The 55,310-nt window shown below is 67.4% G+C and carries 55 protein-coding genes, 1 tRNA gene, 1 other RNA gene and 1 pseudogene (1 of these 58 cut by a window edge); 19 read left to right on the top strand and 39 right to left on the bottom strand.

What is annotated here, in order from left to right; genetic code table 11:
* A protein-coding gene (gene gcvP / locus SM757_RS08850) for an aminomethyl-transferring glycine dehydrogenase (RefSeq protein WP_322465143.1) crosses the window boundary here: on the top strand, nt 1-890 show its end. 1,999 nt of this gene lie to the left of the window's left edge; only the last 890 of its 2,889 coding nucleotides appear in the window; the start codon falls outside the window, past its left edge; its stop codon occupies nt 888-890.
* Nucleotides 891-951: 61 nt separating this feature from the next.
* On the top strand, nt 952-2,343 hold the full coding sequence (locus SM757_RS08845) for an L-serine ammonia-lyase (protein WP_322465142.1): 1,392 nt from the start codon (nt 952-954) through the stop codon (nt 2,341-2,343).
* A 155-nt stretch (nt 2,344-2,498) separates the two neighbouring features.
* Here the strand turns inward: SM757_RS08845 and SM757_RS08840 are convergent, their stop codons facing one another.
* On the bottom strand, nt 2,499-2,696 hold the full coding sequence (locus tag SM757_RS08840; protein ID WP_322465141.1) for a DUF3606 domain-containing protein: 198 nt from the start codon (nt 2,694-2,696) through the stop codon (nt 2,499-2,501).
* Nucleotides 2,697-2,740: 44 nt separating this feature from the next.
* On the opposite strand from SM757_RS08840, the gene SM757_RS08835 reads away from it, so the two are divergent.
* The 3 genes from SM757_RS08835 (at nt 2,741) to SM757_RS08825 (ending at nt 5,583) form a co-directional block, all read left to right on the top strand.
* Nucleotides 2,741-3,079, top strand: coding sequence for a hypothetical protein (locus SM757_RS08835; RefSeq protein ID WP_157118784.1), 339 nt, complete (start codon nt 2,741-2,743; stop codon nt 3,077-3,079).
* Nucleotides 3,080-3,578: 499 nt separating this feature from the next.
* Nucleotides 3,579-4,598 carry an HTH-type transcriptional regulator GntR gene (gene gntR, locus SM757_RS08830; RefSeq protein WP_322465140.1) on the top strand — a complete coding sequence of 340 codons (1,020 nt, stop codon included), beginning with the start codon at nt 3,579-3,581 and terminating at the stop codon, nt 4,596-4,598.
* A 181-nt stretch (nt 4,599-4,779) separates the two neighbouring features.
* Nucleotides 4,780-5,583: a hypothetical protein gene (locus SM757_RS08825; protein WP_322465139.1), complete on the top strand. Its 804-nt coding sequence runs from the start codon at nt 4,780-4,782 to the stop codon at nt 5,581-5,583.
* Between the two features lie 89 nt (nt 5,584-5,672).
* Here the strand turns inward: SM757_RS08825 and aroC are convergent, their stop codons facing one another.
* The 5 genes from aroC to SM757_RS08800 all read right to left on the bottom strand — a co-directional run bounded on the left by aroC (nt 5,673) and on the right by SM757_RS08800 (nt 10,907).
* On the bottom strand, nt 5,673-6,776 hold the full coding sequence (gene aroC / locus SM757_RS08820; protein WP_066333493.1) for a chorismate synthase: 1,104 nt from the start codon (nt 6,774-6,776) through the stop codon (nt 5,673-5,675).
* Between the two features lie 84 nt (nt 6,777-6,860).
* Nucleotides 6,861-7,340 (bottom strand): CBS domain-containing protein, encoded by a 480-nt coding sequence (locus SM757_RS08815; RefSeq protein WP_066333289.1) that lies wholly within the window; start codon nt 7,338-7,340, stop codon nt 6,861-6,863.
* A 77-nt stretch (nt 7,341-7,417) separates the two neighbouring features.
* Nucleotides 7,418-8,350 carry an NAD-dependent epimerase/dehydratase family protein gene (locus SM757_RS08810; RefSeq protein ID WP_407655744.1) on the bottom strand — a complete coding sequence of 311 codons (933 nt, stop codon included), beginning with the start codon at nt 8,348-8,350 and terminating at the stop codon, nt 7,418-7,420.
* Between the two features lie 8 nt (nt 8,351-8,358).
* Nucleotides 8,359-9,573, bottom strand: coding sequence for a glycine C-acetyltransferase (gene kbl, locus SM757_RS08805; protein ID WP_322465137.1), 1,215 nt, complete (start codon nt 9,571-9,573; stop codon nt 8,359-8,361).
* A gap of 110 nt (nt 9,574-9,683) precedes the next feature.
* On the bottom strand, nt 9,684-10,907 hold the full coding sequence (locus tag SM757_RS08800) for a YihY family inner membrane protein (RefSeq protein WP_066333495.1): 1,224 nt from the start codon (nt 10,905-10,907) through the stop codon (nt 9,684-9,686).
* A 19-nt stretch (nt 10,908-10,926) separates the two neighbouring features.
* Here SM757_RS08800 and SM757_RS08795 point away from each other — a divergent pair, with 19 nt between their 5' ends.
* Both SM757_RS08795 and SM757_RS08790 read left to right on the top strand, forming a co-directional pair.
* Complete coding sequence (locus SM757_RS08795; protein WP_066333296.1) at nt 10,927-11,322, top strand: DUF2069 domain-containing protein; 396 nt, start codon at nt 10,927-10,929, stop codon at nt 11,320-11,322.
* Nucleotides 11,319-12,725, top strand: a complete 1,407-nt coding sequence (locus SM757_RS08790; RefSeq protein ID WP_322465136.1) for an FAD-binding oxidoreductase — start codon at nt 11,319-11,321, stop codon at nt 12,723-12,725. Before SM757_RS08795 ends, SM757_RS08790 begins: the two co-directional genes overlap by 4 nt.
* Nucleotides 12,726-12,806: 81 nt before the next feature.
* Here the strand turns inward: SM757_RS08790 and SM757_RS08785 are convergent, their stop codons facing one another.
* The 25 genes and pseudogenes from SM757_RS08785 to tsaD form a co-directional block, all read right to left on the bottom strand.
* Nucleotides 12,807-13,268, bottom strand: a complete 462-nt coding sequence (locus tag SM757_RS08785; protein ID WP_066333306.1) for a DUF1178 family protein — start codon at nt 13,266-13,268, stop codon at nt 12,807-12,809.
* Nucleotides 13,255-13,872, bottom strand: coding sequence for an NUDIX domain-containing protein (locus SM757_RS08780; RefSeq protein WP_066333309.1), 618 nt, complete (start codon nt 13,870-13,872; stop codon nt 13,255-13,257). The genes SM757_RS08785 and SM757_RS08780 overlap by 14 nt, the downstream gene beginning before the upstream one ends.
* On the bottom strand, nt 13,865-14,170 hold the full coding sequence (locus tag SM757_RS08775) for a DUF2818 family protein (protein ID WP_066333311.1): 306 nt from the start codon (nt 14,168-14,170) through the stop codon (nt 13,865-13,867). Before SM757_RS08775 ends, SM757_RS08780 begins: the two co-directional genes overlap by 8 nt.
* Nucleotides 14,171-14,183: 13 nt before the next feature.
* A complete protein-coding gene (nuoN, locus tag SM757_RS08770; protein ID WP_066333314.1) occupies nt 14,184-15,695 on the bottom strand; it encodes an NADH-quinone oxidoreductase subunit NuoN in 1,512 nt (503 codons plus the stop codon).
* A 115-nt stretch (nt 15,696-15,810) separates the two neighbouring features.
* Nucleotides 15,811-17,280: pseudogene (locus SM757_RS08765) on the bottom strand (NADH-quinone oxidoreductase subunit M); the annotation flags it as partial.
* 21 nt (nt 17,281-17,301) lie between these two features.
* A complete protein-coding gene (gene nuoL, locus SM757_RS08760) occupies nt 17,302-19,350 on the bottom strand; it encodes an NADH-quinone oxidoreductase subunit L (RefSeq protein WP_066333316.1) in 2,049 nt (682 codons plus the stop codon).
* A 19-nt stretch (nt 19,351-19,369) separates the two neighbouring features.
* Nucleotides 19,370-19,687 carry an NADH-quinone oxidoreductase subunit NuoK gene (gene nuoK / locus SM757_RS08755; RefSeq protein WP_066333319.1) on the bottom strand — a complete coding sequence of 106 codons (318 nt, stop codon included), beginning with the start codon at nt 19,685-19,687 and terminating at the stop codon, nt 19,370-19,372.
* Entirely contained in the window at nt 19,684-20,310 is a 627-nt protein-coding gene (locus SM757_RS08750) for an NADH-quinone oxidoreductase subunit J (RefSeq protein WP_066333322.1), read from the bottom strand. The genes nuoK and SM757_RS08750 overlap by 4 nt, the downstream gene beginning before the upstream one ends.
* A gap of 84 nt (nt 20,311-20,394) precedes the next feature.
* Nucleotides 20,395-20,883 (bottom strand): NADH-quinone oxidoreductase subunit NuoI, encoded by a 489-nt coding sequence (gene nuoI, locus SM757_RS08745; protein WP_066333325.1) that lies wholly within the window; start codon nt 20,881-20,883, stop codon nt 20,395-20,397.
* Nucleotides 20,884-20,886: 3 nt separating this feature from the next.
* Nucleotides 20,887-21,954: an NADH-quinone oxidoreductase subunit NuoH gene (nuoH, locus tag SM757_RS08740; protein ID WP_066333329.1), complete on the bottom strand. Its 1,068-nt coding sequence runs from the start codon at nt 21,952-21,954 to the stop codon at nt 20,887-20,889.
* Between the two features lie 13 nt (nt 21,955-21,967).
* Entirely contained in the window at nt 21,968-24,298 is a 2,331-nt protein-coding gene (nuoG, locus tag SM757_RS08735) for an NADH-quinone oxidoreductase subunit NuoG (RefSeq protein ID WP_322465135.1), read from the bottom strand.
* A gap of 83 nt (nt 24,299-24,381) precedes the next feature.
* The gene (gene nuoF / locus SM757_RS08730) at nt 24,382-25,722 is read right to left on the bottom strand and encodes an NADH-quinone oxidoreductase subunit NuoF (protein WP_066333497.1); all 1,341 of its coding nucleotides are present in this window, start codon (nt 25,720-25,722) and stop codon (nt 24,382-24,384) included.
* A 5-nt stretch (nt 25,723-25,727) separates the two neighbouring features.
* Nucleotides 25,728-26,225, bottom strand: coding sequence for an NADH-quinone oxidoreductase subunit NuoE family protein (locus SM757_RS08725; protein ID WP_066333333.1), 498 nt, complete (start codon nt 26,223-26,225; stop codon nt 25,728-25,730).
* On the bottom strand, nt 26,222-27,475 hold the full coding sequence (locus tag SM757_RS08720) for an NADH-quinone oxidoreductase subunit D (protein WP_066333336.1): 1,254 nt from the start codon (nt 27,473-27,475) through the stop codon (nt 26,222-26,224). The genes SM757_RS08725 and SM757_RS08720 overlap by 4 nt, the downstream gene beginning before the upstream one ends.
* Before the next feature lie 10 nt (nt 27,476-27,485).
* Nucleotides 27,486-28,085 carry an NADH-quinone oxidoreductase subunit C gene (locus tag SM757_RS08715; RefSeq protein WP_066333344.1) on the bottom strand — a complete coding sequence of 200 codons (600 nt, stop codon included), beginning with the start codon at nt 28,083-28,085 and terminating at the stop codon, nt 27,486-27,488.
* A gap of 25 nt (nt 28,086-28,110) precedes the next feature.
* Nucleotides 28,111-28,587: a NuoB/complex I 20 kDa subunit family protein gene (locus SM757_RS08710; protein ID WP_066333346.1), complete on the bottom strand. Its 477-nt coding sequence runs from the start codon at nt 28,585-28,587 to the stop codon at nt 28,111-28,113.
* Between the two features lie 44 nt (nt 28,588-28,631).
* The gene (locus SM757_RS08705) at nt 28,632-28,991 is read right to left on the bottom strand and encodes an NADH-quinone oxidoreductase subunit A (protein WP_066333348.1); all 360 of its coding nucleotides are present in this window, start codon (nt 28,989-28,991) and stop codon (nt 28,632-28,634) included.
* Between the two features lie 163 nt (nt 28,992-29,154).
* Nucleotides 29,155-29,239, bottom strand: a tRNA-Leu gene (locus tag SM757_RS08700).
* Nucleotides 29,240-29,505: 266 nt separating this feature from the next.
* A complete protein-coding gene (secG, locus tag SM757_RS08695; RefSeq protein WP_322465134.1) occupies nt 29,506-29,922 on the bottom strand; it encodes a preprotein translocase subunit SecG in 417 nt (138 codons plus the stop codon).
* A gap of 33 nt (nt 29,923-29,955) precedes the next feature.
* Entirely contained in the window at nt 29,956-30,702 is a 747-nt protein-coding gene (gene tpiA / locus SM757_RS08690) for a triose-phosphate isomerase (protein WP_066333352.1), read from the bottom strand.
* Nucleotides 30,703-30,713: 11 nt separating this feature from the next.
* A complete protein-coding gene (locus tag SM757_RS08685; RefSeq protein ID WP_322465133.1) occupies nt 30,714-31,700 on the bottom strand; it encodes an NAD(P)H-quinone oxidoreductase in 987 nt (328 codons plus the stop codon).
* A gap of 5 nt (nt 31,701-31,705) precedes the next feature.
* Nucleotides 31,706-33,997: a polyribonucleotide nucleotidyltransferase gene (gene pnp / locus SM757_RS08680; protein WP_322465132.1), complete on the bottom strand. Its 2,292-nt coding sequence runs from the start codon at nt 33,995-33,997 to the stop codon at nt 31,706-31,708.
* 206 nt (nt 33,998-34,203) lie between these two features.
* Nucleotides 34,204-34,473, bottom strand: a complete 270-nt coding sequence (gene rpsO, locus SM757_RS08675) for a 30S ribosomal protein S15 (RefSeq protein ID WP_028997524.1) — start codon at nt 34,471-34,473, stop codon at nt 34,204-34,206.
* Between the two features lie 148 nt (nt 34,474-34,621).
* Nucleotides 34,622-35,803 (bottom strand): pyridoxal phosphate-dependent aminotransferase, encoded by a 1,182-nt coding sequence (locus tag SM757_RS08670; protein WP_407655745.1) that lies wholly within the window; start codon nt 35,801-35,803, stop codon nt 34,622-34,624.
* 106 nt (nt 35,804-35,909) lie between these two features.
* Nucleotides 35,910-36,944 carry a tRNA (adenosine(37)-N6)-threonylcarbamoyltransferase complex transferase subunit TsaD gene (gene tsaD, locus SM757_RS08665; protein ID WP_322465130.1) on the bottom strand — a complete coding sequence of 345 codons (1,035 nt, stop codon included), beginning with the start codon at nt 36,942-36,944 and terminating at the stop codon, nt 35,910-35,912.
* Nucleotides 36,945-37,017: 73 nt separating this feature from the next.
* Here tsaD and SM757_RS08660 point away from each other — a divergent pair, with 73 nt between their 5' ends.
* The 4 genes from SM757_RS08660 to SM757_RS08645 all read left to right on the top strand — a co-directional run bounded on the left by SM757_RS08660 (nt 37,018) and on the right by SM757_RS08645 (nt 40,941).
* Nucleotides 37,018-37,650, top strand: coding sequence for an ANTAR domain-containing response regulator (locus SM757_RS08660; RefSeq protein WP_066333362.1), 633 nt, complete (start codon nt 37,018-37,020; stop codon nt 37,648-37,650).
* A gap of 282 nt (nt 37,651-37,932) precedes the next feature.
* On the top strand, nt 37,933-39,198 hold the full coding sequence (locus SM757_RS08655; RefSeq protein WP_322465129.1) for a CmpA/NrtA family ABC transporter substrate-binding protein: 1,266 nt from the start codon (nt 37,933-37,935) through the stop codon (nt 39,196-39,198).
* A 31-nt stretch (nt 39,199-39,229) separates the two neighbouring features.
* Nucleotides 39,230-40,117, top strand: a complete 888-nt coding sequence (gene ntrB / locus SM757_RS08650) for a nitrate ABC transporter permease (protein WP_322465128.1) — start codon at nt 39,230-39,232, stop codon at nt 40,115-40,117.
* Nucleotides 40,118-40,146: 29 nt separating this feature from the next.
* Nucleotides 40,147-40,941 carry an ABC transporter ATP-binding protein gene (locus SM757_RS08645; protein ID WP_322465127.1) on the top strand — a complete coding sequence of 265 codons (795 nt, stop codon included), beginning with the start codon at nt 40,147-40,149 and terminating at the stop codon, nt 40,939-40,941.
* A 185-nt stretch (nt 40,942-41,126) separates the two neighbouring features.
* On the opposite strand, the gene fdx is transcribed toward SM757_RS08645, so the two are convergent.
* The 8 genes from fdx to uvrB all read right to left on the bottom strand — a co-directional run bounded on the left by fdx (nt 41,127) and on the right by uvrB (nt 49,164).
* A complete protein-coding gene (gene fdx / locus SM757_RS08640) occupies nt 41,127-41,465 on the bottom strand; it encodes an ISC system 2Fe-2S type ferredoxin (protein WP_066333373.1) in 339 nt (112 codons plus the stop codon).
* Between the two features lie 21 nt (nt 41,466-41,486).
* Nucleotides 41,487-43,355: a Fe-S protein assembly chaperone HscA gene (hscA, locus tag SM757_RS08635; protein ID WP_322465126.1), complete on the bottom strand. Its 1,869-nt coding sequence runs from the start codon at nt 43,353-43,355 to the stop codon at nt 41,487-41,489.
* A 32-nt stretch (nt 43,356-43,387) separates the two neighbouring features.
* Entirely contained in the window at nt 43,388-43,906 is a 519-nt protein-coding gene (gene hscB, locus SM757_RS08630; protein WP_322465125.1) for a Fe-S protein assembly co-chaperone HscB, read from the bottom strand.
* A 106-nt stretch (nt 43,907-44,012) separates the two neighbouring features.
* Nucleotides 44,013-44,336 carry an iron-sulfur cluster assembly protein IscA gene (iscA, locus tag SM757_RS08625; protein WP_066333378.1) on the bottom strand — a complete coding sequence of 108 codons (324 nt, stop codon included), beginning with the start codon at nt 44,334-44,336 and terminating at the stop codon, nt 44,013-44,015.
* 4 nt (nt 44,337-44,340) lie between these two features.
* Complete coding sequence (iscU, locus tag SM757_RS08620) at nt 44,341-44,742, bottom strand: Fe-S cluster assembly scaffold IscU (RefSeq protein ID WP_066333381.1); 402 nt, start codon at nt 44,740-44,742, stop codon at nt 44,341-44,343.
* Nucleotides 44,743-44,791: 49 nt separating this feature from the next.
* Entirely contained in the window at nt 44,792-46,012 is a 1,221-nt protein-coding gene (locus SM757_RS08615) for an IscS subfamily cysteine desulfurase (protein ID WP_322465124.1), read from the bottom strand.
* Between the two features lie 91 nt (nt 46,013-46,103).
* Nucleotides 46,104-46,637 carry a Fe-S cluster assembly transcriptional regulator IscR gene (gene iscR / locus SM757_RS08610; RefSeq protein ID WP_066333385.1) on the bottom strand — a complete coding sequence of 178 codons (534 nt, stop codon included), beginning with the start codon at nt 46,635-46,637 and terminating at the stop codon, nt 46,104-46,106.
* A 355-nt stretch (nt 46,638-46,992) separates the two neighbouring features.
* Nucleotides 46,993-49,164: an excinuclease ABC subunit UvrB gene (gene uvrB / locus SM757_RS08605; RefSeq protein WP_084267256.1), complete on the bottom strand. Its 2,172-nt coding sequence runs from the start codon at nt 49,162-49,164 to the stop codon at nt 46,993-46,995.
* Nucleotides 49,165-49,322: 158 nt separating this feature from the next.
* Here uvrB and SM757_RS08600 point away from each other — a divergent pair, with 158 nt between their 5' ends.
* From SM757_RS08600 to SM757_RS08565, 8 genes are all read left to right on the top strand, one after another.
* On the top strand, nt 49,323-50,522 hold the full coding sequence (locus SM757_RS08600; protein ID WP_322465123.1) for an amino acid aminotransferase: 1,200 nt from the start codon (nt 49,323-49,325) through the stop codon (nt 50,520-50,522).
* Between the two features lie 262 nt (nt 50,523-50,784).
* A complete protein-coding gene (locus SM757_RS08595; RefSeq protein WP_322465122.1) occupies nt 50,785-52,128 on the top strand; it encodes a polyhydroxyalkanoate depolymerase in 1,344 nt (447 codons plus the stop codon).
* On the top strand, nt 52,121-52,816 hold the full coding sequence (gene rsxB / locus SM757_RS08590; protein ID WP_322465121.1) for an electron transport complex subunit RsxB: 696 nt from the start codon (nt 52,121-52,123) through the stop codon (nt 52,814-52,816). The genes SM757_RS08595 and rsxB overlap by 8 nt, the downstream gene beginning before the upstream one ends.
* Before the next feature lie 20 nt (nt 52,817-52,836).
* On the top strand, nt 52,837-53,472 hold the full coding sequence (nth, locus tag SM757_RS08585) for an endonuclease III (RefSeq protein WP_322465151.1): 636 nt from the start codon (nt 52,837-52,839) through the stop codon (nt 53,470-53,472).
* Between the two features lie 44 nt (nt 53,473-53,516).
* Entirely contained in the window at nt 53,517-53,726 is a 210-nt protein-coding gene (locus SM757_RS08580) for a hypothetical protein (RefSeq protein ID WP_066333392.1), read from the top strand.
* Between the two features lie 8 nt (nt 53,727-53,734).
* Nucleotides 53,735-54,073: a cell division protein ZapA gene (locus tag SM757_RS08575; protein ID WP_066333395.1), complete on the top strand. Its 339-nt coding sequence runs from the start codon at nt 53,735-53,737 to the stop codon at nt 54,071-54,073.
* Nucleotides 54,074-54,131: 58 nt separating this feature from the next.
* A non-coding RNA gene (gene ssrS / locus SM757_RS08570) (6S RNA) lies at nt 54,132-54,310 on the top strand.
* Between the two features lie 128 nt (nt 54,311-54,438).
* Nucleotides 54,439-55,248 carry a sulfite exporter TauE/SafE family protein gene (locus tag SM757_RS08565; protein WP_066333399.1) on the top strand — a complete coding sequence of 270 codons (810 nt, stop codon included), beginning with the start codon at nt 54,439-54,441 and terminating at the stop codon, nt 55,246-55,248.
* Nucleotides 55,249-55,310 lie beyond the last annotated feature (62 nt).

The raw sequence follows: 55,310 nt of genomic DNA, 5'->3' as shown, positions 1-55,310 counted from the left end.
CCCTGGTGCACGAGCACGGCGGCCGGGTGTACGTGGACGGTGCCAACATGAACGCGCTGGTGGGCCTGGCGGCGCCGGGCGAGTTCGGCGGCGACGTGAGCCACCTGAACCTGCACAAGACCTTCTGCATCCCGCACGGCGGCGGCGGCCCGGGCGTGGGCCCGGTGTGCGTGGTGGAAGACCTCGTGCCCTTCCTGCCCGGCAAGCCGGGCGGCGCGGAAGCCGGCAACGGCGTGGGCCCCGTCTCCGCGGCGCCGCTGGGCAACGCGGCGGTGCTGCCCATCAGCTGGATGTACATCCGCATGATGGGCGCCGAGGGCCTGACGGCCGCCACCGAGACGGCCATCCTCTCGGCCAACTACGTGGCCGCTCGCCTGTCGCAGCACTACGACATCCACTTCAGCGGCGGCGTGGATGGCATTAAGGGCGGCGGCGTCGCCCACGAGTGCATCCTGGACCTGCGCCCGCTCAAGGACAGCTCCGGCGTCACCGCCGAGGACGTGGCCAAGCGCCTGATCGACTACGGCTTCCACGCGCCCACGCTGTCCTTCCCCGTGGCCGGCACGCTGATGGTGGAGCCCACCGAGAGCGAGCCGCTGGTGGAGCTGGACCGCTTCTGCGACGCGATGATCGCCATCCGCCAGGAGATCGCGCAGGTCGAGTCCGGCGCCCTGCCGCGCGAGGACAACCCGCTGAAGAACGCCCCGCACACGGCGCAGTCGCTGCTCAAGGCCGAGTGGACGCACGGCTACACCCGCGAGCAGGCCGCCTACCCGGTGGCCGACCTGCGCGGGCGCAAGTACTGGGCGCCGGTGGGCCGCGTGGACAACGTGCACGGCGACCGCAACCTGTTCTGCACCTGCCCGCCCACGGCGTCCTACGAGGACTGAACGGGCGGTGAACCGGGGCGCGCGGCGCACGCGCGCCCCCGACGCGTGAAGGAGTCAAGCCATGGCGGTATCGGTGTTCGACCTCTTTCGCGTCGGCATAGGCCCAAGCAGCTCGCACACGGTGGGGCCCATGCGCGCGGCGCGGCTCTTCACGGAGCGGCTGCGCAAGGAGGGCCAACTGGAGCGCACGGCGCAAGTCCAGTGCGACCTCTACGGGTCGCTCGGCGCCACCGGCAAGGGCCACGGCAGCGACAAGGCCGTGCTGCTGGGCCTGGCCGGCCACGACCCGGAAACGGTGGACGTGGACGCCGTGCCGGCGCTGCTGCAGCGCTTCAAGCACGAGGAACGCTTGCCGCTGGGCGGCAGCCATCCCGTGGCCTTCACTGCCGCGGACCTGCGTTTCCACCGCACCGAAACACTTCCCTTCCACGCCAACGGCATGACGCTGCGGGCGCTGGACGCGGCGGGCGCGACGCTCACGGAGCGCACTTACTACTCGGTGGGCGGCGGCTTCGTCGTCAGCGAGGAAGTGGCGGCCGACGGCAGCCGCCACCGCAGCATCGCGCCGGACACCACGGTGCTTCCTTACCCCTTCCACAGCGGCGCGGAGCTGCTGGCGCTGTGCGCGCGCGAGGGCGTGGGCATCGCCGAGCTGATGCGGCGCAACGAGCGCCATTGGCGCAGCGACGCGGACATTGACGCCGGGCTGCTGCACATCTGGCGCGTGATGCAGGCCTGCGTGGAGCGCGGCTGCCGCACCGAGGGCGTGTTGCCCGGCGGCTTCAAGGTGCGCCGCCGCGCGCCGGAGCTTTACCGGCAGCTCGCCGCGCAGGACGCCGCGGGCGGCAGCGGCGACCCGCTGGCCGTGATCGACTGGGTGAACCTCTTCGCCCTGGCGGTGAACGAGGAGAACGCCGCGGGCGGGCGCGTGGTGACGGCGCCGACCAACGGTGCGGCCGGCATCGTGCCGGCGGTGCTGCATTACTACCGGCGCTTCGTCCCGGGCGCGACGGACGCGGGCGTGGTGGACCTCCTGCTCACGGCCGGGGCCATCGGCATGCTCTACAAGGAAAACGCCAGCATCTCCGGCGCCGAGGTCGGCTGCCAGGGAGAAGTCGGCGTGGCCTGTTCCATGGCCGCCGCGGGCTTGTGCGCAGTGACGGGCGGCAGCCCGGCGCAGGTGGAGAACGCGGCGGAGATCGCCATGGAGCACCACTTGGGCCTGACCTGCGACCCGGTGGGCGGGCTGGTGCAGATCCCGTGCATCGAGCGCAACGCCATCGCCTCGGTGAAGGCCATCAATGCCGCACGCATGGCGCTGCGCGGCGACGGCACACACCACGTCAGCTTGGACAAGGTCATCAAGACCATGCGCGAAACCGGCGCGGACATGCTGACCAAATACAAGGAAACGGCGCGCGGGGGTTTGGCGGTCAATATCGTGGAATGCTGAAGCTATAAAACACCAGCGTTCGGCAATCCATTTCGAATTCAAGCCTGCCGGCCAGCAGGACGCGCGGCCCAAGCTGAAGCCCGCGCGGAAAGCCGGCGGCACAGGCACCTGATCGTTCACCAGGTGTCATGCACGTGGCCGGCGCCGCCGCGCACTCAATGCCGCGGCAGGCGCTGCTCCAGCGCGGCGCGCACCTCGGCGACGTGGTCACCGACGCGGGCAACGAGCTCGCGCAGCTCGTCTTCGCTGCAGCTCAATTCCTGGCTCCAGTAGCGCAGCTCGACCGGGTCCATGGTGTTGACGCGGCCGGGGTCCAGCGGATGGAAACCTTCGGGGGTGTGCGCGGTGTGCATGCTTTGTCTCCTACCCCGGTGCGGGCCGCGATGGCGGCCTGCAGATGCACCGGCTGGAGACCAGCTTCGCGCGGCGCTATGAGGAGCGCCTTGAGCTGGCTCAGGCCGTCGGCCGCTTGCGTGCGGCCAACGGTGACAAGGGGTTAACGCTTCTGGTCAAAGCGGCGGGCGCGGCCGCCGACGCGCCGGTCATGTCCCAGCGGTGCAATGTAGAAAGGCTCGAACTTGCGGCCCTTGTCGGCGCTGTCGGTGCCTTCGAACAGCGGATCAGCAGGCTTGCGATCAGCGGGACGGTGTTGGGCGGCGTGCTTCGTCATGGTTGCTACGTCAATGCGTCCACGAGGACGGTGCAGCAACAACGCAGCAATCTGAGGACCGGATGACAGCCCCATGCAAGTTTTTAAGAAAGCAAGGGTTTCCACCTAGAAACTTGCGTCCACCCCCGCAAACACGCGGCCGGCCGGGGTGCTGACACCCCGGATGCCTGCACTTTTTACTGACCGCCGCGCAGCTTGCCGAGCTGGGCCTGGGTCTCGGCCCACAGCTCCAGTCACCGGGCGCTTGGAGTTGGTCAGGTTGCGACCAGCGCCGCGCCGCCGATGGCGCGCACGTCCAGGCGCAGCCGGCCCACGCCCATGACCACGATTGAATTCGTGCAACTCGCTTGCGCTGAGCGCCTGGAGGCTGAACACTTCAATGAATTGGGACAGCGCTGTCTTCAAGAAATCAAGAAATCAGGTTTCACAACCCGCTCCCCGGACAGAAACCTGTCCACCTCGGCGCCGATAATTTGGACACGGTGCATGAATCGTGCTCGCAACTTCGGATAGCGCTATCCCGAAAGATGCGCGACTATAACAAAGCCCAGGGGTAAACACCGACATGAACAAGCTCAGACGCCGCGCCACGGGCCGCATCACGCTGGACGAGGTGTCCGCCGCCGCGGGCGTGAGCCCCATCACCGCCTCGCGTGCGCTGCGTGGCCAGCGCAGCGTGGACCCGGCGCTGGTGGAGCGGGTGCGCGAGGCGGCCGAGCGCTTGGGGTACGTGCCCGACCCCGCGGCACGGGCGCTGGCCTCCGCGCGCAGCTCGCAGGTGGTGGTGCTGGTGCCCATGCTGAGCAATGCCCTCTTCGTGGACCTGCTGGAAGCCGTGCACGCCACGCTGCTGCCCGCGGGCTACCAGACGCTCATCGGCATGACGCACTACGACCCCGCCGAGGAGGAACAGTTGCTGCGCGGCTACATGGCGCACCGCCCGGCCGGTCTGCTGCTCACGGGCTTCGACCGCACGGAGGGCAGCCGCAAGCTGATCGAGGCCAGCGGCGTGCCCTGCGTGCACATGATGGAAACGGCCGAGGCGCCGGGCGTGTTCAGCGTGGGCTTCTCGCAGGCGGCGGCCGGCTACGCCATGACGCGCCACCTGGTGGAGCGCGGGCGGCGGCGCGTGATGTTCCTGGCCGCGCAACTGGACCCGCGCACGCTGCAGCGGCTGCAGGGCTACCGCGACGCGCTGCGCGGCGCGGGGCTGTACGACGAAGCGCTGGAGTTGCTGGATCCGCGCCGCTCCTCCATGGCGCTGGGGGCGGCGCTTTTCGAGCGGGCACTGGGCGAGCACGGCGACGCCGATGCCCTCTTCTGCTGCAACGACGACCTGGCCCAAGGCGCGCTGCTGGCCGCGCTGCGCCTGGGTGTGTCCGTGCCGCAACGCGTGGCCGTGGCCGGCTTCAATGACTTGGCCGGCAGCGACCAGATGCTGCCGCCGCTGACCACCGTGCACACGCCGCGCGTGGAGATCGGCCAGCAGGCCGCGGCCATGCTGCTGCGCCTCATGCAGGGCCAGGAGGTGCCGCGCGCCGCGGTGGACGTGGGCTGCACGCTGGTGGTCCGCGGCAGCACCTGAAAGCGCGGTGTAACGGGCACGGGCGGCCTGCGCAGGAATGCGGTTACGTCCGCCGTCACGACTGGAAAACCTGGGTTGTTGGCAACGGCCGGGCCCTTTATGTTGCGGGCTCCCTGTTGCCCAAGGGTCCAAGCCAGGCCCAACCCGGTCCGCGCCAGGCGCGGCCGAAGGAGTGAACCACGTGTCGACTTCCCCGCAACGCTCCCCGTCTCAACGCAGTCCACGCTCGGCCGTGGCCCAGGCCGCCGACGCCACCATCCGCCAGGCCCGCGCCCCGCATGCCGCGTTGGGTGTGCCGGTGCTCGACCGCCCGGCTTCGGCCAACGAGCCCCATGCCGCCGGCACCGGCGCGGCCACCACGCTGGACGAGGTGATCAACGGCTGGGGCGAGAGCACCATGCGCGAACAGTTGCGGTGGCACTTTTCGACGCTCCATGCGGTGCTCAGCGGCGCGCAGCAGTTGGGCCAGGCGCAGGCCGAGCTCAGCCGGCAGATCCAACAGCGCCTGGAGCAACTGGAAGGCCAGTTGCACAACGCCCGCAACCTCAACGAGCTGGCCACGGTGCAGGCCGCCCTGGCGCATGCGGACTTCGACGCCGTGATGCGCTTTTGCCACCGCCTCACCGAGCTGGGCACCCATCAACTGCTGCAGGTCTGGCAGGCCACCGGCAACGGCCTGGTGCGGCTGCAAAGCGCGTGCTGGGAATCGGCGCTGAACTGGTGCCGGCTGCAGACCTACTTCGGCGGCGACTCCGACATGTTCCAGGCCGAGGTGGAGCACGTGCTCAGCCCAATGGCCGCCAGCCCGCTGGTGTGGCCCGCGCAGGAGGCCGCGCGGCAGGCGGCGCAAATGGCCAGCCAAATGGCCAACCAAATGACCAGCCAGATGTCAGGCAGCCCCTGGGGTGACTGGTTCAACTGGTCCGGCCGCTTCGCCGACGCCAGCCGCTCGCTGCTCAACGGCGGCCAGCCCAAGCCGCACTGACGCGGCGGCGGATTCGTCCTCCCAATGAAAAACCGGCCCTGCGGCCGGTTTTTTTCTTGGGGGGCTGGTCGGAGGCGGCGGCCGGGGCCTCAGCGCGGTGCGGCGGCCGGGATGGGCGCAATGGGCAGCACCACGTCGCCGCACTGCGCGCGGTGGCGCAGCACGTGGTCCATGACCACCAGCGCCAGCAGCGCCTCGGCAATGGGCGTGGCGCGTATGCCGACGCAGGGGTCGTGGCGGCCGAAGGTCTGCACCGTGGAGGGGTTGCCGGCGCGGTCTATGGACGCGCGCGGCGTGCGTATGGAGCTGGTGGGCTTGATGGCGATGGAGACCACGAGGTCCTGCCCCGTGCTCACGCCGCCCAACACGCCGCCGGCGTGGTTGCTGAGGAAGCCCTCGGGGGTGAGTTCGTCGCCATGCTCGGAACCGCGCTGCGCGACGCTGGCGAAACCGTCGCCGATCTCCACACCCTTGACGGCGTTGAGGCCCATCATGGCGTGGGCGATGTCGGCATCGAGCCGGTCGTACAGCGGCTCGCCCAGGCCCGCGGGCACGCCCTGCGCGATGACGCTGATGCGCGCGCCTATGGAGTCGCCGTCGCGGCGAAGCTGGTCCATCTGCTCTTCGAGCTGCGCGACGATGCTGGCGTTGGGCGCGAAGAAGGGGTTGTTGGGGATGTGCTCGAAGCCCTCGAACGGGATGTCGGTGGCACCCAGCGCCGACATCCAGCCGATGAAGCGCATGCCGTACTTCTGCTGCAGCCACTTCTTGGCCACGGCGCCGGCGGCAACCGTGGGTGCGGTCAGCCGCGCCGAGGAGCGGCCGCCGCCGCGCGGGTCGCGCACGCCGTACTTGCGCCAGTAGCTGTAGTCAGCGTGGCCGGGGCGGAAGGTGTCGAGCAGGTTGCCGTAGTCCTTGCTGCGCTGGTCGGTGTTGCGTATGAGCAGGCAGATGGGCGCACCGGTGGTCTGGCCCTCGTACAGGCCGGAGAGGATTTCGACGGCGTCCGGCTCGTTGCGCTGGGTGACGTGGCGTGAGGTGCCGGGGCGGCGGCGGTCGAGCTCGGCCTGGATGTCGGCCTCGCTGAGTGCCAGGCCGGGCGGGCAGCCATCGATCACGCAGCCGATGGCCGGGCCATGGCTTTCGCCGAAGTTCGTGACGCGGAAGAGTTCGCCAAGGGTGCTGCCGGACATGCTGGTGCGCTGCTGCGAAAAGAGAGCCAAAGAAAAAGGGCCCGCTCGCGCGGACCCTGCATTGTGACAGCCGGGCCGATGGAATCAGGCTGCAGGCTGCTGCGGCGCGGCTTCGGCCACGCCCTCTTCCTCGGCCGGCCAGTCGCGGATGTAGGCCTTGAGCATGCGGTTTTCGAAGTCCTGGCTGTCCACCACGGCCTTGGCCACGTCGTAGAAGGAGATCACGCCCATGAGGGTGCGGTGGTCCAGGATGGGCATGTAGCGGGCGTGGCGCTGCAGCATCATGCGGCGCACTTCGTCTATGGGCGTGGCGGGCGTGCAGGTCAGCGGGCAGTCGTCCATCACGCTGCGCACGGTGGCGTCTTCGAGCTTGCCCTTGGTGCGCACCACGGCCTGGATGGCCTCGCGGAAGGTCAGCATGCCCACGACATCGCCATAGCTCATCACCACCAGCGAGCCGATGTCGTGCTCGGCCATGGTTTGCAGCGCCTGCGCCAGGGTGGCGTCAGGCGAGACGGTGAAGAGGGCATTGCCCTTGACGCGAAGGATGTCGCTGACCTTCATGAATATCCCCAAATAGCAAAGAAAAAACAGACTGTGGACAACATATCACAGGCCATCGCGCAATCCCTTATGTGCCGTCACGCTGGTCGCAGCGCGCGCAACATCTCACTTACCAGGGCAGACAGGTCGTAGCGCGGGCGCCAGCCCCAGTCGGCGCGGGCGGCCGAGTCGTCAATGGACGCGGGCCAGCCCTCGGCAATGGACTGCCGGAAGTCCGGCTCGCAGCGCAGCGTGAAGCCGGGCAGGTGGCGCGCGATCTCGTCGGCGATGTCGCGCGGCGTGAAGCTCATGCCGGCCAGGTTGTAGGCGCGCCGCTCGCGAATGCTGGAGGCCGGTGCGGCCATGAGCTCCAGCGTCGCGCGCAGGGCGTCGGCCATGTACATCATGGGCAGCGCCTGGTCCTCGCGCAGGAAGCAGATGTAGTGCTTGTCGGCCAGGGCGGCATGGAAGATTTCCACGGCGTAGTCGGTGGTGCCGCCGCCGGGCGGTGTTTTCCAACTGATGAGGCCGGGAAAGCGCAGGCAACGCACGTCCACGCCATGGCGGCGGTGGTACCACGCGCACCAGCCCTCCCCGGCCAGCTTGGAGATGCCGTAGACGGTGTCCGGCTCCATGACCGTGTGCTGCGGCGTGAGGTGCTTGGGGGTGGAGGCGCCGAAGGCGGCGATGGAGCTGGGCCAGAACACGCGCTGCAGCGGCAGCGTGCGCGCCAACTCCAGCACGTTGAGCAGGCTTTTCATGTTGAGGTCCCAGGCCCAGGTCGGGTGCTGCTCGCCGCGCGCCGAAAGCGCCGCGGCCAGCAGGTAGACCTGCGTGACGCCATGGCGGCGCGCCACCTCGGCCAGCGCAGCGGCATCGGTGACGTCCAGCACCTCGTGCGCCACGCCGTGGACGCGGCCGGCGGGCGCGAGGTCGGACGACACCACCGCCTGCCGCCCATGGGCCTGCACGAGCGCCTCGACCAGCTCGCTGCCTATCTGCCCGTTGGCGCCTATGACGAGAACTTTCATGGCTGCGCTCATGCCACCAGCCCAAGCTCGCGTCCGGCCTGCCGGAAGGCCGCGACGGCCTGCTCCAAGTCGGCGCGCTCGTGCGCGGCGCTGAGCTGCACGCGTATGCGCGCCTGTCCCTGCGGCACCACGGGGTGGAAGAAGCCGACCACGTACACGCCCAGCTCCAGCATGCGCGCGGCCAGCGCCTGTGCCTTGGGTGCGTCGTAGACCATGATGGGGACGATGGGGTGGCTGCCCGGCTTGAGGTCGAAGCGGCAGCGCGCCATGGCCTCGCGGAACCAGCGCGCGTTGTCCATGAGCTTTTCGCGCGGCCCGCCGCCCTGCTCCAGCAGCTCCAGCACGGCCAGCGACGCGCCCACGATGGCCGGGGCGAGCGAGTTGGAGAACAGGTAGGGGCGCGAACGCTGCCGCAGCAGCTCGACGACCTCGCGGCGGCCGCTGGTGAAACCGCCCGACGCCCCGCCCAGCGCCTTGCCCAGGGTGCCGGTGATCAGGTCCACCCGCGCCACGCCGTCCACCAGCAGCCCGCGCAACTCGTGCGTGCCGCGGCCGCTTGGGCCGACGAAGCCGGTGGCGTGGCTGTCGTCCACGCCCAGCAGTGCGCCATGGGCATCGCACAGCTCGCGCATGCGGTGGAGCTGCGCGACGCTGCCGTCCATCGAGAACACGCCGTCGGTGAAGGCGAGCACGAAGCGGGCGCCGTCCTCGCGCGCCTGGCGCAGGCAGCGCTCCAGGTCGGCCATGTCGTCGTGCGCGTAGCGGTAGCGGCGCGCCTTGCACAGGCGTATGCCGTCTATGACGGAGGCGTGGTTGAGGGCGTCGCTGACGATGGCGTCCTCTTGCGTGAACAGCGGCTCGAACAGCCCGCCGTTGGCGTCGAAGGCCGCCGCGTAGAGGATGGTGTCTTCCATGCCCAGGAAGCGCGACAGCCGCGCCTCCAGCGTCTTGTGCTGGTCTTGCGTGCCGCAGATGAAGCGCACCGAGCTCATGCCGTAGCCGTGCGTGTCCATGGCCTGCTGCGCGGCGCGGACGACGGCCGGGTGGGCGCTCAAGCCCAGGTAGTTGTTGGCGCAGAAGTTGAGCACTTCGCGCCCGTCGGCCAGGCGCACGCGCGGCCCCTGCGCGCCGGCAATCACCCGCTCCTGCTTGAACAAGCCCGCGCTTTGCAAGCCTTGCAGCTCGCGGGCGATGAAGGCATTGAATTCCTCGCTGGCGTTCATGGACTGCGCTCCTTCGCGGCCGCGGTGGCCGCGCATCGCGCACACCGTAATCGCTTGGCGGCTGGCGCGCAGCAGAGGAAGCGCGAGCCGCGTTGCCGCGGCGCGGGCGTTCAGCGCAGCAGCTCTTCCAGCGACATCGCTTCCACGCCGGCGTGCATCCTGAAAGCCTGCGCCTCGGTACAGGGCTCCAGCAGCAGCCGGTCGATGAGCGGCGCGGCCGGCGTGCGGCCGGGGTCGCACAACAGCACCATGCGCTGCGCGCCGCCCTCCTCCAGGCGGCCTATCCAATCCAGTTCCGCCAGCGTGTCGAGCACCGGCTCCAGGCGCAGCGGGTCCACGCCCAGCGCCTGCGCCAGCGCCGGCTGCGAGCGCCCGGGATGGCCTTCGCGTTGGGCAGCCACCAACTCGCGCAGCAGGCCCAGCGCCAGCGCAAAGGGCTGGCCGACGCCGCTGGGCAGCCGTGCCGTGCGCTGCGCGAGGCTTTGCGCGCTGGCGGCGATCACGGCCCCGATCAGGACGATGGACCAGCCGGCATAGACCCAGACCAGCAGGATGGGCACGGTGGCAAAGGCACCGTAGACGGCCGAGAAGGTCGGCACCTTGCTGAAGTACCAGCCGATGAGGTCCTTGGCCAGCTCAAAGCCGAGCGCGACGAACAGCCCCCCGGCAAAGGCATGCCGCCAGCGCACCAGGGTATTGGGCACGTAATGGAACAGCGCGGCCATGGCCGTGACCAGCAGGCCGAACTCCACGGCGTTGAGCAGCAGGCTCACGCCCCACGGGGGCGCGTGCACCCAGCCTTGAGAGGCGGACAGCGCGTAGGACGTGACGGACAGGCTCACGCCCAGCACCAGCGGCCCAAGTGTGATGGCGGCCCAATAGACCAGCACGCGCTGGCCGATTGGGCGCGGGCGGCGCACGGCCCAAATGGCATTGAGCGCGCGGTCTATGGTGAGCATGGTCGTGATGGCCGTGACACCCAGCAGCACCAGGCCCACGCCGCTCAGGCGCCGGGCCTTCATGGCGAACTGCGTGAGCTGCGACAACACTTGGCGCGAGATCGTCTCCGGCACCAAGGCCTGCAAGAAATACTTTTCCACGGCAGCCTGGAAGGCACCGAACACGGGAAAGGCCGAGAACAGCGCGAAGGCCATGGTCGTCAGCGGCACCAGCGCCAGCAGCGTGGTGAAGGTGAGGCTGCTGGCGGTCAGGCTGAGCTTGTCTTCGCGAAAGCGCTGCCGCAAGGTCAGGAAAGTGTCGCGCCACGGCCAATGCAGCAGCGTTTGCCACGCCGCCAGGCACCGGCCGCGCCAGCGGGCGGAGGGGTGTTTCATCAACACTATGATGCCAAACATGTCGATTGAATCTGACTTCAACACGTTGCCACCCGTGGTGCGCAACACGCGCAACCTGGCCGTGGCCTGCCTGCTCGGCCTCATCGCGCTGGGCCTGGCCTGGGAGCTGTGGCTCGCGCCCACGGGTCGCGGCACGCTGGCACTCAAAGTGCTGCCGCTGACCATTCCCCTGGCCGGACTGCTCAAGCGGCGCATGTACACCTACCGCTGGGTGAGCCTGCTGGTGTGGATCTATTTCGCGGAAGGCGTGGTGCGCGCCACCAGCGAGCCGCCTCCGGGCGCGTGGCTGGCGCTGATCGAGGTCTTGCTGTGCCTGCTGTTGTTCATCTCGTGCGCCGTCCACGTGCGTTGGCGCCTGAAGAACGCTCCCGCCACTGAAGGAAAGTCGTCATGAGCGTGGAATTTCTGGATGCCCTGCGCGCTGCCCTGGGCGCGGACCACGTGCTGTGCGAGGGCGACCTTTCAGCTTATGAGCAAGACTGGCGCAAGCGCGCGCGCGGCAAGGCGCTGGCCGTGGCCCGCCCGGCCGACACGGCCCAGGTCGCCACCGTGCTGCGCCTGTGCGCCCAACATGGCGTGACGGTGGTTCCCCAGGGCGGCAACACCGGCCTGGTGGTGGGCAGCGTGCCCGACGCCACCGGCCGCCAATTGCTGCTGAGCCTGCGCCGCATGCACCGCGTGCGCTTGCTGGACACGGCCAATCTCACGATGACGGTGGACGCCGGCTGCGTGCTGCAGGCGGTGCAGGAGGCCGCCGCGGCGCAAGGCCTGCTGTTCCCGCTGAGCCTGGCTGCCGAGGGCAGCGCCACCATTGGCGGCAACCTTGCCACCAATGCCGGCGGCACGCAGGTGCTGCGCTACGGCAATGCGCGCGAGCTGTGCCTTGGGCTGGAAGTGGTCACGGCGCAAGGCGACATCTGGGACGGCCTCAGCGGCCTGCGCAAGGACAACACGGGCTACGACCTGCGCGACCTGTTCATCGGCAGCGAGGGCACCTTGGGCGTCATCACCGCTGCCACGGTGAAGCTGTTTCCGCAGCCCGCCGCACGCACCACGGCCATGGCCTCCTGCGCCTCCATGGAGCTGGCGGTGGCGCTGCTCAAGTCAGCCCGCCACAAGCTGGGCGCGGGCCTCACGGGCTTCGAGGTGATGGGCCGCTTCGCGCTGGACCTGGTGGCGCGCCACTTCCCCGAGTTGCCGCGACCCCTGCCCGGCGCCGCCTGGACGGTGCTGCTGGAGCAAAGCGACGAGGAAAGCGAGGCGCACGCGCAGGAGCGCTTCGAGGCCCTGCTGGCCGCCGCGCTGGAGGACGGGCTGATCGAGGACGCCGCCGTGGCGCAAAACCAGTCGCAGTCCAAGGCGATGTGGCATGTGCGCGAGTCCATTTCGCTGGCGCAGGCGCAGGAGGGCTTGAACATCAAGCACGACATCTCGCTGCCCGTCTCCAGCATCCCCGCCTTCTGCACGCAGGCCGACGCGGCGCTGCAGTCGGCCTACCCTGGCGTGCGCATCGTCAACTTCGGCCATTTGGGCGACGGCAACCTTCACTACAACGTGCAGGTGCCGCAAGGCGGCGACGGGGCAGCCTTCCTGCGCGACCACGAGCCGGGCGTGAACAAGGTCGTGTTCGACGCCGTGCAGGCCTTCGACGGCAGTTTTTCCGCCGAGCACGGCATAGGCTCGCTCAAACGCGAGGAGATGGAGCAACGCAAATCGCCCACCGCGCTGGCCTTGATGAAAGCGATCAAGCAGGCACTCGACCCCCAAGGCCTGCTCAACCCGGGCCGCGTGCTCTGAGCGGCAACGGCCCCAAAAACACCAAACCCGGCCAAGAGCCGGGTTTGCAATTGGAGCCCGCCCCTTGGGCCACGCCGCCGATTACTGCAGCGGCTCCTTGAGCGCCTTGGGGATGGGCAGCGGCAGCACGTCAATGCCCTCCTCGGCCAGCTCCGCAGCCTGGTCGGCGCTGGCTTGGCCGCGGATGCCGCGGTTGGGCGCGTCGCCGTAGTGCATGCGGCGGGCCTCGTCAGCGAAGCGCTCGCCCACGTCCTCGGTATTGGCCATGACGTGGCGAACGGCTTGCACCCACAAGGCCTGGAGTTGCTTGGCTTCCGGCGTGAGCGCCGGGCTTTCCGCCGGCGGCTTGGGCTGCTGCGGTGCGGGCTCGCGCGCGTTGGAGAGGTTGAGCCGCGGCGCGCTGGGCAGCCGGCTCACCTGCTTGCTGCCGCACAGCGGGCATTCCACCAGGCCGCGCTCGTGCTGGCTGGCGAAATCGTCTTCCGAACCAAACCAGCCTTCAAAGCCATGGCTGTGTTCGCAGCGCAGATCAAGCACCTTCATGCGCGGAATTATCGTCGTCGGACAGCTTGGGAGCGGGTTGCCAGTCCAGTGACCACAACTTTTGCCGCAACTTGTTGAGCCAGAGCAGGCCAATAAGCGTCTTGGCGTCGCTCAGCTCGCCGCGGGCGGCCAGGGCATCGAGCTCGTCCTCGGTCATCAAAACGACGTCGAGATGCTCGCCGTGGTCCAGGGACGCGTCGCCCTCGTGCAGGCCGCGGGCAAAGAAAAGGTGGATGACTTCGTCGGAATACGCGGCGGCGTTGTGTATGGGGCCGGCGTAGGCCCATTCGTCGGCGCAGTAGCCGGTTTCCTCGGTGAGCTCGCGCACGGCGGTGTGCAGCGGCGGCTCGCCCGGGTCGATCTTGCCGGCCGGGAATTCCAGGATCACTCGCTGCAGCGGGTAGCGGAACTGGCGCTCCAACACCAGGCGCCCGTCGTCCAGGATGGGCACCACCACGGAGGCGCCGGGATGGCAGATGTATTCGCGACCCGTTTCGTGCCCGCCGGGCAGCCGCACCTGGTCGCGCTGAACCTTCAGGAAGTTGCCCTCGAACACCCGCTCCGAATGGAGCCGGTGTTCGCGCAGGTGATCGTCTTCAGCCATGGTGATGCCGCCTCAGGTAACGCCAGACGAAGCCCGGGAAAGCCAGCGTCAGGAACAGGCAGCCCAGCGCGGCGTAGAACTCCCAGCCCTGCGGGTAGATCTGGCCGATGCGGGCCTCCAGCAGGCGGCCCAGCCCAAGCGTGAGCAGCGCCAGGAGCAACAGCTCCAGCAAGCGCCACCCAAAGGCCTTGGGAGCACGCCGCGGCCCCACCAGGAACAGCCGCTCGGTGAGGAACGGCAGGTTGGCGCTGACCACGGCGGCCAGCAGCACCAGACCTACTTCGGCGCCGTGGCTCATGACAGCCTCAAGCTCAGGTGGCCAGTGCCTTGACGATGGCGTCGCGGCACAGGCCCATCAAACCGCTGGGCAGCAGGCCCAGGGCCAGCACGGCGGCGCCGTTGATGGCCAACAAGGCGCGGGCACCGGCGGGGCCGACGATCTGCACGCTCTCGGTGGGCTCGTCGAAGTACATGACCTTGACGACGCGCAGGTAGTAGAAGGCGCCGATCAGCGACAGCACCACCGCCACCACGGCCAGCGTGATGTAGGCCGGGTCGTTGGTCGTGATCAGCGACTGCAGCACGGCCAGCTTGGCGTAGAAGCCCACCGTCGGCGGGATGCCGGCCAGCGAGAACATGACGATCAGCATGACGCCGGCCATCCAGGGGCTGCGCTTGCCCAGGCCCGCGAGGTCCTTGATCTCCTCGGCTTCGAAGCCCTGGCGTGCCAGCAGCATGATGAGGCCGAAGCTCGCCAGCGTGGTGAGCACGTAGGTGATCAGGTAGAACAGCGCGGAGCTGTAGCCGTTGGCCGCGGAGACGGTGTTGCCACCGACGACCGTGGGCGTCAGGCCCAGCAGCATGAAGCCCAGTTGCGCGATGGTCGAATAGGCCAGCAGGCGCTTCAGATTGGTCTGCGCGATGGCGGCCAGGTTGCCGATCACCAGCGAGGCCACGGCCAGGACGATCAGCATCTGCTGCCAGTCGCGGGCCAGGCCGTTCATGCCTTCGTGCAGCAGCCGGATGGTGATGCCGAAGGCCGCCAGCTTGGGCGCGCCGGCGATGAGCAGCGTCACGGCCGTCGGAGCGCCCTGGTACACGTCAGGCACCCACATGTGGAAGGGCACCACGCCGAGCTTGAACGCCAGGCCGGCGACGATGAACACCAGGCCGAAGGTCAGCACGTCGCGGTTGGCGCGGCCCGCCTGGATGACGTCGAAGACACCGCCGATTTCCAGCGTGCCGGTGGCGCCGTACATCATGGACATGCCGTACAGCAGGAAGCCGCTGGCCAGCGCGCCCAGGACGAAGTACTTCATGGCCGCCTCGGTGGAGACGGCATGGTCACGCCGCAGCGCCACGAGGGCGTACAGCGACAGCGTCATCAGCTCCAGGCCCAGGTACACCACCAGGAAGTTGTTGGCCGAGAGCATGACCAGCACGCCCAGCAGCGACAGCATGGACAGCGAGAAGAACTCGCCCTTGAGCATTTCGCGCGCGCCGATGTAGGGCTGCGCGTAGGCCAGAGTGGCCATCAGCGTCAGCGTGGCGCACACGGCCAGCAGCCGGCCCATGGGGTCGGCCACGACCATCTGCTGCATGCCGTACATGCTGGTGAGCCCGGTCTTGAGCTCCTCGGCATGCATCATGGCCTGGAGCTGGTCGACCTGGATGAAGGCCACCACCGCCAGCGACAGTTGCGCCAGCCAGAAGGTCGGACGGCGTTGTTCGTCCTTGACGAACAGGTCCGCCAGCGCGACCACGCAGGCCATCACCAGCAGCACGATTTCGGGCTGGACGACCAGCCAGTTCATCGGATTCATGTAGTAAGACTCCCCGTGCGGCTCAGTTCGGCTTGGCGGCGGTTTCCACCTTGACGGCTTCCGCGGCGACGGCGGCTTCCAGCTTGGTGGTGTCGGCGGCAGCGGCGGCAGCTTCCAGCTTGGAGGCGCTGACGTGCGTCAGCAGCCCGTTCACGGACACGTGCATGGTGTCGGTGAAGGGCTTGGGATACAGGCCCATCCACAGCGTGGCGGCAGCCAGCACCGCCAGCATGCTGAACTCGCGCAGGTTGATGTCGGTGAGCGTGCGCACGTTGTCGTTGGTCACGTCGCCGAAGTAGACGCGCTTGAACATCCACAGCGTGTAGGCGGCACCCGAGATCAGCGCGGTGGCGGCCAGCATGCCCAGCCAGAAGTTGGCCTTGACCGTGCCCAGGATCACCATCCACTCGCCCACGAAGCCGCCGGTGCCCGGCAGGCCGCAGTTGGCCATGGAGAACAGCAGCGCGAAGGCGGCGAACTTGGGCATGGTGTTGACCACGCCACCGTAGGCCGAGATCTCACGCGAGTGCACGCGGTCGTACAGCACGCCGATGGAGAGGAACATGGCGCCGGAGACGAAGCCGTGGCTGATCATCTGCACCAGGCCGCCGGAGACGCCCAGCTCGTTGAAGATGAAGAAGCCCAGGGTCACGAAGCCCATGTGCGCGATGGACGAGTAGGCCACCAGCTTCTTCATGTCGTTCTGCACCAGGGCCACCAGGCCGATGTAGATGACGGCCGTGAGGCTCAGGGCGATGATCACCCAGGCGTACTCGCGGGCCGCATCCGGCGCGATGGGCATGGAGAAGCGCAGGAAGCCGTAGGCGCCGAGCTTCAGCATGATCGCGGCCAGGACGACGGAGCCGCCGGTGGGCGCTTCCACGTGCGCGTCAGGCAGCCAGGTGTGCACCGGCCACATCGGCACCTTCACCGAGAAGGCGGCGAAGAAGGCAAAGAACAGCAGCGTCTGCGCCGTGATGGGCAGGGGCAGCTTGTGCCAGTCCAGGATGTTGAAGCTGCCGCCGCTCTTGTAGTACAGGTAGATCAGCGCCACCAGCATCAGCAGCGAGCCGGCCAGCGTGTACAGGAAGAACTTGAAGGCCGCGTACACCCGGCGCGGGCCGCCCCACACGCCGATGATGATGTACATCGGGATCAGCGTGGCTTCGAAGAAGACGTAGAACAGCAGGCCGTCCAGCGCCGAGAACACGCCGATCATCAGGCCGGAGAGGATCAGGAACGCGCCCATGTACTGGTTCACGCGCTCGGTGATCACTTCCCAGCCCGCGATCACGACGATCACGGTGATGAAGGCCGTCAGCGGGACGAACCACAGCGAGATGCCGTCCACGCCCAGGTGGTAGAACACATTGAAGCGTTCGATCCAGGGTGCGCGCTCGACGAACTGCATCGCGGCGGTGGCCGCGTCGAAGTGGGCAAGCAGCGGCAGCGTCACCAGGAAGCCCGCTATGGAGCCCAGCAGTGCCAGCCAGCGAACCGTGTTCGCCTGCTCATCCCGTCCCAAAGCCAACAACACGGCGCCGACCACGACCGGCAGCCAGATGGCAACACTCAACAATCCCATCGTTATTCTCCGCCCCGCTTATCAACGGCCGAACAGGCCAGTCAGCTGGGGCCACAGCTGCCACGTCATCAGCCCGAACACACCCAGGATCATGACCAGCGCATACCAGTAGAGGTAGCCGGTCTGCACCAAGCGCACGAGGCCCGCAATGCCACCGACAGCCTTGGCCGAGCCGTTGATGATGGCGCCGTCGATGATGGCCTGGTCGCCAGCCTTCCACAGGCCCTTGCCCAGCAGGCGAGCGCCGGCGGCGATCACGTGCTCGTTGAAGGCGTCCATGTAGTACTTGTTGTCCAGGATGCGGTAGATCGGACCGGCGGCGCGCTTGATGGCGGCCGGGATCGCGGGCGCAACCATGTAAAACACGTAGGCGGTCACCACACCGGCCAGGGCCAGGATGAAGGGCAGCGAGGTCAGCGCGTGCGAGGCCATGCCCATGGCGCTGTGGAACTCGTGAGCCAGCTCTTCCATCGCCGGGTGCTTTTCCAGGTCGATGAAGATGGCGTCCTTGAAGAAGTCGCCATAGAGCAGCGGCTCGATCGTCAGGTAGCCGATGATCACCGACGGGATGGCCAGCAGCAGCAGCGGCAGCGTCACGACCAGCGGCGACTCGTGCGGCTTCTGGCCCGGGGCCAGGCCATGGTGGTGGTCGTCGTGGTGGTCGGGCTCTTCGTCGCTGTGGTGGTCACCGTGGTGGTGCTGGCCAAAGCGCTCCTTGCCGTGGAAGACCAGGAAGTACATCCGGAAGGAATAGAAGGCGGTCACGAACACGCCGGCGATAACGGCGAAGTAGGCGAAGCCGGCACCGGGCAGGCTGGAGGCGTGGACGGCCTCGATGATGCTGTCCTTGGAGTAGAAGCCCGAGAACAGCGGCGTGCCGATCAGCGCCAGGGAACCCAGCAGCGAGGTGATCCAGGTGATGGGCATGTACTTGCGCAGGCCGCCCATGTTGCGGATGTCCTGGTCATGGTGCATGCCCATGATCACGGAGCCCGCGCCCAGGAACAGCAGCGCCTTGAAGAACGCGTGCGTCATCAGGTGGAACACGGCCACCGAGTAGGCGGAAGCGCCCAGCGCCACGGTCATGTAGCCCAGCTGCGACAGCGTCGAGTACGCCACCACGCGCTTGATGTCGTTCTGGATGATGCCCAGGAAACCCATGAACAGCGCCGTGATCGCACCGATGACCATCACGAAGTTCAGCGCGGTGTCCGACAGCTCGAACAGCGGCGACATGCGCGTGACCATGAAGATGCCAGCCGTCACCATGGTGGCGGCGTGGATCAGCGCGGAGATGGGCGTGGGGCCTTCCATGGAGTCAGGCAGCCACACGTGCAGCGGGAACTGCGCGCTCTTGCCCATCGCGCCGATGAACAGGCAGATGCAGGCCACCGTCAGCAGGTTCCAGCTCTCGTGCACAGGCAGCGCCATGCCGGCCAGCTTCTCGCTCTGCTCGAACACCTCGCCGTAGTTCAGCGAGCCGGTGAAGGCCACCAGCAGGCCGATGCCCAGGATGAAGCCGAAGTCACCCACGCGGTTGACCAGGAAGGCCTTCATGTTGGCGAAGATCGCCGTGGGCTTGGTGTACCAGAAGCCGATCAGCAGGTAGCTCACCAGGCCCACCGCTTCCCAGCCGAAGAACAGCTGCAGGAAGTTGTTGCTCATGACCAGCATGAGCATGGAGAAGGTGAACAGCGAGATGTACGAGAAGAAGCGCTGGTAGCCCGGGTCCTCGTGCATGTAGCCGATGGTGTAGATGTGCACCATCAGCGACACGAAGGTCACCACGCACATCATCATCGCGGTCAGGCCATCGATGAGGAAGCCGACTTCCATCTTCAGATCACCGAGCGTCATCCACTCGTAGATCGTCTCGTTGAAGCGCGCGCCGGCGATGACGTCGCGCAGCACCATCGCGGAGATGATGAAGGAGATCAGCACCCCGAGGATGGTGATCAGGTGCGCGCCGCGGCGGCCAACGGCACGCCCGGCCAGGCCGGCCACGATGGAGCCCACCAGCGGTGCCAGGGGCACGGCCAGCAGCAGGTTCTTGGACAGTTCTGCAGACATTTGTTATGGCCTTCCCGCGTCAACCCTTGAGCGTGTCAAGCTCTTCCACCGCGATCGTCGCGCGGTTGCGGAACAGCACCACGAGGATCGCCAGGCCGATGGCCGACTCGGCGGCCGCCACCGTCAGGATGAAGAACACGAACACCTGGCCCGCCATGTCGCCCAGGAAGTGCGAGAAGGCGACGAAATTCAGGTTGACGGCCAGGAGCATCAGCTCGATGGCCATCAGCAGCACGATCAGATTGCGGCGGTTGAGGAAGATGCCGATCACCGACAGCGCGAACAGGATCGCGCCCAGCGACAGGTAATGCCCCAGCGTGATGGAACCGAGATTCATGCCTTGCCCTCCTCCGCGGCGTTCTTGTTCTGCACCACCGGCTGCATCTGCACGATGCGCAGGCGGTCGCCCTTCTTCACACGCACTTGCTCAGACGGATTGAGGTAGCGCGAATCCTTGCGGCGGCGCAGCGTCAGCGCGATGGCGGCGACGATGGCCACCAGCAGCAGCACGGCTGCGATCTGCAACGGGTACAGGTAGTTCGTGTAGATCGCGATGCCCAGCAGCTTGGTGTTGCCCATCTCGGCCAGCTTGGGGTCCAGCGCAGGCGCATCGGGCACGTTGAAGCCGCTGGTGAGCACCAGCGCCATTTCCAGCGCGATGAGCGCGCCCACCAGGCCGGCAATCGGGAAGTGCTTCCAGAAGTTGTGGCGGAAGGCATCGGTGTTGATGTCGAGCATCATCACCACGAAGAGGAACAGCACCATGACGGCGCCGACGTACACCAGCACCAGCGTGATGGCGAGGAACTCGGCCTTGAGCAGCATCCACACGCACGAGGCGCTGAAGAAGGCCAGCACCAGGTAGAGCGCGGAATGCACCGTACTGCGCGCCGTGATGACGGCAAAGGACGCCAGCAGCAGCACCGCGGCGAAGAGGTAGAACAGAGCGATCGTGGTCATGTCGTAGGACGCTTGAGACACGCGGGCACGCGGCCGCCTTCACGCATGCGCGGGGCATGCGGTTACAGCGGGCCGCGCAGGCCGTCAGCGGTAGCGGGCGTCGGCCTCCTTGTTGGCTGCGATCTCGCGCTCGTAGCGGTCACCGACCGCCAGCAGCATGTCCTTCGTGTAGTAAAGGTCGCCGCGCTTTTCGCCGTGGTACTCGAGGATGTGCGTCTCGACGATGGAGTCCACCGGGCAGCTTTCCTCACAGAAGCCGCAGAAGATGCACTTGGTCAGGTCGATGTCGTAGCGCGTGGTGCGGCGGCTGCCGTCCTCGCGAACGTCCGACTCGATGGTGATGGCCATGGCCGGGCACACCGCCTCGCACAACTTGCAGGCGATGCAGCGCTCTTCGCCGTTCTCGTAGCGGCGCAGGGCGTGCAGGCCGCGGAAGCGCGGGCTCAGCGGCGTCTTTTCCTCGGGGAACTGGACCGTGATGGTCTTGGAGAGGAAGTGGCGCCCGGTCAGCGCCATGCCCTTGAACAGCTCAAGCAGCAGGAAGCTAGAAAAGAAATCCTTGAGGGCAGACATGGCTCAGTTCCAGATGTTCCAGGGCGACTGGATCCACAGACCCACCACCAGCAGCCACACGAGGGTGACCGGGATGAAGATCTTCCAGCCCAGACGCATGATCTGGTCGTAACGGAAGCGGGGGAACGTGGCGCGGACCCACAGGAACATCGTCACCACGACGAAGACCTTGGCGGCCAGCCAGATCCAGCCCGGGATCCAGTTGAAGAAGACGCTGTCGATCGGGGACAGCCAGCCGCCGAGGAACAGGATCACGGCCAGCGTGGAGACCAGGATCATGTTGGCGTACTCGGCCAGGAAGAACATGGCGAAGCTCATGCCCGAGTACTCGATCATGTGACCGGCCACGATCTCGGACTCGCCTTCCACCACGTCGAACGGATGGCGGTTGGTCTCGGCCAGGCCGGAGATGAAGTACACGACGAAGATGGGCAGCAGCGGCAGCCAGTTCCACGACAGGAAGCTCAGGCCCATCTCGGCGAAGCGCCCACGGCCCTGCGACAGGACGACCTCGGTCATGTTCAGGCTGCCGGCCACCATGAGCACCACCACGAGGCAGAAGCCCATGGCGATCTCGTAGCTCACCATCTGGGCCGAAGCGCGCAGCGCGCCCAGGAAGGCGTACTTCGAGTTCGAGGCCCAGCCGGCGATGATCACGCCGTACACCTCCAGCGAGGTGATGGCCATCAGGAACAGCAGGCCGGCGTTGACGTTGGCCAGGGCCACGTCAGGACCGAAGGGCACCACGGCCCAAGCGGCCAGGGCCGGCATGATGGTCATGACGGGGCCCAGGAAGAACAGGCCCTTGTTGGCAGCGGTCGGCCGGATGATCTCCTTGAACATCAGCTTGACCGCGTCGGCGATGGGCGTGAGCAGGCCGAAGGGGCCGACCCGGTTGGGGCCCGGACGGATCTGCGACCAGCCGATGGCCTTGCGCTCCCACAGCGTCAGGTAGGCCACGCAGCCCATGAGCGGCGCCACGACCGCGACGATCTTGATCAGCGACCACAGCACCAGCCACAAGGTTGGTGGCACGTTCGCGCTGCCGAATTGGTAGAGGGAATCAATCATCGCTTGGCCATCCTCAGAGCTTCTGCACGGTGATGGCGCCAAACATGGCGCCCAACGTGGCGGTATCCGGGTGCGCGGCGCTCACGCGCACGGCATTGGGGGCCAGCGTCGAATCCTCACGGGCCGGCAGCTCGGCGCTGGCGGAGCCCTGGCTCACGCGCACGCGCTGGCCATCGGCCAAGCCCAAGGCTTGCCACAGCGCGGTGGGCAGGCCCACGGCGGGCGGACGGGCGTCGGCCGTGAGCTGCAGCGGGCCGGAGCGGCGCACCAGCATGTCCGTGCCGTACACGGGCACGTCGGCGATGCGCTCGTACAGGCCCGGCGTGGCGGCGGCGATGGCGGCCGGCAGTTGCGCGGCGCTGCGGTTGGAGAGCTTGGCGGCGATGCCGCTGCCGTCGCCCAGCGCCTCGGCGCGAACCTCTTCAGCGCTTTCCTGGTTGAAGCCGTCCAGGCCCAACAGGTTGCCCAGCACGCGCAGCACCTTCCAGGCCGGACGGGTCTCGCCCACGGGCTTGACCACGCCGAAGAAGCTCTGCAGGCGGCCTTCGGCGTTGACGAAGCTGCCGGCGGTCTCGGCGAACGGCGCGATGGGCAGCATCACGTCGGCGTTGGGGATGGCGGCGTCCTTGAACGCGGTCAGTGCCACGACCAGGCCGGAACCCTGGAGGGCGGCGGCGGCCGCGGCGGCGTCGGCGGCGTCCCACACCGGCTCGGTGTTGAGCAGCAGCAGCGCCTTCATGGGTTGCGACAGCATCTGGCCGGCGTTGAGGCCGCCCTGCTTGGGCAGCGCGCCGACGAGCTGGGCGCCCACGGTGTTGGCCGCTTCGGTCAGGTAGCCGACCTTGGCGCCGGTGTGCTCGGCGATCCAGTTGGCCAGCTTCAGCAGCGTCGAGGCTTGCGGATGCTGCGCGGCGGCATTGCCCAGCAGCACGGCCTTGTTCTGGCCGGACAGCAGCGACTCGGCCACGGCGCGGGCCGCGTCAGTGGGCTCGGCCTTGACGGGCGCGGCCACGCCGGCGCTGGCGGCCACGGCGGCGGCCACTTCAGCCAGAGACTGCACCCAGGCGCTCGGAGCGGCGGTGATCTGGTGGGCCAGCGGCAGCAGCCAGTCGTTCTTCAGCGCATGCAGGCTGCTGACCTGGGCGCCGTGGCGCGCGGCCTGGCGCAGGCGCTGCGCGAACAGCGGGTGGTCCTTGCGCAGGAAGGAGCCGATGACGAAGGCGCGGTCCAGCGTCGAGAGCTCGGCGATGGGCATGCCCAGCCAGCGGGCCGTGCCCGGCGCATCGACGTTGGCGAAGTCGGCGTGGCGGGTGCGGTAGTCGATGTTGTCGCTGCCGAAGCCGCGCACCAGCTTGGCCAGCAGGTGCAGCTCTTCCACCGTGCTGTGGGCGGAGCCGATGGCGCCGATGCCCTGGGCACCGAACTCGCCCTTGACCTGCTTGAGGCCGTTGGCCACGAACTCCAGCGCCGTGGTCCAGTCCACCGTCTGCCACTGGCCGCCCTGCTTGATCATCGGGGCGGTTAGGCGGGAGGTGCTGTTGAGCGCGTCGTAGCTGAAGCGGTCGCGGTCAGCCAGCCAGCATTCGTTGACGGCCTCGTTCTCCAGCGGCAGCACGCGCTTGACCTGGTTGGCCTTGACCTGAACGATCAGGTTGGCGCCGGTGCTGTCGTGCGGGCTCACGCTCTTGCGGCGCGAGAGCTCCCAGGTACGGGCGCTGTAGCGGAAAGGCTTGCTGGTGAGGGCGCCGACCGGGCAGAGGTCGATCATGTTGCCCGACAGTTCGGAGTCCACCGTCTGGCCGACGAAGGTGGTGATCTCGGCGTGCTCGCCGCGGTGCAGCATGCCCAGCTCCATCACGCCGGCCACTTCCTGGCCAAAGCGCACGCAGCGGGTGCAGTGGATGCAGCGGGTCATCTCCTCCATGGAGATCAGCGGGCCCACGTCCTTGTGGAACACCACGCGCTTTTCCTCGGTGTAACGCGAGGAAGAGCCGCCGTAGCCCACGGCCAGATCCTGCAGCTGGCACTCGCCGCCCTGGTCGCAGATGGGGCAGTCCAGCGGGTGGTTGATGAGGAGAAACTCCATCACCGACTGCTGGGCCTTGACCGCCTTGTCGCTCTTGGTGCGCACGATCATGCCCTGCGTCACCGGCGTGGCGCAGGCGGGCAGCGGCTTGGGAGCCTTCTCAACTTCCACCAGGCACATGCGGCAGTTGGCCGCGATGGACAGTTTCTTGTGGTAGCAGAAGTGCGGGATGTAGGTGCCGGCAGCCTCGGCCGCATGCATCACCATGCTGCCTTCGGCAACGCTCACCTTCTTGCCGTCGAGTTCGATTTCAACCATGGCTTTGTTGGGTGAAGGCGCTACCGCGCGCAAGGACGTGGACCGCCCCGATGCAATGCACCTTCACCTTTTGCAGTTGTGTCTCAGGCTCCGCCGACGAGGCAGCGCTTGTTTTCGACGTGGTACGCGAACTCGTCGCGGAAATGCTTGAGCATCGCGCGCACCGGCATCGCCGCAGCGTCGCCCAGCGCGCAAATGGTTCGGCCCTGGATGTTGTCGGCCACCGAGTTCAGCAGGTCCAGGTCTTCCATGCGACCCTTGCCATGCTCGATGCGATCCACCATGCGCCACAGCCAGCCCGTGCCTTCGCGGCAGGGCGTGCACTGGCCGCAGCTTTCGTGCTGGTAGAAGTACGACAGGCGCAGCAGGCTCTTGACCATGCAGCGGCTGTCGTCCATCACGATGACGGCGCCCGAGCCCAGCATGGAGCCGGCCTTGGCGATGGAGTCATAGTCCAGCGTGCAGTCCATCATGATGTGGGCCGGCAACACGGGAGACGAAGAACCACCCGGGATCACCGCCTTGAGCTTGCGGCCCTTGGTGACGCCGCCGGCCATTTCCAGCAGCGTCGCGAAGGGCGTGCCCATCGGAATCTCGAAGTTGCCCGGCTCGTTCACGTCGCCGACCACCGAGAAGATCTTGGTGCCGCCGTTGTTGGGCTTGCCGACCTCGAGGTAGGCCTGGCCGCCGTTGCGGATGATCCAGGGCACCGCGCCGAAGGTCTCGGTGTTGTTGATCGTCGTGGGCTTGCCGTACAGGCCGAAGCTGGCCGGGAACGGCGGCTTGAAGCGCGGCTGGCCCTTCTTGCCTTCGATGGACTCGATCAGCGCCGTCTCTTCGCCGCAGATGTAGGCGCCGAAGCCGTGGTGCGCGTGCAGCTGGAAGCTGAAACCGCTGCCCATGACCTTGTCGCCGAGGTAGCCGGCGGCACGGGCCTCTTCCAGGGCGGCCTCGAAGCGCTCATAGACTTCGAAGATTTCGCCGTGGATGTAGTTGTAGCCCGTGTTGATGCCCATCGCGTAGGCAGCGATGGCCATGCCTTCGATGACGATGTGCGGGTTGTAGTTGAGGATGTCCCGGTCCTTGCACGTGCCCGGTTCGCCCTCGTCCGAGTTGCACACCAGGTACTTGGCGCCCGGGAAGGCGCGCGGCATGAAGCTCCACTTCAGGCCGGTGGGGAAGCCCGCGCCGCCGCGGCCACGCAGGCCCGACGCCTTGACCTCGGCGATGACCTGCTCCGGCGTCATGCCGGAGCCGCCGTCCAGGCCCAGAATCTTCTTCAGCGCCTGGTAGCCGCCGCGCGACTCGTAGTCCTTGAGACGCCAGTTGCTGCCATCGAGGCCAGCGTAGATCTGGGGCTGGATGTGGCGGCCGTGGAAGCAGGTCTCGCGGCCGGTTGCCTGGAATTTCGAGAGGTCGAGCATGCGGTTCACCCTTGCGCCTTGAGCGTGTCGACCAGCTCGTCCAGGCGCTCGTTGCTCATGAAGCTCAGCATCTGGCGGTCGTTGACCAGCATCACGGGGGCATCGGCGCAGGCGCCCAGGCACTCGCACTTCTGGACGGTGATGAGGCCGTCGGCCGTCGTGCCGCCCTCTTCCACGCCCAGCTTGCTGCAGAGGTGCTCGAGCGCGCCCTGGCCGTTGCGCAGCTGGCAAGGCAGGTTGGTGCAGACGTTGAGCTTGTACTTGCCCAGCTTGCGCTGGTTGTACATGTTGTAGAAGGTCGTGACCTCGTGCACCGCGATGGCGGGCATGGCCAGGTAGTCGGCGATGGCGGCCTCAGCCTCGCGCGACACGTAGCCCTGCTCCTGCTGCACGATGGACAGGCAGGCCATGACGGCCGACTGCTGTTGGCCGGCGGGATACTTGGCCACCTCGCGCGCGAAACGCTCCAGCGTGGAGGGGCCGAAGAAGGCTTGCGAACTCATCGATCGATCTCGCCGAAAACAATGTCCATGGTGCCGATCACGGCCACGGCGTCCGCGATCATGTGGCCACGCGCCATCTCGTCCAGGGCCGAGAGGTGCACGAAGCCGGGGGCGCGGATCTTCATGCGGTAGGGCTTGTTGGCGCCGTCGCTGATGAAGTAGATGCCGAACTCACCCTTGGGATGCTCAACGCCGGCATACACCTCGCCCTCGGGCGCGTGGAAGCCTTCGGTGAAGAGCTTGAAGTGGTGGATCAGCTCTTCCATGTTGGACTTCATGTCCACGCGCGGAGGCGGCGCCACCTTGTGGTTGTCGGTGATGACCGGGCCGGGGTTGGCCTTGAGCCACTTCACGCACTGCTGGATGATCTTGTTGGCCTCGCGCATTTCCTGCACGCGCACCAGATAACGGTCGTAGGTGTCGCCGTTGGTGCCCAGCGGAACGTCGAAGTCCATGCGGTCATAGACGTCGTAGGGCTGCTGCTTGCGCAGGTCCCACGCGATGCCGGAGCCACGCAGCATGGGGCCGGTGAAGCCCATGTTCAGCGCGCGTTCCGGGCTGACCACGCCAATACCCACGGTACGCTGCTTCCAGATGCGGTTGTCGGTCAGCAGCGTCTCGTAGTCGTCGACGTTCTTGGGGAAGCGGTTGCAGAAGTCCTCGATGAAATCCAGCATCGAGCCCTGGCGGTTCTCGTTGAGCTTGGAGATCGCCTTGGCGTTGCGGATCTTGGACGGCTTGTACTGCGGCATGCTGTCCGGCAGGTCGCGGTAGACGCCGCCCGGACGGAAGTAGGCCGCGTGCATGCGCGCGCCCGACACCGCCTCGTACATGTCGAAGATGTCCTCACGCTCGCGGAAGCAGTAGATGAGGATGTTCATCGCGCCGCAGTCCAGCCCGTGGCAGCCCAGCCACAGCAGGTGGTTCAGCAGGCGGGTGAGCTCGGCGAACATCACGCGGATGTACTGCGCGCGCAGCGGCACCTCGATGCCCAACAGCTTCTCCACCGCGAGGCAGTAAGCGTGCTCGTTGGACATCATCGAGACGTAGTCCAGGCGGTCCATGTAGGGCAGCGACTGGATGTAGGTCTTGGTCTCGGCCAGCTTTTCGGTGGCGCGGTGCAGCAGACCGATATGGGGATCGGCGCGCTGGATCACTTCGCCGTCGAGCTCCAGCACCAGGCGCAGCACGCCGTGCGCGGCCGGGTGCTGCGGGCCGAAGTTCAGGGTGTAGTTCTTGATCTCTGCCATGGCGCGTTGTTCAGTGCAGGCCGCCGTAGTTTTCTTCCCGGATGATCCGCGGCGTGATCTCGCGCGGCTCGATCGTCACGGGCTGGTAGATGACGCGCTTGGTCTCGGTGTCGTAGCGCATCTCCACGTGGCCGGAGATGGGGAAGTCCTTGCGGAACGGGTGGCCGATGAAGCCGTAGTCGGTAAGCAGGCGGCGCAGGTCGATGTGGCCGTCGAAGACGATGCCGTAGAGGTCGAAGGCCTCGCGCTCGAACCAGTTGGCCGCGCTCCAGATCTCGGTGACCGAGGCCACGATGGGCAGGTCGTCTTCCGGTGCGAACACCTTGACGCGCAGCCGCCAGTTCAGGCTCACGGACATCAGGTGCACCACCACGCAGAAGCGCAGCCCATCCCAGGGCTGGTCCTTGTACGCCGAGTAGTCCACGCCGCAGAGGTCGATGAGCTGCTCGAACTTCAGCCGCGCATCGTCGCGCAGCAGGCGCATCGCGTCGGCATAGTCGGCCGCCGGGATGGTGATGGTGATTTCGCCGCGGTCGCGCTTGAAGGCCTTGATCCGGCCACCCAGCGCAGCTTCCAGCGCCGACTGCAGGTTGTCGAGAGAAGTGGTCATGCGGTTATTGCCAGCCGGGGAGCGTTCAGCGCGCGATGGTGTTCTCGCGCCGGATCTTGGCCTGCAGTTGCAGGATGCCGTAGAGCAGCGCCTCTGCCGTGGGCGGACAGCCCGGCACGTAGACGTCCACCGGCACGATGCGGTCGCAACCACGCACCACGGCATAGCTGTAGTGGTAGTAGCCGCCGCCGTTGGCGCAGGTGCCCATCGACAGCACCCAGCGCGGCTCGGCCATCTGGTCGTACACCTTACGCAGCGCCGGCGCCATCTTGTTGCACAGCGTGCCCGCTACGATCATCAGATCGCTCTGGCGCGGGCTGGGACGGAACAGCATGCCGAAGCGGTCGATGTCGTAGCGGGCGGCGCCCGCGTGCATCATCTCCACCGCACAGCATGCGAGGCCGAAGGTCATGGGCCACAGCGAGCCCGTCTTCGACCAGTTGATCAGCTTGTCCACCGAGGTGGTGACGAAGCCTTCCTTGAGTACGCCTTCGATGCCCATGGGGTCAGTCCGTCAATGTTCGTTTAACGAGTCGAATACCAGGCTCATTCCCAATCCAGGGCGCCTTTTTTCCACTCGTAGATGAAGCCAACCACCAGGATGGTCAAGAACACCATCATGGCCACGAAACCTGACACACCGATTTCGCGCAGCGAGACCGCCCAAGGGAACAAGAAGGCGATCTCCAGGTCGAACAGGATGAAGAGAATGGCCACCAGGTAGTAGCGCACGTCAAACTTCATGCGCGCATCTTCGAAAGCTTCGAAGCCGCACTCGTAGGGTGAGTTCTTTTGCGCGTCAGGCCGGTTGGGTCCCAGCACGAAACCCAGGATCTGGGGAGCGACGCCAACCCCGACGCCAACCAGGATGAACAAAATGACGGGCAGATACTGCTGCAGGTCCATGTGCGTGCTGAGCTCGGTTGGGTGAGTCAAAAAAAATCGACCATAAAAAAGCGCGCCCCAGGCAGCTTGAACTGCCTACCGAGCGCGCCCGCGGGTCCTCTGCCTTTTCCAGGGCGCCTTGCAAGGCGCCGGTTCTGAACCTTGCAGAGAGGTCGAGATTGTTTGGTGCCGACGGCGAGACTCGAACTCGCACAGCTTTCGCCACTACCCCCTCAAGATAGCGTGTCTACCAATTTCACCACGTCGGCCTTGTCAGGCACTGCACGACTTGCTTGAGGAATTGCTTGTCGGCAGCCCTGAATTCTATACCAGCTTTCCCCAATTCGGGGGACAACCCGAAGAAATTTGCCGGCTCGCTCGGTGAGCCAGTGCGCCCGTTTCTTCCCGGACGCAACCAATCCTTCCGGACCAGCCAAGCCTGCGCTGTTGACGCAGGCTCACACCTTACAAGAGGCGCTTTGCAGCCGGCTGACGTGGACGCGCAAAACGCGGCCACGACAGGGGCTCTTTCCAATTACCGGGCCGGAATCGCGTCCGAGGCCGCAGGTGCGGGCACGGCAGGCGCAGCAGCACCCGGGATGGCACCGGGAATGGCCCCCGGGATTTGCGCAGGCGCCGAAGCCGCCGGCGCACTGGCCGCGGGCACGCCCTGATCGAGCACGCTGGTGCCGCTGTTGGCCGCCGGCGTGGGCCGGTAGCTCGACAGGTAAGCCAGCGCAAGCGTGCACACGAAGAACACGGTGGCGCAGGCCGCCGTGGAGCGCGACAGGAAGTTGGCGCTGCCGGTGGCGCCGAAAAGGCTGCCTGAAGCGCCGCTGCCGAAGGAGGCACCCATGTCGGCGCCCTTGCCGTGCTGCACCAGCACCAGGCCGATCATGGCCACGGCCGACACCAGTTGCACCGCCAGGACGATGTTGAACCAGATTTGCATAGATCTCTCGTTGTCTCGGAATGCGCGCGGCGCTCAGCCCGCGGCGCGGCAGATGGCGGCGAAGTCGGCCGCTTTCAGCGCGGCGCCACCGATGAGGCCGCCGTCGATGTCGGGTTGCGCGAAAAGGGTCGCGGCGTTGTCGGCCTTGACGCTGCCGCCATAGAGCAGCCGCATCTCGCCAGCACGCGGCGTGGCAGCCAGCAACTGCGCGCGCAGCAGCGCGTGCACTTCTTGCGCCTGCTCCGGCGTGGCGGTCTTGCCGGTGCCGATGGCCCACACCGGCTCGTAGGCCACGACCATCTCCGACACGCAATGGCCCAGCGTGTGGATCACGGCCGAGAGCTGGCGCTTGACCACGGCGGCGGTCTCGCCGGCCTCGCGCTGCGCCAGCGTCTCACCCACGCACACGATGGGCGTGATGCCATGGGCCAGAGCGATCTTGGCCTTGTCGGCCACGAGCTGGTCGCTCTCGCCATGGTAGGCGCGACGCTCGGAGTGGCCCACGATCACCCAGCGGCAACCGAACTCGCGCAGCATGGCCGCCGACACCTCGCCGGTGTAGGCACCCTGCTCATGCGCCGAGCAGTCCTGTGCACCCCAGCGAATGTCGCTGGCCGCCAGCGTGACGGCGGTTTCGGACAGGAAAGGGAACGGCACGCACACCGCCACGTCGGCGCCGAACGGACGCGCAGCCAGCACGCCCTCCAGCAGCTCGGCGTTGGCCTTGTGGCTGCCGTGCATCTTCCAGTTCCCCACCACCAGCTTGCGTCTAGAAGTCATGATTTCTTGATTCACCAAGTCAGAACGATCTTGCCCACATGCGTGCTCGATTCCATGAGCGCATGCGCCTCGGCCGCCTGCGCGGCGTCGAAAACCTTGTGGATGACGGGCTTCACGCGCCCGGCCTCGATCAGCGGCCAGACTTTGTCGCGCAGCGCCTGGGCCAGTTGCGCCTTGTAGGCCACGGTGCGCGCGCGCAGCGTGGAGCCGGTGATCTGCAGCCGCTTGCGCAGCACCAGTCCGGCATCTATGGCGCTCTTGGTGCCGCCTTGCACGGCGATGATGGCCAGACGGCCGTCGTCAGCCAGGCACTGCAGCTCACGGCCGACGTAGTCGCCCGCCACCATGTCCAGCACCACGTTCACACCGCGGCCGCCGGTGAGGCGCTTGGCCTCCTCGACGAAGTCCTGCGTGCGGTAGTTGATGGCATGGTCGGCGCCCAACGCCACGCAGGCGGCGCACTTGTCGTCGCTGCCTACAGTGACGATGACCTGCGAGCCCAGCGCCTTGGCCAGCAGGATGGCGGTGACGCCAATCCCGCTGGAGCCGCCTTGCACCAGCAGCGTCTCGCCGGGCTGCAACCGCGCGATCTCGAAGACGTTCTGCCACACCGTGAAGAAGGTCTCCGGAAGCGCAGCCGCTTCCACGTCAGACAGCGCCGCCGGCGCGGGCAGCGCCTGCGCGATGGGCGCCACGCACAGCTCGGCATAGCCGCCGCCGGCCACCAGCGCGCACACGCGGTCGCCGAGCTTGAAGCCGGCCGCCGCAAGCTCGGCCGGGTCGCCGCCCACCACCGTGCCGGCCACTTCCAACCCAGGCAGGTCGGAAGCGCCTGGCGGCGCCGGGTAATGGCCCTTGCGCTGCACGACGTCGGGGCGATTGACACCCGACGCGCTCACGCGCACCAGCAATTCACCCGCGGCGGGCACCGGGGCGGGCCGCGTCACCAGACGCAGCACCTCGGGCCCGCCGAACTGGCCGATCTCGACGGCACGCATGGCGTTTACTCGCCCTGGCCTTCGCCCGTCTGGGGCTGCGCCACCACCGGCTGCTGCTCGCCGCCGTTGCCGTTCATGTCGGCACGCGGCTCGCGCGGCTCGCGGCGAGGACGCTCACCGCGGTCACCACGGTCGCCGTAGTCGCGGCGGGGACGGTCGCCGTAGTCGCGGCGGGGACGGTCCTCGTCCGCCGGCATGCCTTCAGGACGCTCGATCAGCGCTTTCATGGACAGCTTGACGCGGCCCTTGTCGTCGGTCTCCAGCACCTTGACCTTGACCACCTGCCCTTCGCTCAGGAAGTCGGTGACCCGCTCCACGCGCTGGTGGGCAATCTGGCTGATGTGCAGCAGGCCGTCCTTGCCGGGCAGCAGGTTCACCAGGGCGCCGAAGTCCAGGATCTTGGTGATCGGACCTTCGTAGATCTTGCCGACTTCGACCTCGGCCGTGATTTCCTGGATGCGCTTCTTGGCGAACTCGGCGCGCTCGGCATCGGTGGAGGCGATGGTGATGGTCCCGTCCTCGGCGATGTCGATCTGCGTGCCGGTTTCCTCGGTCAGCGCGCGGATGGTGGCGCCGCCCTTGCCGATCACGTCGCGGATCTTCTCGGGGTTGATCTTGAGCGTGTACAGGCGCGGGGCGAACTGCGACACGTCCTCACGGGCGCCGCCCACGGCTTCCTGCATCTTGCCCAGGATGTGCAGGCGCGCTTCCTTGGCCTGAGCCAGGGCGACCTGCATGATTTCCTTGGTGATGCCCTGGATCTTGATGTCCATCTGCAGGGCGGTGATGCCGTTGGTCGTGCCGGCCACCTTGAAGTCCATGTCGCCGAGGTGGTCCTCGTCGCCCAGGATGTCGGTCAGCACCGCGAAGCGGTTGCCTTCCTTGATCAGGCCCATGGCGATGCCGGCCACGTGCGCCTTCATCGGCACGCCGGCATCCATCAGGCTCAGGCAGCCGCCGCAGACGGACGCCATGGACGAGGAGCCGTTGGACTCCGTGATCTCGGAGACGACGCGGATGGTGTAGGGGAACTCGTCCTTGCTCGGCAGCGCGGCGACCAGCGCGCGCTTGGCCAGGCGGCCGTGGCCGATCTCGCGGCGCTTGGGGCTGCCCACGCGGCCCGTCTCGCCGGTGGCGAACGGGGGCATGTTGTAGTGCAGCATGAAGCGCTCTTCGAACTCGCCGGCCAGCGCGTCGATGCGCTGCGCGTCGCGCTCGGTGCCCAGCGTGGCGGCCACCAGGGCCTGCGTCTCGCCGCGGGTGAACAGCGCCGAGCCGTGGGTGCGCGGCAGCACGCTGGTGCGGATCTCGATGGGACGCACGGTGCGGGTGTCGCGGCCGTCGATGCGCGGCTCGCCATTGAGGATCTGGCTGCGCACCAGGCGGGCCTCGATGTCAAACAGCAGGCCGTCAACCTTGACGTCGTCAAAAGCCACGCCCTGCTCCTTCAGCACGGCCTTGACGCCGGCATAGGCTTCGCGGGCGGCCTGGGTGCGGGCCTGCTTGGAGCGGATCTGGTAGGCGGCGCGCAGCGGCTCTTCGGCCAGGGCCGTGACCTTGGCGATGAAGTCCTCGTCCTTGGCCGGCGGCTGCCAGCTCCACTCGGCCTTGCCGGCGTCGCGCACCAGCTCGTTGATGGCGGCGATCGCCACCTTGCCCTGCTCGTGGCCGAACACCACGGCGCCCAGCATCACCTCTTCGGTGAGCATGTCGGCCTCGGACTCCACCATCAGCACGGCAGCCTCGGTGCCGGCGACCACGAGATCCATCTGGGTCGTGGCCAGCTGTTCCTTGGTCGGGTTGAGGATGTACTCGCCGTTGGCGTAGCCCACGCGCGCGGCGCCGATGGGGCCGTTGAACGGGATGCCGCTGATGGCCAGCGCGGCGCTGGCGCCGATCAGGGCGGGGATGTCAGCCGGCACTTCCGGGTTCAGCGAGAGCACGTGGATGACCACCTGCACCTCGTTGTAGAAGCCTTCGGGGAACAGCGGGCGGATGGGACGGTCGATGAGGCGGCTGGTGAGCGTTTCCAGCTCGCTGGGACGGCCTTCGCGCTTGAAGAAGCTGCCAGGGATCTTGCCCGCGGCGTAGGTCTTCTCGAGGTAGTCCACCGTCAGCGGGAAGAAGTCCTGGCCCGGCTTGGCATTCTTGGCGGCCACGACGGTGGCCAGCACCACGGTGTCCTCGATGTTGACGATGACGGCGCCGCTGGACTGGCGCGCGATCTCGCCGGTTTCCAGCGTGACGCTGTGTTGACCCCACTGGAACGTCTTGGTGACCTTGTTGAACAGGCTCATTCTTTTCTCCGGATAGTCGGCACGCTTTGGGCGGTGGTGCCAGGGAACCGGGAGCACGTCGAGGACGGGGCGGATGCCATTCCAGCGGGACTGCAGCAAGCCGCAGCCCCCTTGGAATGACACATCAACGCCGGTTTCCTCAGCTCTCCAAAGACAAAGAGCCTGTGCTGCGACCGCAGAACAGGCTCCCGTCAATCATGCAAGGCTTACTTGCGCAGGCCCAGCTTCTGGATCAGGGCGACGTAGCGGTCGGCATCCTTGCTCTTCAGGTAGGACAGCAGGCGCTTGCGCTGGTTGACCATCTTGAGCAGACCGCGACGGCCGTGGTGGTCCTTGGCGTGGGTCTTGAAGTGGGGGGTCAGCTCGTTGATGCGAGCCGTCAGCAGGGCGACCTGGACTTCGGGAGAACCGGTGTCCGCGGGGCCGCGGGCGTTGGCGGCGACGATGTCGGCCGTCTTGATGTCAGCAACTGCCATGAGTGGAGTTTCCTGTGCTGGAAACCGGGGCACGGGCCTGGCTCAGGCCGCCGCGGTTTCCGGGTTACTTGCGGTCGCGGGTGAAACCGACCCGCGCCGTGCTCTTGGGATCTCCGCGCACCCGGTTACAGGCACGCGAAGCCCTCGATTATAGGCCAAGCGCCCAAGTGAGGCGTTGCACGCCCAGCCGAAGGCGTTCCACGTCCTGCGAGGCGAAGCACCAGCGCAGCCACCCTTCCCCTTCGTCGCCGAAAGCGCAGCCCGGCGCCAGGCCCAGGCCGTGGTCAGCCACCAGGCGCTTGGCCAAGGCCAGCGAGTCGTCCTGGCCTTCAATGCGAAAGAAGGCGTACATGCCGCCCTGCGGCGGCGCCAACTCGACACTGGGCAAAGCCCGCAGCCCCTGCACCAGCGTGGCGCACCCGGCCTGGATACGCGCCACCAGCGCGGGCACGAAATCGTCGGCCATGGCCAGCGCCTGCAGCGCGCCGCGCTGGACGAACACCGGTGCGCAGGAGCTGTTGAATTCCAGCAGCTTGCCCGCCGTGGCCAGCGACTGCCCGTGCGCGTCGCGCGGCAGCACCAGCCAGCCCAAGCGCCAGCCGGTCATCAAAAAGCTCTTGGAAAAGCTTTGCGTGACGATGAGCCTGTCCTCAGGCGCCGCGATATCCAGGAAGCTGGGCGCGGCGGCCTGGCCGATCGCTTCATTCGGCCCCTCGCCCCACCACAGCCGCTCGTAAACCTCGTCGGCGACTATCCAAGTGCCGGTGCGGCGGCAGTGATCCAGAAGGGCCTGCTGCTCGACGCGCGACAGCGTCCAGCCCGTGGGGTTGTTGGGCGCGTTGACCAGCAGCGCACGCGTGGCGGGGGTGATGGCGTCCAGCAGCTCCTGCAGGTCCAGCCGCCAGGCGCCCTGGTGCGGATGCAGCGACACGCGCTTCACCCGCGCACCCAGGATTTCCGGCTGCGCGGTGATGTTGGGCCATACCGGGACCACCGCGACGGCCTCGTCGCCGGCGGACAGCAGCAGCTGTGCCGCCACCATGAGGGCGCTCACGCCGGAGCTGGTGACGGCGATGCGCTCCACCTCCACCGGTGCATGCAGCGCCGAGACGTACTGCGCCAGCGCCCTGCGCAGTTCCGGCAGGCCCAGGTTGTGGGCGTAGAAGGTCTCGCCGTGCATGAGCGACGCGGCGGCTGCCTCGCGCACCTCCAGCGGCGTGACCTCGTCGCTTTCGCCGAACCAGAAGGCCAGCACGTCAGGGCGACCCAGGCCGGCATTGGCCACTTCGCGAATGCGGGAGGCGGGCAGCGCCGCCAGCGGAGAGCGGATGAAGTCGTGCATGGCTCTATCGTCCCTATGGACGGCAGTCGATGGAGGAGAACGCTGTACCGGCCAAAGGCGCCGCGGCGCCCTGCCCCTTTGGTCGGCGTGAAAGTCAGGCTTCGGCCAGCGGCCAGCGCGGCTTCACGTCGAAGGCGTAGTCATGCTCGGCCGTGGCCCGGCCGCTTTGCAGCCGCATGGCGCCCGCCAGGGCGATCATGGCGCCGTTGTCGCTGCACAAATGCAGCTCGGGGTAGTGCACGCGCACGCCGGCGCGGCGGCAAAGGGCATTCAAATTGGTGCGCAGCGCACGGTTGGCACCCACGCCGCCGGCCACCACCAGCCGCTTGAGCCCGGTGGCCTTGAGCGCCTTCATGGACTTGCTGCTGAGCACGTCCACGATGGCGGCCTGGGTGCTGGCCGCCAGATCCGCCTTGGGCTGCTCGCACACCTCAGGGCCCAGCTTGCGCAACTGCGTCATCACCGCCGTCTTGAGCCCGGCAAAGGAGAAGTCCAGGTTGCCGCTGTGCAGCAGCGGGCGCGGCAAGGCGAACGCCTCGGGGTTGCCGAACTCGGCGAGCCTGGAAAGCGCCGGCCCGCCCGGGTAGCCCAGGCCCAGCAACTTGGCCGACTTGTCGAAAGCTTCGCCGGCGGCGTCGTCAATCGTTTCGCCGAGCAGCTCGTACTCGCCCACGCCCTGCACGCGCATGAGCTGCGTATGGCCGCCGGAGACCAGCAGCGCCACGAAGGGAAACTCCGGCGGGTCGTCGGAAAGGAAAGGCGACAGCAGATGGCCTTCGAGGTGGTGTATGCCCAGCGTCGGCTTGCCCAGCGCAGCCGCCAGCGCGCAGGCCACGCCCGCGCCGACCAGCAGCGCGCCGGCCAGGCCGGGGCCGCGCGTGTAGGCCACGACGTCCACATCCTCTAGCGCGCAGCCGGCATCCGCGAACACCTGCCGCGCCAGCGGCAGCACGCGGCGGATGTGATCGCGCGAAGCCAGCTCAGGCACCACGCCGCCATAGGCACGGTGCATCTCGATCTGGCTGTGCAGCGCGTGCGCCTTGAGCTTGGGCGCACTGCCGTCGGACGGGATCTGGACGAGGGCCACACCCGTCTCGTCGCAGGAAGATTCGATACCCAGCACATTCATGGTGCGGCAGTGTAGCCAGCGGGCCGTTTGCCTTTGGATACCGATGGCGTGAAGCTTGCAAGCCGTGCGGCCCATGAAATCTCCGCAGGCCTTGCGCATCGTCATCGTCGCGCCGGACTCCATGAACCCCGACCCGTCGGACACCGCCGCCATGGTCGAGGTCGAGCGCTCGCGCAGCCTGCGCATCGGCCTGCTGCAGCACGGCTACAACATCGTTGCGGTGCTGCCCATAGACCCCTTCCTGCCCGACCGGCTGGCGCAGATACAGCCGGACATGATCATCGTGGACGCGGAGAGTCAGGCGCGCGACACGCTGGAGCATGTCGTGATGGCCACGCGCGACGCGCGCCGGCCCATCGTCCTGTTCACCGACGACGAGGACACCTCGCGCGTGGACGACGCCATCGCCGCTGGCGTGACGGCCTACGTCGTGGCCGGGCTGGCGCCGCAGCGCATCAAGTCGGTGCTGGACGTGGCCATGGCACGCTTTCGTCACGAAGAGGAACTGCGCCGCCAGCTCGCCGACGCCCGCAGCCAGCTCGACGAGCGCAAGGTCGTCGAGCGCGCCAAGGGCCTGCTCATGAAGCGCCAGGGCATAGACGAAGCCCAGGCCTATGCCCGGCTGCGCAAGACCGCCATGGACAAGGGCCTGAAGCTCGCCGAAGTAGCGCAGCGCATCATTGACGTGGCCGACTTGCTCGGGTAAGCACCAAAGCAGCGCACACACGCTGTAACAAAAACCCGGCTTGGTGCATGGATCCCACCTCAAGCGGCATTTCCCGGGATCAAGAGCTGGCACAGCGCTTGCGTTAACCCAAGCAGGAGGTCAAAGGCGATCTCCTGACGAATCAAACGGCATTCGACCAAGGTCGGTCGGAGCGCCACAAGGACGACGGCGTCCCCATGCCCCGCAGGTGTCTTCTGCACCGCGGGTCACAGGGACGCCGTTTTTTCATTGCCGGTCGAAAAGCTATTTGCAGGACTCCGAATGGACAAGGACGCGATCAACATGGGACGCCGCACGCTCGTCAAGGCCGCCGCTGCCGGGGCAGCCACCGCCGCCACCGGTGGCTTGATCCCGGGGCTGCAAGCTGCCGTGTACGCCGCCGGCTCGGACAAGCCTGAGAAGGAAGAGGTGCGCATCGGCTTCATCCCGCTGACCGACTGCGCATCCGTCGTCATGGCTTCGGTGCTGGGCTTCGACAAGAAGTACGGCGTCAAGATCGTCCCGTCCAAGGAGGCTTCCTGGGCCGGCGTGCGCGACAAGCTGGTCAACGGCGAGCTCGATATGGCCCACGTGCTCTACGGCTTGGTCTATGGGGTGCACCTGGGCCTGGGCAGCCCAAAGAAGGACATGGCCGTCCTGATGGCCCTCAACAACAACGGCCAAGCGATTTCGCTGTCCAAGGCGCTGGCCGACAAGGGCGCGGTGGACGGCCCGTCGCTGGCCAAGCTCATGGCCAAGGAAAAGCGCGAGTACACCTTCGCAGGCACCTTCCCCACGGGCACACATGCCATGTGGATGCACTACTGGCTGGCGGCAGCGGGCATCAATCCGCTGTCTGGCGCCAAGCTCATCACGGTGCCGCCGCCGCAGATGGTGGCCAACATGCGCGTGGGCAATATGGACGGCTTTTGCGTGGGCGAACCCTGGAACCACCGCGCCATCATGGACGGCATAGGCATCACGGCCAACACCACGCAGGACATCTGGAAAGACCACCCCGAAAAGGTCCTGGGTACCACGGGCGACTTTGTCAAGAAGTACCCCAATACCGCCCGCGCCGTGATGATGGCCGTGCTGGAAGCCGGCCGCTGGATAGACGCCAGCCTGCAAAACAAAATGAAGATGGCCGAGACCGTGGCCGACAAGTCCTACGTCAACACCAGCGTGGACGCCATCAACCAGCGCATCCTGGGCCGCTACCAGAACGGCCTGGGCAAGACCTGGGACGACCCCAACCACATGAAGTTCTTCAACGACGGCGCGGTGAACTTCCCCTACCTCTCCGACGGCATGTGGTTCCTCACCCAGCACAAGCGCTGGGGCCTGCTCAAGGCGCACCCGGACTACCTGGGCGTGGCCAAGCAGATCAACCAGGTCGACCTGTACCGCGAAGTGGCCTCGGCCATGAAGATCAGCGTGCCCAAGGACGTGATGCGCACCAGCAAGCTCATCGACGGCGTGGTGTGGGACGGCAAGGACCCAGCCAAGTACGCCGACTCTTTCCAGATCAAGGCCTCCGCGGCCTGACCCCCGCCCCATCCCTGACAGGAGCCCAACCATGGTCAGTGCCGTTTTTCATTCCCCGGCCGCCGCGGCAGAGTCCGCGTCGCCCACCAAGCCCGCGCCCGCCGCAACGCCAGCCCCCAAGGCCGCAGCCCCACGCCGCCCGCTCATCGATGTGCGCGCCCTCGCCGCCGCCGTGCTGCCGCCCATGGCCGGCATCGCGCTGCTGGTGGGCATTTGGGCGCTGCTCACCATGAACAGCACCACCTTCCCCTCGCCGGCGGCGACCTGGGACGCCGCGGTACAGCTCTTTGCCGACCCGTTCTACCGCAAGGGCCCCAACGACCAGGGCATCGGCTGGAACATCCTGAACTCGCTGCAGCGCGTGGCCGTGGGCTTCGGCCTGGCGGCGCTGGTGGGCATTCCGCTGGGCTTTCTCATCGGCCGCTTCGCCGTGCTCAACCGCATGATTTCGCCGTTGGTGAGCCTGCTGCGCCCGGTGTCGCCCCTGGCCTGGCTGCCCATCGGCCTGCTGGTGTTCAAGGCCGCCAACCCGGCCGCCATCTGGACCATCTTCATCTGCTCGATCTGGCCCATGGTCATCAACACCGCCGTGGGCGTGCAGCGGGTGCCGCAGGACTACCTCAACGTGGCGCGGGTGCTCAACCTGAGCGAGCTGACGCTGGCGCGCAAGATCCTCTTCCCCGCCGTGCTGCCCTACATGCTCACCGGCGTGCGTCTGTCGGTCGGCACCGCCTGGCTGGTGATCGTGGCCGCGGAGATGCTCACCGGCGGCGTCGGGATCGGCTTCTGGGTCTGGGACGAGTGGAACAACCTCAACGTGCAGCACATCATCATCGCCATCGTCGTCATCGGCGTGGTGGGCCTGCTGCTGGAGCAGGCGCTGGTCACCCTGGCCAAGCGCTTCTCCTTCGACGAGTGATCCGAACACCCGCTCCCACGAGGTCCACCATGCAAAACTTCATCAGCATCGAAGGCGCCGAGATGGTGTTCAACACCAAGAAAGGCCGCTTCCATGCGCTGCAGGGCATCAACCTGCGCATCGCCGAGGGCGAGTTCGTGACGCTCATCGGCCACTCCGGCTGCGGCAAGAGCACGCTGCTCAACCTCATCGCCGGGCTGACGCTGCCCTCCCAGGGCGTGCTGCTGTGCGAGAACCGCGAGATCACCGGCCCGGGCCCCGAGCGGGCCGTGGTGTTCCAGAACCACTCGCTGCTGCCCTGGCTCAGCTGCTTCGACAACGTGCACCTGGGCGTGGAGCGGGTCTTCGGTGCCAAGGAAGGCAAGGCGCAGCTCAAGGAACGCACGCTGGCGGCGCTGGAGCTGGTCGGCATGAGCCACGCCGTCACCAAGCGCCCAAACGAGATCTCCGGCGGCATGAAGCAGCGCGTGGGCATCGCCCGCGCCCTGGCCATGGAGCCCAAGGTGCTGCTGATGGACGAGCCTTTCGGCGCCCTGGACGCGCTGACCCGCGCCAAGCTCCAGGACGAGCTGCTGCGCATCGTGGCGCGCACCAGGAGCACGGTGGTGATGGTCACGCACGACGTGGACGAGGCCGTGCTGCTGTCCGATCGCATCGTGATGCTGACCAACGGTCCGGCCGCCACCATCGGCGAGATCGCCACCGTGGACCTGCCGCGTCCGCGCGACCGCGTCGCGCTGGCCGAGGACTTGAACTACATCCGGCTGCGCAAGCAGGTGCTGGACTTCCTCTACACCCGCCACGGCGAGAAGCGCGCCGCCTGACGGCGCCAGCAGCCCACTGGTCCTGCAGTGGGGCGGCGCGCGCCCGCGGCGCCGCCGTCCTGACCTTCACGCCTGCGTTGCCTCGGCACGCAGGCGTTTTTTTCAGGGGCCACCGACCAGCGGCACAAAACGCGAAGGAGGCCGCAGCCCCCTTCGTGTTTTCGACGCGGCCTCAAGCCGGTGCGTCAGTGCTTCTCGCGGGCGTGGTTGATCGAGTACTTGGGGATCTCGATGGTCACGTCCTGGTCGGACACGATGGCCTGGCAGGACAGGCGCGAGGTGGGCTCCAGCCCCCAGGCACGGTCCAGCAGGTCTTCCTCGGCTTCGTCCATTTCGCCCAGCGAGCTGAAGCCCTCGCGCACCACGACGTGGCAGGTGGTGCAGGCGCAACTGAGCTCGCAGGCGTGCTCGATCTCAATGCCGTTGTCCAGCAGTGCCTCGCAGAGGGAGGTGCCGCGCTCGGCCTTGACGCTGGCGCCTTCGGGACAGTACTCCGGGTGGGGAAGGATGCGGATGACGGGCATGGAGTGGGTTTCCCTTGAGCTTCAGACTTCTTCGATGGTGCGGCCGGTGAGCGCCGACTGGATGCCGCGGTTCATGCGCGCGGCGGCAAAGGCTTCCGTGCCCTTGGCCAGGCGCTCGACGGCGGCGTTGATGACGGTGTGATCCTCGCCCTGGGCCGCTTCGGCGAGCTCGCGCATGAGCACGGCGATGTCGGCGCGTTCGCGCTCGGAGAGCAGGTCCACGTCGGCAGCCAGGGCCGACTGCGTGGCCAGCAGCATGCGCTCGGCGTCCACGCGGGCTTCGCGCAGCGCGCGGGCGCTCATGTCGGCATCGGCCTGCGAGAAGCTCTCCTGCAGCATGCGGGCGATGTCCTCGTCAGCCAGACCGTAGCTGGGTTTCACCTGTACCGCGGCCTCCACGCCCGTGCTTTGTTCGCGCGCGGAGACGTGCAGCAGGCCGTCGGCGTCAACCTCGAAGGTCACGCGTATGCGCGCGGCGCCGGCCACCATGGGCGGGATGCCGCGCAGCTCGAAGCGCGCCAGCGAGCGGCAATCGGAGACCAGCTCGCGCTCGCCCTGCACCACGTGGATGGCCATGGCGGTCTGGCCGTCCTTGAAGGTGGTGAACTCCTGCGCCTTGGCCACGGGAATGGTGGTGTTGCGCTCGATGATGCGCTCCACCAAGCCGCCCATGGTCTCTATGCCCAGCGACAGAGGAATGACGTCGAGCAGCAGGATGTCGTCGGCGCCGGCGTGGCCGGCAAGCTGGTGCGCCTGCACCGCGGCGCCCAGGGCCACCACTTCGTCGGGGTTGAGATTGACCAGCGGTTCGCGCTCGAAGAAGGCGCCCACGGCATGGCGCACCACGGGCATGCGCGTGGAGCCGCCGACCATGACCACGCCTTGCACCTCGTCGCGCGCCACCTTGGCGTCGCGCAGCACGCGGCGCACCGAGGTCAGCGTGCGGTCCACCAGCGGCTTGGTGATCGCCTCGAACTGCGAGCGCGTGACCGGTACCTCGATGAGGCCGTCGGCCAACTCGCAGCGCAGCACGGCCTGCCCGGCGGCGCTGAGCGCTTCCTTGGCCGCGCGGGCGCTGACCAGCAGCGCACGCTTGTCGTGAGCGCTGAAGTCGGCGCCCACGGCCTCGCGGCCGCTTTGCGCCAGGGCCCAGTCAGCCAACAGGGCGTCGAAGTCGTCACCGCCCAGCGCGGCATCGCCGCCGGTGGCCACCACCTCGAACACGCCCTTGGTCAGGCGCAGCAGCGAGATGTCGAAGGTGCCGCCGCCCAGGTCGTAGACGGCGTAGAGGCCCTCGCTGCCGTTGTCCAGGCCGTAGGCCACGGCCGCCGCGGTGGGCTCGTTGATCAGGCGCAGCACGTTGATGCCGGCGAGCTTGGCCGCGTCCTTGGTGGCCTGGCGCTGCGCGTCGTCGAAGTAGGCCGGGACGGTGATGACGGCGCCGAACAGGTCGTCGTTGAACGTGTCCTCGGCGCGAAAGCGCAGCGTGGCCAGGATCTCGGCGGACACCTCCACGGGCGACTTCACCCCCTCGCGCGTGTGCACGGCCACCATGCCGGGCTGGTCCACGAAGCGGTAGGGCAACTTGGCGTGGCCACTCAAGTCAGCCAGCTTGCGGCCCATGAACCGCTTGACGGAGACCACCGTGTTCTCCGGGTCGTCCGCCTGCACGGCCAGGGCCTCGTGGCCGATCTGGCGGCGACCGCCTTCCAGGTAACGCACGGCCGAGGGCAGGATGACGCGGCCCTGCTCGTCCGGCAGACACTCGGCCACCCCATGGCGCACCGCGGCCACCAGCGAGTGCGTGGTGCCCAAGTCGATGCCGACGGCGATGCGCCGCTGGTGCGGGTCCGGCGTCTGGCCGGGTTCGGAGAGCTGAAGCAGTGCCATGAGTATTTGTTCTGGAAAACCTGCGAGGGCCGTTATTGTCCCAGCGCATCCAAGCGGGCCTCGATGTCCTCGCGAAAGCGCGCGACGAACATGAGGGCTCTGACGCGTTGGGCGGCCGTGGCGGCGTCGCCGCGTTCGTCCAGGAGCTGGCGCACCTCGTCCAGCAGCGCCCGCTCGGCGGTGCGCACTTCGTCGTCCAGCGACTCGACTTCGGCGGCGGCGTCCGCCTCCTCCAGCGTCTCGCGCCATTCCATCTGCTGCATCAGGAAGGCCGCGGGCATGGCGGTGTTGTTGTGGGCGTCGATGGGGGCGCCGCGCAGCTCGCAGAGGTAGGCCGCGCGCGTGAGCGGGTCACGCAAGCGCCGGTAAGCCTCGTTCACACGTACCGACCATTGCATGGCCAGGCGCTGGGCGGTGGCGCCTTCGGCGGCGAAACGGTCCGGATGCACGCGGGCCTGGAGCTGGCGCCAGCAGGCGTCCAGCGCGGTGCGGTCCAGGGCGAACTTCTGCGGCAGGCCGAAGAGTGTGAAGTCGTCGTCGGTGAGGTTCATGAACGCGGGCCGGGCCGGCGATAGGAGCGGCGCGGCGCGCGCGCATTGTCATTGACGCAATGACAGTGCCGCCCGCAGGCGGCACCGGCATGCGCGAAAGGCGGGCTCAGACGCGGAAGGATTCACCGCAGCCGCAGCGGTCCTTCTCGCGCGGGTTGTGGAACTTGAAGCCCTCGTTGAGCCCTTCGCGCACGAAGTCCAGCTCCGTGCCGTCCAGGTAAGGCAGGCTCTTGGGGTCGATCAGGATCTTGACGCCGTGGCCTTCAAACACATGGTCCTCGGGCGCCACCTCGTCGGCGTACTCCAGCTTGTAGGCCATGCCGGAGCAGCCGGTGGTCTTCACACCCAGCCGCACGCCCACACCCTTGCCCCGGCGTGCGAGGTAGCGGGTGACGTGGCGGGCGGCCGCTTCAGTCAGCGTGACGGCCATGGCCTTATTGGGCCTTGGCCGGCGCGCCGTGCTTGGCCTTGTAGTCGTCCACCGCGGCCTTGATCGCATCTTCGGCCAGGATGGAGCAGTGGATCTTGACCGGCGGCAGCGCCAGTTCCTCGGCGATCTGGGTGTTCTTGATGGTCAGCGCCTCGTCCAGCGACTTGCCCTTGACCCACTCCGTGACCAGCGAGCTCGACGCAATGGCCGAGCCGCAGCCGTAGGTCTTGAACTTGGCGTCCTCGATCAGGCCCGTGGCCGGGTTGACCTTGATCTGCAGCTTCATCACGTCGCCGCAGGCCGGTGCACCCACCATGCCGGTACCCACCGTCTCGTCGCCCTTGCCGAAGGAGCCCACGTTGCGCGGGTTCTCGTAGTGATCCACCACTTTGTCGCTGTATGCCATGACCCTTACTCCGAATGTTTGAAAAACCGGTACGCCTTCAGCTCACGGCTCAATGCGCGCTCCACTGGATCGTGTTGAGGTCCACGCCGTCTTGGTACATCTCCCACAGCGGCGAGAGCTCGCGCAGCTTGGCCACGCGCTCTCTGAGGGTGGTGACGGCGTAGTCGATCTCTTCCTCGGTCGTGAAGCGTCCAATCGTCATGCGCAGGCTGGAGTGCGCCAGCTCGTCGCTGCGACCCAGGGCGCGCAGCACGTAGCTGGGCTCCAGGCTGGCCGAAGTGCAGGCAGAGCCCGAGCTCACGGCGATACCCTTGATGCCCATGATCAGCGACTCGCCCTCGACGAAGTTGAAGCTGATGTTGAGGTTGTGCGGCACGCGCTTTTCAAGATGGCCGTTCACGAAGGTCTGCTCGATGTCCGACAGCCCCTTGAGCAGCCGCTGCTGCAGGGCGCGAATGCGCTCGTGCTCGGTGTGCATCTCTTCCTTGGCGATGCGGAAGGCCTCGCCCATGCCCACGATCTGGTGCGTGGGCAGCGTGCCGGAGCGCATGCCCCGCTCGTGGCCGCCGCCGTGCATCTGCGCTTCAAGGCGCACGCGCGGCTTGCGGCGCACGTAAAGCGCGCCTATGCCCTTGGGACCGTAGGTCTTGTGCGAAGCCAGGCTCATCAAGTCCACGGGCAGCGTGCGCAGGTCGATCTCCACCTTGCCGGTGGCCTGTGCGGCGTCGACGTGGAAGATGATTCCGCGCTCACGGCAAATGGAGCCAATGGTCGGGATGTCCTGGACCACGCCGATCTCGTTGTTCACGAGCATGACCGACACCAGGATGGTGTCCGGGCGCAGCGCGGCCTTGAATTTCTCCAGGTCCAGCAGCCCGTCTTCCTGCACGTCCAGGTAGGTCGCCTCAAAGCCCTGACGCTCCAGCTCACGCACCGTGTCCAGCACCGCCTTGTGCTCGGTCTTGACGGTGATGATGTGCTTGCCGCGGGTCTTGTAGAAATGCGCCGCACCCTTGAGGGCGAGGTTGTTGGACTCGGTGGCGCCGGAGGTCCACACGATCTCGCGCGGGTCGGCGTTGATCAAGTCAGCCACCTGCGCGCGCGCCTTTTCCACAGCCTCTTCCGCTTCCCAGCCCCAGGCATGGCTGCGCGAGGCGGGGTTGCCGAAGTGCTCGCGCAGCCACGGCACCATCGCGTCCACCACGCGCGGGTCCACCGGCGTGGTGGCGCCGTAGTCCATGTAGATCGGGAAATGCGGCGTCATGTCCATGGGAAAAGAACTTCTAGTCGTGCGGTTGGGCGAGCGGCACGCCGCCCGCGGTATGGATCACGAGCCAACCCGCGTCAGGCGCGGGCCGCGCTCACTTGGTGAAGGCGTTGCCCAGGGCGAAAACCGAGTTGGGCGCCGTGACCTTGATGGGCTTGACCACAGGGGTGCTGGAGATGGCGCGCTTGACGGGGGCCTCTTCCACCGACACGCCCTTGGCGATCTGGTCGTCCACGAGCTTTTGCAGCGAGATGGAATCGAGGTACTCGATCATCTTGTTGTTGAGGTTGGTCCAGAGCTCGTGCGTCATGCAGCGCCCGGAGTCCTCGCCCATGCAGTTTTCCTTGCCGCCGCAGCCCGTAGCGTCCAGCGCCTCGTCCACGGCGACGATGATGTCGGCCACGGTGATGTCCTCGGCCTTGCGGCCCAGGGAGTAGCCGCCGCCGGGGCCGCGGGTGCTCTCCACCAACTCGTGGCGGCGCAGCTTGCCGAAGAGCTGCTCCAGGTACGACAACGAGATCTGCTGACGTTGGCTGATGGCCGCCAGCGCCACCGGGCCCGAATGCGAGCGCAGCGCCAGATCGATCATCGCGGTGACGGCAAAACGGCCTTTGGTGGTAAGACGCATCGAAATACTCCTGCGCCGCAGCGGCGGCAATCGCTTGACCCTGTCCTCCCGCGGATCACACGGGTCGGCCGTCATGCGACCTGGGCCCTCTTTCGAGGGGCCTACACCCGGTCTATCCCGAGTGTTTTGGTCGATTATACATGAAGCCTCCCTTTGGACTCAGGGGAACTACGCAGAAGTTCCCTTAGTGCCATCAGGGTTTACACCCTGGAACGATACGCCGATTGCAGACGCTTTGCGCTGGCGCAAATCCGCGGGGAGTGCTCCATGACCGATTGCGCACTTTGCCAGACCCTCTTGGCGGGCTTGCGCCCGCGCCAGGAGCGTGCTGCACGCCGGCCGGGTGCGCAGCGCGTCAGCCGCGGCCGGTGATGGGCACGACGTTGCTGTCGTGCCCGGCGGCGCCAAAGGCCTGCTCGCGCAGCAGGGCGAGCTGGTCGCGCAGCCGCGCCGCCTGCTCGAACTCCAGGTTGCGCGCGTGTTCCAGCATCTGCTTTTCCAGCAGCTTGATGCGCTTGCCCAGGTCCTTTTCGCTCATGGCCTCCACAGCGGCGGCGGCCTGGGCGTTCTTGAGATCGTCCTTGGCGGTCTTGTCGGAGACCACGCCGTCGATCATCTCGCGCACCTGCTTGCGCACCGTGCGCGGCGTGATGCCGTGCTCGGCGTTGAACGCCTCCTGCTTGGCGCGGCGGCGCAGCGTCTCGTCGATGGCACGGCGCATGGAGTCGGTGGTCTTGTCGGCGTAGAGGATGGCCTTGCCCGAGGCGTTGCGCGCGGCACGGCCTATCGTCTGGATCAGGCTGCGCTCGGCGCGAAGAAAGCCTTCCTTGTCCGCGTCCAGGATGGCCACCAGCGACACCTCGGGAATGTCCAGGCCCTCGCGCAGCAGATTGATGCCCACCAGCACGTCAAAGAGGCCCAGCCGCAGGTCGCGGATGATTTCCACCCGCTCCACCGTATCCACGTCGGAGTGCAGGTAGCGCACCTTCACGCCGTTGTCGGTGAGGTAGTCGGTGAGCTGCTCGGCCATGCGCTTGGTCAGCGTGGTGATGAGCACGCGCTCGTCGCGATCGACGCGGTCGCGGATTTCCTGCAGCACGTCGTCCACCTGGTGCAGCGCGGGGCGCACCTCGATCTCCGGGTCCACCAGGCCCGTGGGCCGCACCACCTGTTCCACCACCTGGCCGGCATGGCGCTTTTCGTAGTCGGCGGGCGTGGCCGAGACGAAGACGCACTGGCGCATCTTGGTCTCGAACTCCTCGAACTTCAGCGGCCGGTTGTCCAGCGCCGAGGGCAGCCGGAAGCCGTACTCCACCAGCGTGGTCTTGCGGGCACGGTCGCCGTTGTACATGCCGCCGAACTGGCCTATGAGCACGTGCGACTCGTCGAAGAACATGAGCGCGTCGCGCGACAGGTAGTCCACCAGCGTGGGCGGCGGCGAGCCGGGCTCGGCGCCGGAGAGGTGGCGGGTGTAGTTCTCGATGCCCTTGCAGTGGCCGACCTCCTGCAGCATCTCCAGGTCGAAGCGCGTGCGCTGCTCCAGGCGCTGCGCCTCCACCAGCTTGCCCTGGGCCACGAACTCGTCCACGCGCTGGCGCAGCTCGGCCTTGATGCCCTCTATGGCGGCAAGCACGCGCTCGCGCGGCGTCACGTAGTGGCTGCTGGGATAGACGGTGAAGCGCGGGATCTTTTGGCGGATGCGCCCGGTGAGCGGATCGAAGAGCTGCAGCGACTCGACCTCGTCGTCGAACAGCTCTATGCGTATGGCCAGCTCCGAGTGCTCGGCGGGGAAGACGTCTATCGTGTCGCCGCGCACGCGGAAGTTGCCGCGGGCAAATTCCATTTCATTGCGCGCGTACTGCATGCGCACGAGTTGGGCGATGACGTCGCGCTGGCCCATCTTGTCGCCCACGCGCAGCGTCATCACCATCTGGTGGTAGTCGGCCGGGTTGCCTATGCCGTAGATGGCCGAGACCGAGGCGACGATGATCACGTCGCGCCGCTCCAGCAGGCTTTTGGTGGCCGACAGCCGCATCTGCTCGATGTGCTCGTTGATCGCGCTGTCCTTTTCAATGAAGAGATCGCGCTGCGGCACGTAGGCCTCGGGCTGGTAGTAGTCGTAGTAGCTGACGAAGTACTCGACCGCGTTCTTGGGAAAGAACTCGCGGAACTCGCTGTAGAGCTGTGCGGCCAGCGTCTTGTTGGGCGCGAACACGATGGCCGGCCGGCCCAGCCGGGCAATCGTGTTGGCCATGGTGAAGGTCTTGCCGGAGCCGGTGACGCCCAGCAGCGTCTGGAAGCTCAGGCCGTCCTGCACGCCTTCCACCAACTGCTCGATGGCCGCGGGCTGGTCACCCGCAGGCGGATAGGGCTGGAACAGCTCGAAGGGCGAGCCGGGATAGCGGGCGAACTCGCCCTGCGGCGCGGCCACTTCTTCCTGCGGCACCTGCTGCGGCTCCAGCGCGGCGGCGGAGCCCGGGACGGCCGAAACGGGCTGGGCGAGCTTGGCGGGCTTGGGGGAAGGCATCGGACGATCCTGGAGAAAGCGGTGAAAACGGCGGGGCGCTTAGAATTGCGCGCCTTGCGCAAATGCATCCACATGCATCCGCAGGGCAATCCGACAGCCTAGCGCATCGCCCGTTCCCACAGCGGCGGCGCTCCTCTCCCCCATTGCTGGAAGCACCCATGTCCTTGTTTGCCGCCGTCGAAATGGCCCCGCGCGACCCGATCCTGGGCCTCAACGAACAATTCGCCGCCGACCCCAACCCCGCCAAAGTGAACCTGGGCGTGGGCGTGTATTTCGACGATGAGGGCAAGCTGCCGCTTCTCAAGTGCGTCGCCGCCGCCGAAGAGCAGTTGCTGTCCGCCAAGAAGCCCCGCGGCTACCTGCCCATCGACGGCATCGCCGCCTACGACAAGGCCGTGCAAGGCCTGGTGTTCGGCGCCGAGAGCGACGCCGTCAAGGGCGGCCGCGTGGCCACCGTGCAGGCCCTGGGCGGCACCGGCGGCCTCAAGATCGGCGCCGACTTCCTCAAGCGCGTGGACCCGGCGGCCAAGGTGCTCATCAGCGACCCGAGCTGGGAAAACCACCGCGCCCTGTTCGCCAACGCGGGCTTCGAAGTCGGCACCTACCCGTATTACGACGCCGACAAGCGCGGCGTCCGCTTCGACGACATGCTGGCCGCCCTGCAAGGTGCGCCCAAGGGCACCGTCGTGGTGCTGCACGCCTGCTGCCACAACCCCACCGGCTACGACATCACGCCTGCGCAGTGGACGCAGGTGGTGCAGGCCGTCAAGAGCGCCGGCCTGGTGGCCTTCCTGGACATGGCCTACCAAGGCTTTGGCGAAGGCATTGCCGAAGACGGCGCCGTGATCCAGCAATTCCTGGACGCGGGCATCGACTTCTTCGTCTCCACCTCGTTCTCCAAGAGCTTCTCGCTCTACGGCGAACGCGTGGGTGCGCTCAGCGTGGTGTGCGACAGCGCCGACGAGGCCGCCCGCGTGCTGAGCCAGCTCAAGATCGTCATCCGCACCAACTACTCCAACCCGCCGACCTTCGGCGCGCAGGTCGTGGCCACCGTGCTCACCACGCCCGCGCTGCGCGCGCAGTGGGAGGAAGAGCTCGCCGGCATGCGCCAGCGCATCAAGCTCATGCGTTCGCTGCTGGTGGAAAAGCTGCAGGCCGCGGGCTTGAAGCAGGACGTGTCCTACATCGTCCGCCAGAAGGGCATGTTCAGCTACTCCGGCCTGGGCAAGGAGCAGATGCAGCGCCTGCGCAGCGAGTTCGGCGTGTACGGCGTGGATTCCGGCCGCATCTGCGTGGCTGCCCTCAACACCCGCAACATCGACGCAGTGGCCTCGGCCATCGCCAAGGTCGCAGCCTGAGCCGAAAAGGCACTGACTCAGCAGTATCAAGCCGCCACCGTGGCGGCTTGATTTCCGTGAACTGCATCTCGCTGGGGCCGGTTTTCCGGCCCTTTGCGCATCCTTGGATTGCCACGGGGTGGCAGTCTCGCGGCCGTCCGCGCATAAAAATTGCTGCACCTGCACAAAATGAAGAAGTCCTGTCAGGTTCGGATCAATTGCGGCGCGCATGCTGCCTTACCCTCCAAGACGTCGTCCCCCATTTGCTGCGAGGTTCATCCCGATGCTGTATCAGCTCTATGAAAGCCAGCGCGCCTTGATGGCGCCTTTCTCCGAGTTCGCCAGCGCGGCTTCCAAGCTGTACGACCATCCGCTGTCGCCTTTTGCGCATTCCATCCTGTCGCAGCGCATCTCCGCTGCGCTGGACCTGATGCACCGGCTGGCCAAGGACTACGAGAAGCCCCAGTTCGAAATCACCTCGGCCACCGTCAACGGCGTCGAGGTGGCCGTGCAGGAGCGCGTGGCGCTGCAAAAGCCCTTCTGCCGGCTACTGCGCTTCAAGCGCTTCACCGACGACGTACAGGCCCTCACCGCCATGAAGAACCAGCCCACGGTGCTGGTCGTGGCGCCGTTGTCGGGCCACCACTCCACGCTGCTGCGCGACACGGTGCGCTCGCTGCTGCATGACCACAAGGTCTACATCACCGACTGGACCGACGCGCGCATGGTGCCTGCCGAGGCCGGCCCCTTCCATCTCAACGACTACGTGGGCTATGTGCAGGATTTCATCCGCCACATCGGCCCGCAAGTGCACGTGATTTCCGTGTGCCAGCCCACCGTGCCGGTGCTGGCCGCGGTGTCGCTGCTGGCCAGCCGTGGCGAGGCCACGCCACGTACCATGACCATGATGGGCGGCCCCATCGACGCGCGCCGCTCACCCACCGCGGTGAACAACCTGGCGATGAACAAGCGCCACGAGTGGTTCGAGAACAACGTGATCTACCGCGTGCCGCCCAACTACCCCGGCGCCGGCCGCCGCGTCTACCCGGGCTTCCTGCAGCACACGGGCTTCGTGGCCATGAACCCGGACCGCCATCTGAGCTCGCATTACGACTATTTCCTGGACCTCATCCGCGGCGACGAGGACAGCATCGAAGCCCACCGCAAGTTCTACGACGAGTACAACGCCGTGCTGGACATGCCAGCCGACTACTACCTGGAGACCATCAAGACCGTGTTCCAGGACTTCGCCCTGGTCAACGGCACCTGGATGGTCGAGGGCGAGCTGGTCAAGCCGCAGGACATCACCACCAGCGCGCTGCTGACGGTGGAAGGCGAGCTCGACGACATCTCGGGCGCCGGCCAGACCCGTGCCGCGCACGACCTGTGCACCGGCATCCCCAAGGAGCGCCAGTTCCACTACGACGTGGAAGGCGCAGGCCACTACGGCATCTTCTCGGGCCGCCGCTGGCGCGAGAAGGTTTATCCGCAAGTGCGCGACTTCATCGCCCGCTTCGATGCCGACCAGGGTAGCCCGGCCAAGCCCGCCGCCCTGACCGACGCGGCGGCCGAACCGCTGACTGCGCCCACGCGCTCCAAGCGCTCCACGACGAAAGCCGGTGCCTGAAGCTCTGACCCCAACACCTTCACCGTCCCCGCTGCAGGGCCTGGCCGCCGAGCTCGACGCGGCGCTGCCGCAGACACAGTGCACGCGCTGCGGCTACCCCGACTGCCGCGGCTACGCCCAGGCCATCGCACAGGGCCTGGCTGACATCGACCGCTGCCCACCCGGCGGCGCCGAAGGCGTGCGCCGGCTCGCAGCCCTCACCGGCCGCCCGGTCAAACCGCTGGACGCCGCCTGCGGCGCCGAAGTGCCACGCAAGCTGGCCTTCATCGACGAGGCCTGGTGCATCGGCTGCACGTTGTGCATCAAGGCCTGCCCGGTGGACTGCATTGCCGGCGCCAACAAGCGCATGCACACCGTCATCGAGAACGAGTGCACCGGTTGCGAGCTGTGCGTGAGCGCCTGCCCCGTGGACTGCATCGTGCTGGAAGACGTCACCACCGCCACCGGCTGGGCCGCCTGGAGCCCTGCGCAGGCCGACCACGCCCGCGCGCGCTACGAGGAGCACCGCCGCCGGCTGGCGCGGCAGGAGGAGCAGACGCGCGAGCGCCTCATTGCCAAGGCTGAAACGAAGCTCGCCGACCTGCCCGCCCACAGCCGGCACGAAGACCCGCAGGTGCTGGACAAGAAGCGCGCCGTCATCGAGGCCGCGCTGGCCCGCGCCCGCGCGCAACGCGCGCCGCGGGCATGACGCGGAATACGGGCAGCGCCATGGACGACCAGGCCGTCGAGCGTTTCTTCGCCACGCTGCGCGCCGCCAATCCGCAGCCCACCACCGAGCTGGAGTTCACCAACGTGTTCGAGCTGCTGGCGGCGGTGCTGCTGTCGGCGCAGTCCACCGACGTGGGCGTGAACAAGGCCACCCGGCGTCTTTTTCCCGTGGCCAACACGCCGCAGCGCATGCTGGCGCTGGGCATAGACGGCATCGCCGGCTACATCCGCAGCGTGGGCCTGTACCCGACCAAGGCCAAGAACCTCTGGAACACCAGCCGCATCCTGGTCGAGCAGCATGACGGGCGTGTGCCGCGCAGCCGCGAGGCGCTGGAGGCCCTGCCCGGCGTGGGCCGCAAGACGGCCAACGTGGTGCTCAACGTCGCCTTCGGCGAGCCCACCATGGCGGTGGACACGCACATCTTCCGCGTGGGCAACCGCACCGGGCTGGCACCCGGGCGCACGCCGCTGGAGGTCGAACAAGGCCTGCTGCGCCGCGTGCCGGCCCCGTACCGGGTGGACGCCCACCACTGGCTCATCCTGCACGGCCGCTACGTCTGCCAGGCCCGCCGCCCGCTGTGCGAGCGCTGCAGCGTGACCGATTGCTGCGACTGGTTCCAAAGCAACCGGCCCTGACGGCGCCCGGCCTACAATCCCGGCCCCACCCTGTCCGCCACGCCATGCCGACCCTGGAAGAACTTGCCGAGCGCATCGAGCTGCTCGCGCACCGCCACGAGCAGCTCCAGCAAGCCCACGCCGAGCTGCAAAGGCAGCACGCCGAACTGGGCACCGAGCGCGACCAGTTGCGCTCGCGCCTGAATGCCGCGCGCTCGCGCATAGACGTCCTCATCGAGCGGCTCTCCACCACCGATGCCGCCCGCCAGGGTTGAGCCAAGCCATGAAACAGCTCGAAGTCACCATCCTCGGCCAGAGCTACCTGCTGGGCTGCCCCGAAGGCGGCGAGCAGGCGCTGCAGGCCGCCGTCGCGCAAGTGGACCGCGAAATGACCGCCATACGCGACGCCGGCCGCATCAAGGCACGCGAGCGCATCGCCGTGCTGGCCGCGCTCAACCTGGCCTACCAACTGGCCCAACGGCCGGCGGCTGTGCCTGCGCCCGCCGCCGAAACCGGCGATGCGGCCACCGCCGCGCAAGCCCTGCCCGCGGCGCAATTGCAGGCGCTCATTGCCCGCATAGACCGTGCATTGGGAACGCAAGAGGCTTCGCGCACGACTTGACAGGGTTGATGCCCGCACTTCAGCCGCTAAGCGTCGACCACGGGCGTAAAATCCAAACCGTCCGCTGCGTTCGCGTGGGTTCTATATTTCCTTGAACCGATGCTCTCGCGAGCAAGGGCTTGGAACATCGTTGGACAGGTGAGATCGTCTCGCGTCAGACGAACCCGAAGTCTTACTGACCTGGCCCACCTGAATCCCCTGGGTTCAGGAATGCGGCCCACGGCTCGCGGTGGACACCCCCACTTCTCTTTGACATCCGTCTTGCCCGCGCGGCGAACGGCCCGGCCGGCGGCTTGGGCCGGCTCGGCGCGTTGGAGCCTGCTCGTTCCAGGCCATGGCCGGACGGCCTGGCTTCGTTGGCACCCATGGACCTTTCTCTCGTGGCCGAGCTGCTGCTGCTGGGCTGCTGCACCGGCTTCCTGGCCGGATTGCTGGGCATTGGCGGCGGCATGCTGCTCGTCCCCTTCCTGAGCTTCATCCTGTCGCAGCGCGGCGTGGCGCCGGGCATGTCGGTCAAGATGGCCATCGCCACGTCCATGACCACCATCGTCTTCACCTCGCTGTCCAGCGTGCGCGCGCACCACAAGCGCGGCGCGGTGCGCTGGCCGCTGGTGCGCAACATGGCGCCGGGCATCGTGCTGGGCGGCCTGGTGGCCGGGGCCGGCGCCTTTGCCCTGGTCAAGGGACAGGCGCTGGCGCTGTTCTTCGCCGCCTTCGTCGCCTTCTCGGCCACGCAGATGCTGCGCGCCCGCGCTCCGCACCCGGACCGCGACATGCCCGGCCGCCTGGGCCAGGCCGCCGCAGGCAGCGGGATCGGTTTTCTCTCCGGCCTGGTGGGCGCGGGCGGCGGCTTCGTCTCCGTGCCCTTCATGACCCGCTGCAACGTGCCCATCCACCACGCGGTGGCCACCAGCGCGGCGCTGGGCTTTCCCATCGCCCTGGCCAATACCGTGGGCTACCTGGTGGGCGGCATGGGCCTCACGCCGGCCCTGCCCGGCGCACTGGGCTATCTCTACCTGCCTGCGCTGGGCGTGGTGGCGGCCGCCAGCGTGACGCTGGCCCCCGTGGGTGCGCGCGCCGCGCATGCCCTGGACGTCAAGCAGCTCAAGCGCGCCTTCGCCTTCCTGCTCTACGCGCTGGCCGCCTACATGCTCTACAAGGGCCTCAACAGCTGAAGCCCCGCGGCCTGCCTCGCCGATCCGGGGCCATGGCCGCAAGCGCTTCCAAGCGAAGATTC

The sequence above is a fragment of the Azohydromonas lata genome (assembly GCF_034427735.1).
Classification (GTDB): Bacteria; Pseudomonadota; Gammaproteobacteria; order Burkholderiales; family Burkholderiaceae_C; genus Azohydromonas; species Azohydromonas lata.
Note: the sequence above shows the minus strand (reverse complement) of the source record. Positions and strands in the feature narration are given on the sequence as shown.

Coding starts and splice junctions, on each gene's coding strand:
- SM757_RS08845 (WP_322465142.1), top strand. CDS start 952: ATGGCGGTATCGGTGTTCGACCTCTTTCGCGTCGGCATAGGCCCAAGC.
- SM757_RS08840 (WP_322465141.1), bottom strand. CDS start 2,696: ATGCACACCGCGCACACCCCCGAAGGTTTCCATCCGCTGGACCCCGGC.
- SM757_RS08835 (WP_157118784.1), top strand. CDS start 2,741: ATGCACCGGCTGGAGACCAGCTTCGCGCGGCGCTATGAGGAGCGCCTT.
- gntR (WP_322465140.1), top strand. CDS start 3,579: ATGAACAAGCTCAGACGCCGCGCCACGGGCCGCATCACGCTGGACGAG.
- aroC (WP_066333493.1), bottom strand. CDS start 6,776: ATGTCCGGCAGCACCCTTGGCGAACTCTTCCGCGTCACGAACTTCGGC.
- SM757_RS08815 (WP_066333289.1), bottom strand. CDS start 7,340: ATGAAGGTCAGCGACATCCTTCGCGTCAAGGGCAATGCCCTCTTCACC.
- SM757_RS08810 (WP_407655744.1), bottom strand. CDS start 8,350: ATGAAAGTTCTCGTCATAGGCGCCAACGGGCAGATAGGCAGCGAGCTG.
- kbl (WP_322465137.1), bottom strand. CDS start 9,573: ATGAACGCCAGCGAGGAATTCAATGCCTTCATCGCCCGCGAGCTGCAA.
- SM757_RS08800 (WP_066333495.1), bottom strand. CDS start 10,907: ATGAAACACCCCTCCGCCCGCTGGCGCGGCCGGTGCCTGGCGGCGTGG.
- SM757_RS08795 (WP_066333296.1), top strand. CDS start 10,927: ATGTCGATTGAATCTGACTTCAACACGTTGCCACCCGTGGTGCGCAAC.
- SM757_RS08790 (WP_322465136.1), top strand. CDS start 11,319: ATGAGCGTGGAATTTCTGGATGCCCTGCGCGCTGCCCTGGGCGCGGAC.
- SM757_RS08785 (WP_066333306.1), bottom strand. CDS start 13,268: ATGAAGGTGCTTGATCTGCGCTGCGAACACAGCCATGGCTTTGAAGGC.
- SM757_RS08780 (WP_066333309.1), bottom strand. CDS start 13,872: ATGGCTGAAGACGATCACCTGCGCGAACACCGGCTCCATTCGGAGCGG.
- SM757_RS08775 (WP_066333311.1), bottom strand. CDS start 14,170: ATGAGCCACGGCGCCGAAGTAGGTCTGGTGCTGCTGGCCGCCGTGGTC.
- nuoN (WP_066333314.1), bottom strand. CDS start 15,695: ATGAATCCGATGAACTGGCTGGTCGTCCAGCCCGAAATCGTGCTGCTG.
- nuoL (WP_066333316.1), bottom strand. CDS start 19,350: ATGTCTGCAGAACTGTCCAAGAACCTGCTGCTGGCCGTGCCCCTGGCA.
- nuoK (WP_066333319.1), bottom strand. CDS start 19,687: ATGAATCTCGGTTCCATCACGCTGGGGCATTACCTGTCGCTGGGCGCG.
- SM757_RS08750 (WP_066333322.1), bottom strand. CDS start 20,310: ATGACCACGATCGCTCTGTTCTACCTCTTCGCCGCGGTGCTGCTGCTG.
- nuoI (WP_066333325.1), bottom strand. CDS start 20,883: ATGTCTGCCCTCAAGGATTTCTTTTCTAGCTTCCTGCTGCTTGAGCTG.
- nuoH (WP_066333329.1), bottom strand. CDS start 21,954: ATGATTGATTCCCTCTACCAATTCGGCAGCGCGAACGTGCCACCAACC.
- nuoG (WP_322465135.1), bottom strand. CDS start 24,298: ATGGTTGAAATCGAACTCGACGGCAAGAAGGTGAGCGTTGCCGAAGGC.
- nuoF (WP_066333497.1), bottom strand. CDS start 25,722: ATGCTCGACCTCTCGAAATTCCAGGCAACCGGCCGCGAGACCTGCTTC.
- SM757_RS08725 (WP_066333333.1), bottom strand. CDS start 26,225: ATGAGTTCGCAAGCCTTCTTCGGCCCCTCCACGCTGGAGCGTTTCGCG.
- SM757_RS08720 (WP_066333336.1), bottom strand. CDS start 27,475: ATGGCAGAGATCAAGAACTACACCCTGAACTTCGGCCCGCAGCACCCG.
- SM757_RS08715 (WP_066333344.1), bottom strand. CDS start 28,085: ATGACCACTTCTCTCGACAACCTGCAGTCGGCGCTGGAAGCTGCGCTG.
- SM757_RS08710 (WP_066333346.1), bottom strand. CDS start 28,587: ATGGGCATCGAAGGCGTACTCAAGGAAGGCTTCGTCACCACCTCGGTG.
- SM757_RS08705 (WP_066333348.1), bottom strand. CDS start 28,991: ATGGACCTGCAGCAGTATCTGCCCGTCATTTTGTTCATCCTGGTTGGC.
- secG (WP_322465134.1), bottom strand. CDS start 29,922: ATGCAAATCTGGTTCAACATCGTCCTGGCGGTGCAACTGGTGTCGGCC.
- tpiA (WP_066333352.1), bottom strand. CDS start 30,702: ATGACTTCTAGACGCAAGCTGGTGGTGGGGAACTGGAAGATGCACGGC.
- SM757_RS08685 (WP_322465133.1), bottom strand. CDS start 31,700: ATGCGTGCCGTCGAGATCGGCCAGTTCGGCGGGCCCGAGGTGCTGCGT.
- pnp (WP_322465132.1), bottom strand. CDS start 33,997: ATGAGCCTGTTCAACAAGGTCACCAAGACGTTCCAGTGGGGTCAACAC.
- rpsO (WP_028997524.1), bottom strand. CDS start 34,473: ATGGCAGTTGCTGACATCAAGACGGCCGACATCGTCGCCGCCAACGCC.
- tsaD (WP_322465130.1), bottom strand. CDS start 36,944: ATGAATGTGCTGGGTATCGAATCTTCCTGCGACGAGACGGGTGTGGCC.
- SM757_RS08660 (WP_066333362.1), top strand. CDS start 37,018: ATGAAATCTCCGCAGGCCTTGCGCATCGTCATCGTCGCGCCGGACTCC.
- SM757_RS08655 (WP_322465129.1), top strand. CDS start 37,933: ATGGACAAGGACGCGATCAACATGGGACGCCGCACGCTCGTCAAGGCC.
- ntrB (WP_322465128.1), top strand. CDS start 39,230: ATGGTCAGTGCCGTTTTTCATTCCCCGGCCGCCGCGGCAGAGTCCGCG.
- SM757_RS08645 (WP_322465127.1), top strand. CDS start 40,147: ATGCAAAACTTCATCAGCATCGAAGGCGCCGAGATGGTGTTCAACACC.
- fdx (WP_066333373.1), bottom strand. CDS start 41,465: ATGCCCGTCATCCGCATCCTTCCCCACCCGGAGTACTGTCCCGAAGGC.
- hscA (WP_322465126.1), bottom strand. CDS start 43,355: ATGGCACTGCTTCAGCTCTCCGAACCCGGCCAGACGCCGGACCCGCAC.
- hscB (WP_322465125.1), bottom strand. CDS start 43,906: ATGAACCTCACCGACGACGACTTCACACTCTTCGGCCTGCCGCAGAAG.
- iscA (WP_066333378.1), bottom strand. CDS start 44,336: ATGGCCGTCACGCTGACTGAAGCGGCCGCCCGCCACGTCACCCGCTAC.
- iscU (WP_066333381.1), bottom strand. CDS start 44,742: ATGGCATACAGCGACAAAGTGGTGGATCACTACGAGAACCCGCGCAAC.
- SM757_RS08615 (WP_322465124.1), bottom strand. CDS start 46,012: ATGGACATGACGCCGCATTTCCCGATCTACATGGACTACGGCGCCACC.
- iscR (WP_066333385.1), bottom strand. CDS start 46,637: ATGCGTCTTACCACCAAAGGCCGTTTTGCCGTCACCGCGATGATCGAT.
- uvrB (WP_084267256.1), bottom strand. CDS start 49,164: ATGCCTTCCCCCAAGCCCGCCAAGCTCGCCCAGCCCGTTTCGGCCGTC.
- SM757_RS08600 (WP_322465123.1), top strand. CDS start 49,323: ATGTCCTTGTTTGCCGCCGTCGAAATGGCCCCGCGCGACCCGATCCTG.
- SM757_RS08595 (WP_322465122.1), top strand. CDS start 50,785: ATGCTGTATCAGCTCTATGAAAGCCAGCGCGCCTTGATGGCGCCTTTC.
- nth (WP_322465151.1), top strand. CDS start 52,837: ATGGACGACCAGGCCGTCGAGCGTTTCTTCGCCACGCTGCGCGCCGCC.
- SM757_RS08580 (WP_066333392.1), top strand. CDS start 53,517: ATGCCGACCCTGGAAGAACTTGCCGAGCGCATCGAGCTGCTCGCGCAC.
- SM757_RS08575 (WP_066333395.1), top strand. CDS start 53,735: ATGAAACAGCTCGAAGTCACCATCCTCGGCCAGAGCTACCTGCTGGGC.
- SM757_RS08565 (WP_066333399.1), top strand. CDS start 54,439: ATGGACCTTTCTCTCGTGGCCGAGCTGCTGCTGCTGGGCTGCTGCACC.